This is a genomic window from Acinetobacter calcoaceticus (assembly GCF_051947995.1).
Lineage (GTDB): Bacteria > Pseudomonadota > Gammaproteobacteria > Pseudomonadales > Moraxellaceae > Acinetobacter.
In genome coordinates, this window is sequence record NZ_JBLVVH010000002.1 from 139,523 (window position 1) to 196,774 (window position 57,252).

Sequence of the window (57,252 nt, forward strand, 5' to 3'; positions counted from 1 at the left end):
TACCAACTGAGCTAACGACCCTAAGCAAGTATTTCAACTGGCTTCGCAAGAAAAACTAATCAGTTCTAAATGCGTCTTCGTTTTGATGTTGCGTATTCTAGCAAGTTATTCAGCTAACACAAGAGGAAATTTAAAAACATGTGCATGATTGTTTATAAAAAGCACGATTTCCTCTTATTTAGCTAAAAAATAAACTAGAAACGGTATTGATAGCTTTGAATATTGTCAAAGATCTCAGTATTTACATCACAATAGCTGCTTGCACCAGGCAATAACACCAGTAAACGTTCAGAGGTTTTGCTCGGATCGAACGAATCTTCTTTCAGTTTATTTTTCTGGTATTTGAATGTACCGGTGGTTTCAACCTTTTCCTGAACGCGCAAGAACACTGGAATGGCATAGGAAGGTAAACATTTTTTAAATACATTCACCATTTCGCTTAAATCTGCATCATTCAGCGCTGCACCATCCACCAAGGTGATGGCTGCCATACCAGCACGGCCATTGGTATTTGGAATTTCTACGCCATAAACCACGGCTTCTGCGATTTTTTCATATTCACAGACCATATTTTCAACTTCGGTGGTCGACACGTTTTCACCTTTCCAGCGGAAGGTATCGCCGAGGCGGTCCACAAACTGGGCATGACGGAAGCCGATATCACGGACCAGGTCACCGGTATTGAAGTATGAGTCGCCTTGAGTGAACACATCTTTCATGATCACAGACTTGTTCTTTTCAGGGTCGGTATAACCATCAAAAGGCGAACGGCTGGTGATCTTGCCAATTAACAGGCCAACTTCACCGGTTTTGACTTTCTTGCAATAGCCTTTTTTGTCGCGGACCAGTTCGTTCTTTTCTTTATCGAACTCAACGATGGCATAAGGCGTAGGTGAGAAGCCGACGGTATTGTCAAAGTTAAAGATATTGCTGAAACCGACATTACCTTCGCTTGACGCATACAGTTCAAGCACTTCTTCAACCCCAAAACGCTCTTTAAACTTGCCCCAGATATTTGGGCGCATGCCATTGCCAATCATTTTGGTCACGCGATGTGCACGGTCCAGTTCAGTTGCTGGTGCATCAATCAGGTAACGGCACAGCTCACCGACGTAACCGATCGCAGAAGCATTGAATTTCTGTACATCTTTCCAGAAGGCGCTGGTTGAATATTTACGACGTACGGCCAGTGTCGCACTGCCTGCAATCACACCACACCAGCACACCACCACACCTGTGGCATGGTAAAGCGGTAGGGTGACATACATCACATCATCTTTACCAAGATTGAGAATGTGACCATAAGTGCCGTATGCCAGTGTCCAGCGACTGTGCGTGAAAATCACCGCTTTTGGCAAACCAGTGGTGCCTGAGGTGTAGATATAGAACAGGCCATCTTTACCCGTCACGGTACGTGTGGTGGACGGGTTAAATTTCGGGAACTGGTCAATTTGCAGGGCAAGATTGACGTAGCCTTCTGGTGCTGTGCCCGCATTTTTACGGGTTTCCTGATCAGCAAACCAGTGGAAACGGTCTTGAGCAACTTTTAAATCCTGACGTGCTTCATCGATTGCAGCACGGACTTCTTCACCGGCAATCACTGCAATCGGATTGACCAGATTAATGCTATGCGCGAGTACCTTACCCACCTGAGAGGTATTGACAAGCGCAATGGTGACCCCAATTTTGGCTAAAGCCACAATGCTGGCAATTAATTCAGGACGGTTCTCAACCATCACTGCAATCACATCACCTTTTTTTGCACCCAGAGATAAATAGTAATGGGCAATCTGGTTGGCCCACTCATTTAAAGCCTGATAGCTGTAGCTTTGATCTTCAAATAACAGAGCGATGCCTTGAGGGTTACGCTTGACTGCTTTTTCAAAGGCAATACCTAAACCAGCAGGAGAAGATGGCGTTCGTAAATATGCCTGTTTAAGACCATTAAGGATATGAGGTACTTTAGTGATGAAGTTTGGAAGTCGAGTAGCGACATCACCAAGGGTAATAATATCGGTCTGCGTAGTTTGGCTCATATCAATCCTGTTTATTTTTCGATCAATCCAAAAATGGCTATCCGTAAGAACACAACCATTCACACCATTGTCGTTGATGCTGTTTTGTAATGGTAAGTTCCTAGAGCAATCAACCTAATTTGACAAAATAACAAAAAAGCCTAGTCACCGAAATGACTAGGCTTAGCCTTATTGAGTGCAATTTAGCAAATTATTCATTGCTAGCTGCAGCCTTTTTCGGTGGACGTCCACGTGGACGGCGCGGGCGGCTTGATTTTTCTTTCTCTGCTTTTGCAGCTTCATCTTCTGATTCTGCTTCGGTTGCAGCTGTTGCCTGTTCTGCTTTTTCAGCAGCTTGAGCCTTCTCAGTAGCTTTGCTCGTAGCTTCAGGCTTCGCCTCAGCTTTAGCCGCTGGTGCTTTCACCGCTTCAACCGGTGCTACTTCTGCCGGAGCAGCCACTGCTTCTTGAGCAAGTTCTAAAGGTTGTTGCTCTGGTGCTGCAACCACAGTTTCTTCTGCTGGCGTAGCGGCTTCTTCTGCTTTCACTTCCTCTTTCGATTCAGTGTTTTCAACAGGAGCAGGCGTCGCATTTGAAGCAATATGCGCTTCTTTGGCTTGCTCGGCAGCAAGTTTGGCTAAACGACGACGTTCACGCGGGTCATTTGCAACTCGAACAGTAGCAGCTTCAGGTGGTGTTAATGCTAACACTGGCGCTGGTTCAGCTTCTTCCGTTACTTTTTTGCTTGGAAGCTCAGCATCACGTGTTACCGGACGCTTTTCTTCTTCAACCACGGTGTCTACCACTAGCGTGCTGGCATACTGCTCGGCAAACTTTTGTAGGGCACGGTTAAACGTGGTGATTAAACCAAATTGCTCAATCAGGATAGTGCAGTCTTCACCATAAACATGGCGAATCAGGCTGCCGACCGTGTATTGACCCAGCGCTGGAATCTGCGATGGTGCAATTTTTGGTGCTGCTGCTTTCTGCGGTGCTTGAGCACCACGTTGACGACGACGCGAACGTGGGTCATTGCTGGCACGTTTTACCGGTGCTTGGGCTGCTTCTTCAGCAGTTGCAGCAGGTGCTTCTTTCGCAACCACTGGTTCTGCTTGAGCCGCAGGTTTGCTCCCGGTTTTTTCTACAACAGCAGGCACAACTTCCGCTTTTGCGGCAGGTGCAGTCGCTTGTTGTGGATTTAGTGCCACGATCTCACTTTGACCTTGATCAATGTTCACGATCAATGCCGTGTTCATTGGCTCGGAACGTGGTGCATCCACCACATCAACTTTAACCTGTTGCGGGTTCGCAGGCGCTGCAGTTGTAGCAGGTGCGTCATTCAACACGCTTTGGTCACGATGACGGTTTGGTCGGTTCGGACGTTGCTGGTTACGGTCACGACGTGGTAATGGCGCATTGTCATTCGCTTGTGCAGCCTCATGATGTTGCTGCTGGTTTTGAGGCTCTTGCGACTGCTGACGTTTTTGTTGACGTTTCAGTTCGCGTTGCTCTTGGCGCTGTTCCTGACGTGACAGTTGAACGACTTCTTCGTGCACTTGATTTTGTTGTTCATGTGCATGCGCGTGTTGTTCACGTTGCTCTTTGTGCTTGCGTTTCTTCTGGTTTTGATTTGGACGATGTGATTTTTCGTCTTTCTCAAACGTTTCACGCGGTTCCTGTTTCACAGGATTCTGTGAAATATAGGCATTGTTTGCTGCTGGGGCAGCAGTTTCAGTGGCAACAGATGCAACAGGTGCATTGACCTGACCAAACTGGCCACGGCTTACTGCGCCATTGTTGACCATTTGCTCAATCGCAGCTGCCGCATTTTGCGCCGAACGCGATTGATCTGTGGTTTGTGCCTGTTTTTGAACAAACAGGTTTTCTAACCATGCACAAGGACTTGCTGACTTTTGCGCAACAGCCTGTTGAGTTTGTTTTGCTTGTGCAGCCTGCTGCTGAGCAGCTTTCTTCTGTGGGGCAGTTGCATTTTGTGCAGGTGCATGGTGATGCTCTGCATCTTCCAGATGCCAGTCAGAAGACTCATAACCGAGTTCTTTTTCACTTGAACGGGTCGCTTCAGTACGCTCATAACTAGACGGCGCAAAACCATCCGGATTGAACTGGATTTGATAGTGTGGCGTTTCCAAGTGCGGATGCGGTAATACCGTCACACGAACATTTGAGGTTTGTTCCAAGTACACCAGGCTGTGACGCTTTTCATTCAATAAGAATGCTGCGATTTCAACAGGCACTTCAACTTGAACTTCACCTTGGCGTTCGCGTAATGCAATTTCTTCTACCTTACGCATGATCGAAAGTGACAATGAACGTAAGTCACGCACCATACCGGTACCATGACAGCGTGGGCATACATAACCTGTCGCTTCTTCTAAAGAAGGGCGTAAACGTTGACGGCTCATTTCCATCAGGCCAAAACGAGACAGTTGACCGAACTGGATACGTGCGCGATCGCTTTGCGTTGCTTCACGTAGTTTGGCTTCAACCATACGCTGGTTACGGTCTTTGGTCATGTCGATAAAGTCGATGACCACCAAACCACCAATATCGCGTAAACGCAGTTGACGTGCGATTTCTTCGGCTGCTTCCAGGTTGGTATTGAGTGCCGTTTCTTCAACATCATGACCGCGGGTTGATTTCGCCGAGTTAATATCAATCGATACCAAGGCTTCAGTCTGGTCGATGACGATTGAACCACCAGAAGGAAGTTTGACTTCACGCTCATAGGCAGTCTGGATCTGGCTTTCAATTCCGAAGTGAGCAAATAAAGGCTCATTCATGGTGTAGGTTTTTAATTTGTCGAGCTGACGTGGCATCACTGCTTTTACGAAGTTATAGGCTTCGTTGTAGGCTTGCTCACTATCAATCAGGATTTCAGCAACATCGTCACGTAGATAATCACGAATGGCACGTGTCACCACGCCTGCTTCCTGATGAACCAGCATTGGTGACGGGCCTGAACTTGCCGAACCCTGGATTTGTGCCCACAGGTCAAGTAAGTGTTGCAAGTCAAGTTGCAGTTCTTCCTGGGTACGACCAATACCAGCGGTACGAACGATCACGCTCATGCCACGCGGTACATTTAAAGAGGCTAAGATTTCTTTCAGTTCTTCACGGACAGAACCTGAAATCTGACGGCTGATACCGCCACCTTTCGGATTGTTCGGCATTAAAACTAAATAACGGCCTGCAAGTGAAATGAAAGTTGATAGGGCAGCACCTTTGTTGCCACGCTCTTCTTTTTCAACCTGAACCAGTAATTCAGTGCCTTCAGTGATCAGTTCACGAATGTTTGAAGTTTGACGAGGGTCAGCTTTGAAATACGAGTTTGCAATTTCCCGCATAGATAAAAAGCCTTGACGCTGTGCGCCGTACTCAACGAAAACCGCCTCTAAAGAGGGCTCAACGCGAGTGACATGACCTTTATAAATATTTGATTTTTTTTGTTCGCGCGTACGATTCTCTAAATCGAAATCGTAAAGGCGATTACCAGTGATAAGTGCAACGCGAACTTCTTCGGCGTGGGTTGCATTAATCAACATACGTTTCATGGGTGTGACACCTAATAGTGATGCACACAAACAATAAGCCCAATATTTTTGAGCAAACATCTCATTGGCACGATCAAGATTCAGAAGCAACGTTGTGTAGGAAGCTCTGAAACCACTGGCTGTAAATATCCAGCTGGAGGCTTTGATTCGGTTATTTCGATGTTAGCAATACTGCTTCAATCTTGAATCCGTTGATATTTCATGGCATGTCTGACATCTGTGAAATATCACTAGATCCGACATAATCAAAGTTTCCTGTACGCTTCACTGGCGGGTGAGCGGTGCATTGGATGGTGACTTTCACTGTCATTAAGCATTGAAGTCGATCCATCTGGAAGTCTTGATACGGAATGATCATCGTATCTCTGCTTGGCAGTTCCAATGCATCAACGCTTTAGCCTGAATGCGACATCAGGGAGCAAATTGTCTGATGTGGATCAGTTTACGTTTAATAACCAGCAAATTGCTGGCGACATATTTTTTCTGAACAAACTGTATGTGCTGATGCACAATTAAACGCAACAGTTTGCCATTTTGCCGATATAATAAGCCTTCGGCGTCGGCATAATTCTTTAGGACCTATCCGAGTTATTGGTGAATATCTCATCGATTTAAAATTTTATCTAAATAAAATTTCTGATTTGATGCTCACTTACGGTGGTATCCGTGCGCTGAATATACCAAACCTTGCAGCATCTGCCTATGGGCTAAGTTTAGGTTTCTTGTGAAATAACTTAGCTAAATGATCATTTTTTAATCATATTTAGCAAATCTTGGATTAATCGAGCGTATGAATTCTACACAACAATGGCAAAGTGTCACTTGGTTTGACGTGGATGAGCATCAAGACGGGCAGCGAATAGATAATTTTTTATTTACCCGATTAAAAGGTGTTCCAAAAAGTCGCATCTACCGTTTGATTCGTGAAGGGCAAGTACGCGTAAACAAAAAAAGAATAAAAGCAGAAACACGTTTGAGCATTGGCGACCAGATTCGTGTCGCACCAATCCGTTATGAACAGAAGGATGAAACGGCTGCACCTGTTAGCGATAGCGTCGCGCAAAGCCTGTTGAGCCGAGTGGTGTATGAAGATGAAGGCTTGCTGGTGATCAATAAGCCTTCGGGTATTGCCGTACATGGCGGTAGCGGCGTGGCCTATGGTCTGATTGAAGCCTTACGGGCGGCGACAGGCAAAAAATATCTGGAACTGATTCACCGGATTGACCGTGATACCTCCGGTCTGGTGATGGTCAGTAAAAAGCGCAGTACCTTAAAATTGCTCCAGGACCTGCTACGCGAACATAAGATCCAGAAAACCTATGCCGCTATTGTTAAAGGGCAGGTGAGTCTGGATCGACAAATGATTGATGCGCCTTTATTGCGTTATGAACTGGCCAATGGCGAACGTCGTGTCCGTGTCACCTCTGAAGGCAAGCCGAGTAAGACTGACTGGAAAGTGGTTGAACGTTTCAAGACAGCCACCTTGGTTCATGCTTCACCTTTATCAGGCCGTACCCATCAAATCCGGGTACATGGTTTAAGTATTGGTCATCCTTTGGTGGGCGACGATAAATACGGACACAATACGGTGTATAACGGTCCGGCAGCACGCCGTTTGTGCCTGCATGCCATGCGTCTGGAAATTCCGAATTATCCCGTGATTGAAGCCCCGATGCCTGAAGATATGCAACAGGTAATAGACGAATTGAGAAAGCAGAAATGAAGCAGAAGATTGAACTCGTCATTTTCGATTGGGATGGTACTCTGTTCGACTCGGTGGGCCAGATTGTGGCGAGTTTGCAATATGCAGCGCAGCAATTTGAACAGCCACTGACGGATGAAGCCGCGAAAAGCATTATTGGTCTGGGTTTGCCAGAAGTGATGCAGATCCTGTTCCCACAGGTTCCACACTTGCAGCAGGACATATTGCAGTGTTATGCCGACCATTACGTGGCAAACTCGAAAGGTGATGCCTGGTTCAATGGGGTCGCAGAGCTATTGATGGATTTAAAGCAGCAAGGTCTCAAGCTTGCGGTCGCAACCGGGAAAAGCCGTAAGGGGCTGGATCGTGTATTGGCACAAACCAATAGTCATGCACTATTCGATATTACCCGTGCCGCGAGTGAAACCAAGTCCAAGCCAGATCCACTGATGTTGCAGGAAATTCTGGCCGAGATGGATGTGACAGCTGAACGTGCGATCATGGTTGGGGATACCAGTTATGATCTGGAAATGGCGCAAAATCTGGATATGCCGCGTATCGGGGTCAGTTATGGTGTGCACAGTATTGAAACGTTACAGCAATATCAGCCATTAACCATTGCCCATCATGTGCAGGACCTGCATCATTATTTACAAAGCTTGCTTAAGGTTGCTGATGTAACCGAAAGTTAATTCACTGAAGATCAAATGACAATGAGGGGAGAGTTCGCTTTCCCGTCATCCATAATAACAATAGGGACTATATGAGCCGCTCGATCCGTTTGCTCAATCTATTACAACTACTCCGAGAATATCGCTATCCGGTCACTGCACAGGTATTGGCGGAGCGACTGCAGATTAGTCAGCGCAGTGTCTATCGGGATATTGAGACATTACGTGCTCAAGGTGTGAATATTGAGGCGGCAGCAGGGCTGGGGTTTCAACTCAAAGAAGATTTCCTGTTACCCCCAATGACCTTGAATGAAACCGAGATCGAGGCCATTTTTCTGGCCTTAAACTGGTTGAGTGAAATTCCCGATCTGGCTTTAAAATCGGCTTCGACCTCGGTTCTGGCCAAGCTCAATGCAGTATTGCCTGAACATTGCCGACATTTACTTCAACACACCACCTTACGCTCCATCAATGCCTGGCTTCCTGTAGATGCACAACTGGTGGAGCAGGTACGTCTGGCCATTCGCCAGCAAGTCAAAATTGTGGTCGATTATGCCGATGAGCAGCAGCGTATCAGTTCCCGTACCGTGTGGCCTTTTGCCCTAGGGTATTTTAATGATCGGATTGTACTGGCCGCGTGGTGTGAATTAAGGCATAGTTTTCGACACTTCCGGATTGATCGTATCCGGCAGCTCAGTCTGAGTGAGGAGCTTTATCCGCAATTCAAGCAGCAACTATTTCAACAATGGTGGAGGCAAGAGGTGTGTTCGACTACTGACAGAAACTGACAATCCAGACAATTACATTGAAATAAGAATAACTCACCAAGGACATATCAACATGGCACTTAAACTTTATACCAATAATTTCTCACGTGGCGTCGTGGTAGACTGGTTGCTGATCGAACTGGGCGTGCAATGTGAGCGCATCGAGGTGGCTTTTCAGACCGAGATGAAAGCGCCCGAATATTTAAAAATCAATCCCTTTGGCAAAGTCCCTGTATTGGTGGACGATGATATTGTGGTCTATGAGCTGGATGCAATCTGCGCCTATCTGGCAGATAAGTTTGCAGACAAAGGTCTGGCGCCTGCACTCAATGATCCGAAACGCGGTCTTTATTATCGCTGGTTGTTCTTTATTTCAGGACCTTGGGAAGCAGCTTCAACCAATAAAATGCTGGGTGTCGAGGTCAAACCAGATCAGAAAGGCTCGGTTGGCTATGGAGACTATCAGGATGCCTACAATGCCTTTGTACAAGGCCTGAGTGAAGCCGATCCGTATTTATGTGGCAAACAGTTCACTGCTGCAGATGTGACCGTTGCCGCGATGCTGTTCTGGCAGCTCAAGATGGGAGAAGTTGAGTCTCATCCTGCGATTGAACGCTATCTGGATAATATTAAGCAGCGTCCGAGCTATCAAAAGTTTGCTGCCTTTTTTAGCAATGTTTAAGATTTCATCACTGTAAAAAGCCGACTTGTTCGGCTTTTTTATTTTGTCATACCGATGACTTTTCAACTCAAAACAGAAAAACTTTTTGCAAAAATGCCTGGTTTAACCGTTCACTGCAATTGTCACTGAGCCTTATTAGTTCAGTAAAATTGTGTTGACTCAGCTCTAGAAAATCAGCATAACTAAACACCTTATGTTAGGATCAAGGTCCGATTATGCTGTGATGAAATGTGCTCGCTCTAGTCAAAAAATCATGATGATTTAGAACGCGATAACATGGAAAACATGTCGTAATCCTAGGGATATAACATAATGGACCTCATGCGATTAGATTCCACCACAGAAGAAGTACATGAAAGATAAGCCGACATTAACCTATCAATTGCCGACACAATCTTGCTTGAGTCATACTTGGGTGAAACCACCGTTTCCACATGAGACTTCTGATCATTGTGGCATAGACCGGTTCTATAATTTGCAGAAACCGTTAACTCCGTTTGATCGTAAAGGGCTGTTAAAGTGGCTGGCAACCCGTCAGTCTTATACCTGGAATGTAGATCGTGTTCATGAGTCCAATTTACGCAACCAAATGCTGGAACTGCCTCAAAACCGTCCGTATGCAGACTTAAACGATTGGCAAATCTGGTTTGTGGGACATGCCACGGTTTTAATCCAAATCGGACCTTATAATTTCCTGACCGATCCAGTCTGGTGTGAATATGCCAGCCCCAAACAGGGCAATGGGCCACGCCGTGTCTGCCCCGCTGGCATTGCGCTGGAACATCTCCCAACCATTCACGGGGTGTTATTGAGTCATAATCATTATGACCATATGGACCTGGCGACATTAGAGTGGTTACATCAGAAATTCGAAATGCCGATTTATACCGGCTTGGGCAATGCCTATTATCTACCTAAACACCTGCATGTGATTGAAATGGACTGGTGGCAGGAAATTCCGTTTCATGATGAATTAAAGATCGCCTATACCCCTGCACAACATGCATCTGGGCGGGGTGTACGTGATCAGAATCGTGCTTTATGGGGCGGTTTTTCTTTGCTCGCCAAGACCGGGCACTGTTTTTTTGCGGGGGATACCGGTTATTCAGGGCATTTTAAACAAATCCATGAGCGCTATGGCGACGCCAGAATTGCCTTATTACCGATCGGGGCTTATGAGCCGCGGATGTTGATGCGTTATGTGCATATGAATCCACAAGATGCCTTTCATGCGCATTTAGATTTACACGCGCACCGTTCACTGGCGATTCATTACCGTACCTTCCAGCTGACAGATGAAGATCGTGATTCGCCTGAACATGAATTACAGCATGCCATGAAATCTTCCTCGAAACTGGTCAATCCTTTTTATTGTATTCGTGAAGGGCACTTTCTAAGAGCTTAAGTGTTCAGCGTGAGCTCATACACCAGTCGTCATGAGTGTTGTTCTAATTAAATCTTGCATAAATCATGAGCTACACAAATAAAAAAGCCATCCGAAGATGGCTTTTTTATTAAATATTTCTTGGCTTACAGAAAGCTTGGTAAATGACGCGCCGGATCATTTTCACGCGCAGCTTGTGCATCGGCAACGGTCATACCCAATGCTTTCGCAACACCTTCACCGTAGGCTGGGTGGCAAGCATAGCAATTACGGATATGGCGATACTTGATGAAGTCGAGTGCATCACCCATGGCACGTGCTGTATTACCAAATAAAGCGTCTTGTTGCTCTGGTGTCATCAGTTCGAACAAGGCACGTGGTTGACTGAAGTAATCATTGTCATCTTCACGGTAATCCCAGAAATCGGCATCACCATTAATTTTCAATGGTGGCTCTTTATACTGCGCTTGCTCTTGCCACTGACCGAAGCTGTTTGGCTCGTAGTGCGGTAAACCCCCATAGTTGGCATCGATACGGCCTTGGCCGTCACGGTGATTACTATGTACAGGACAGCGTGCCGCATTGACTGGAATTTGCTGGTAGTTCACACCTAAACGATAGCGTTGCGCATCGGCATAGTTAAACAGGCGCGCCTGCAACATGCGGTCTGGTGAAGCACTGATGCCTGGCACCAGATTGCTTGGGGCAAAAGCAGACTGCTCTACATCAAGGAAGAAGTTTTCAGGGTTACGGTTCAGTTCAAACTCACCTACTTCAATCAACGGATAATCACCGTGTGGCCATACTTTGGTCAAATCAAACGGATGATAGGGAACTTTTTCCGCATCTTGTTCAGGCATGACTTGTACGAAGAGTGTCCATTTCGGATAGTCTTTACGTTCAATGGCGTCGAATAAATCACGTTGATGGCTTTCACGATCCTGACCCACTAGCTCGCCGGCTTCTGCATCAGTCAGGTTCTTAATACCTTGTTGGGTTCTGAAGTGAAATTTCACCCAGAAACGCTCATTGGCGGCATTAATGAAACTATAGGTATGGCTACTGAAGCCATGCATATGACGGTAGCTTGAAGGAATACCGCGGTCTGACATAACGATGGTGACCTGGTGTAATGCTTCTGGCAATAACGTCCAGAAATCCCAGTTATTGGTTGCACTACGCAGGTTAGTTTTCGGGTCACGTTTGACCGCTTTATTTAAATCCGGAAATTTACGTGGATCACGCAAGAAGAATACAGGGGTGTTATTGCCCACCATATCCCAGTTACCTTCTTCGGTATAGAATTTTAGGGCAAAACCACGAATGTCACGTTCCGCATCTGCTGCCCCACGTTCACCTGCAACGGTGGTAAAACGGGCAAACATTTCAGTTTTTTTGCCGATTTCACTAAAGATTTTAGCGCGAGTATATTGGGTAATATCATGGGTCACCGTGAAAGTACCAAAAGCACCAGAACCTTTGGCATGCATGCGGCGCTCAGGAATCACTTCACGGACAAAGTTGGCAAGTTTTTCATTTAGCCATAAGTCTTGGGCTAATAATGGTCCTCTGGCGCCTGCGGTCATACTGTTCTGGTTATCGACAACTGGTGCACCAAAATCAGTGGTGAGGTGGCTATAAGGACATTTTTTTTCGTCTTGGCTCATGTTTTATCTCCATCAAGATGACCTGTGAGCGAGGTCATCTCAATCATTTGACCGTTCAAAGATATGAGTGCTTCACTGGGACATATACAAATTGGGTATCAAGATTTCAGATGCCTAAGTAAGATTTGCAATGAATCAGATCAGCCTTTGTATTTTTACTCTAGGTTGATGAAAGCTTTTTTTCCAATGGATTAAAGTTGATGTCATAAATGCTTTATTCGATTGAAGCTGTCTAAATCTTAAACTTGAGCTGAGTGTTTGTTGATATAAAAATTGTTAAGAAAAACGAAAAACTTATGAAAAATAAAAGTGTTATTATGATTTTTCGCAACCATTCAAATGCATGAAAAATGTTGAAACAAGGAGTGAACGATGGCAATGTTTGATGCAGAAACTGGACGTTAGACCTGTTGCAGTTGTGTAAATTACCAGTCGTTTGCACAAATCTGTGAATGATCCGTCAAGATTTCAGCATTCATCCTCGAATGCATCATCTGGTTGAGATAACCGTTATAAGCGATTGAGTTAAAAATATGTAAACTGTCATGATTTTAATTCAAGGCATGTTATGTTTGTTTTTTTCTTGATGAGATAAAAAACAATGAAAAAAATAGTCACCGGTCTTGGTTTATCTTTAACTGTACTGACAGGTTGTACGGCCATGCCGCAGGATACTGAACTTAAAGCCAATCAAGCCATACCCTTGACCATTGAATTTGTGGGAGCAGGCAACCATGCGGTGCAGCCGCAACAGGGCACGATCAGCTTATATGCAGTAGAAAGTCGTATGACCGATGTGCCTGCGACATTGATAGAGAAAAAGACAGTGCAAGTCTCTCAAGTCCCTTTTCGGGTTGAATTTATCATTCCAGCAGACCATCGTCAGCGTATTCAGCCACAGGTCCGTGATGATGCCGAAGTGAGCTATTATGTGACCTGGCAATCAGACAGCAAGAATTTAACGGGTAAAGATGCGATTGCGATTGATTATGACCGTCAATTTCCGAAGGTGAGTCTGGGGAAAGGAAAGCAACAGGTTTATTTAAAATAAAAAATTATCTGTAAAAAAAGAGCGATGCTTGCCAGAAGGTCGCTCTTTTTTATAGGCAGTGTATATATTGTTTACACACTGACTAGTCGATTCGATTTCACCATATCGGCAAGACCATGGGTTCTGAAATAGTGTTCAAGCCAACTTTTAATCACCAGTGGATTGTTCATTTTCAGCACATCTTCCAGCAGTTTTTTGGCATCACTCATCGGCACATGACAAATGGCTTTGCGGACACGTAAAATATTGCTGGAACTCATCGAGAGCGTGTTGAAGCCCATCGCCATCAATAAAATCGCAGACAATGGATCACCGGCCATTTCACCACAGACACTGACCGGTTTTTGATGGGTGTGGCAATCTTCAGCCAGACGTTTCAAGGCCCGTAAAATCGATGGATGGAAGTGTGAATAGACGTTGGCAACATGTGGATTATTACGATCTACCGCCAGTAAGTACTGGGTCAAATCATTCGAACCCACCGAGAAGAAGTCGACCAGTTCGGCAAACTCATCAATTTGCAGTAACACGCTCGGAACTTCGACCATGATCCCGATTTTAGGCTTGGTAATCTTGACCTGTTCTTCTTCCTGTACCGCCACCCAGTCACGCTCAAGCAGATAAAGCACTTCTTCCACTTCACTAACACTGGTCACCATCGGTAGCAGGATATGTAGGTTATTCAGGCCGATACTGGCTTTGAGCATGGCACGGATTTGTGCAGAGAAAATCTCAGGATGATCCAGTGTGAAACGGAGTCCACGCCAGCCCAGTGCCGAGTTTTCTTCTTCAATACTGAAATACGGCAAGTCTTTATCCGCACCGATATCCAGGGTACGCATAATCACCGGTTTATTGGCAAAATGGCTGAGCTGCTGACGATAGATGGCACGTTGTTCTTCTTCGCCGGGGAAGCGCTCACGTAGCATGAAGGGAATTTCACTACGATATAAGCCTACGCCTTTGGCACCGCGCTGAACGCCACGCACCACATCAATCATTAAACCGGTATTGACGAATAACGGGATAGAGATGCCATCAGGCGTGATCGCATCTTTGGTTTCGTATTGCTTTAAATCTTTGGCGATCTGTTCTTCTTCTTTCTGGACTTCTTTATAACGTTGGCGTAAACGACGTGGTGGATTGACAAAGACGCGACCTTGGTAGGCATCGACAATCATTTCAATGTCATCCAGTGTGGTGATTGGCAACTCGGTTACACCGACCACGGTTGGAATGCCCAAGGCACGTGCCACAATCACCATATGCGAATTGGCCGCGCCTTCAGAAGTGACAATCGCCGCGATATTATCCACCGGTAACTCTACCAGCGCGGCGGTACTGATTTCTTCACCAATCAAAATACTGTCAGGACTGAGTTCACGATGGCTGGAATCCGCTTCCTGCAAGCAGGCTAGAATTCGACGGCCCAGATCTTTGAGATCGGAAACACGTTCGCGCAAGTAATCATCTTCCATTTGCGCAAACAGCGCCACATGTTTGTCGATGACTTTACGTACCGCGCCTTGGGCCCAGCTTCCGACACGAATATGGTCTTTAATTTCACTGGGCAATGCATTTTCATCCAGCATGCGTAAGAACACGCTAAATAACGCCCGTTCTTCCGACATAAGGGAATCTTGCATTTTTTCATCTAAGGACTGGATTTCCTGACGGACCGAAGCAATCGCCTGATCCAATAAATCCAGTTCTTCGCTGATATCTTCTGCTTCACGATCTGGAATGGCAGCCAGATCGGCAGGCGGGTAGAGCACGATGGCACGACCTAATGCAATACCGCCGGCTCCTGAAACGCCCTGAAAGGTCTTATAGGTTGAACCGGTGCTTGGCTTGCGGAACACATCAATATTGCCGACCGCATGGGCATGGGCAATCACGCCTGAAAGTTGTGCGCACAGGGTCACTAAAAAAGATTCGGCAGCTTCACTAAAGTCTTGGGATTCCTTATTCTGAACCACAAGTACGCCCATCACCTTACGGCGATACATCACCGGAACGCCAAGGAATGAGTTAAACAGCTCTTCGCCAGTTTCCGGTAAATAGGCGAAACGGTCATGTTTCGGAGCATTGTCGAGGTTCACGATCTCTTCGCGTTGTCCGACCAGACCGACCAGACCTTCACCGATATTTAACGAGACGTTACCGACCGCTTCAGGTTTGAGGCCTTTGGAGGCCATCAGGACATAACGTCGATTACGCTCGTCCAGTAAATAAATCGAGCAGACATCCACATGCATGGCTTCAGCCACATGATTGACCATAATGTCCAAAGAATCATGCAAACTGACGGACGCATTAATTTCTTGCACAATGCGTCTAAGGGTGTCGAGCTGCATGTTTGACATGGATGTTTACTCCAGTTTATTGAATCGTTATAGGCCTAGTTATAACAGCTCTCTTGCCAAAAATCATTGCTTAAAATGATGATTCTATGACAATTAACGCTGAGGTAGTTGTAAACATAATTCCATCATGGCTTTACGGTAAACATCACGTTTGAAGTTGACCACTTGACCCAATGGGTACCAGTAACTCACCCATTGCCATTCATCGAACTCGGGTGGGTCTGACAGGTTTAACTGAATATGATGAGGCGAGGCCGTTAACTTCAGTAAAAACCATTTTTGCTTTTGTCCAATACATACCGGATCTGAATCTGACCGAATGTACCGATGTGGCAAACGATAACGCAGCCAACCTTTTGTTTGCGCTATAATCTGGACGTGTTCGGGCAATAAACCGACTTCTTCTCTCAGTTCACGGAAAAGTGCCTGTTCAGGGGTTTCACCAAATTGGATCCCTCCTTGTGGAAATTGCCAAGCATTGTGACCAATGCGCTTTGCCCATAAAACCTGTCCATCATCGTTTGCCAAAATGATCCCGACGTTGGGTCGGAAACCTTCTGAGTCGATCATTTGGCTACCTAAATTTTATCTATATCGTTGACTTTGATCTCGGGGACAGACTATCTTCCATGTCCAACTCGAAAAAGGTCAAAGTAAAATGTTTAAATTGCTATGATCTTAACGAATTTTTAGTGACTTACGGAAATAGATTTACGTTTTTTTTCTTTAATTTGCATTTAAATGAGCATTTATATGAAATTGGCTTTGTTTGATTTAGATCATACCCTGTTAAATACCGATTCTGACCATTCATGGGGTGAATTTTTGGTCAGTGAAGCATTGGTTGATCCAGTTCATCATCGTCAAATGAATGACAAGTTTTACGAAGACTATAAAGCCGGGCAACTGGATCCGATTGCCTATAATGAATTTGTTTTTGAATTTCTCACCAAACACGACATTAACTATTTAACTGAATTACATCAGTTGTTTATGCAGAAAGTCATTCGTCCACAAATGCGTCCAAAAGGATTTGATGCGATTAAAAAGCATCAGGATTTAGGACATGCGATTGTGGGGATTACCGCGACCAGCGATTTTATTACCGCGCCGATTTTCCGGGAATTTGGTATTACTGAAATTATTGCCACCAGTGCTGAAGTCGTTGATGGTAAATACACAGGCAAGGTCACAGGAATCCCATGTTATCAACAAGGCAAGCTGGCCCGTCTGGATCAATGGCTGGATGGACGTACGGTAGATGAGTCTTGGGCTTATTCAGATTCGATCAATGACCGCTTCTTGCTGGAATACGCGACCCATGCCATTGCGGTCAATCCCGATGACCGTTTAGAAAAACTGGCACAAGCGCAGGCTTGGGACATTCAGGACTGGTCAATCTAAAGCCTTCTTATCTGTGTCTATTTTGAAGACAATAAAAAAACCTCCTAGCCGTGGAGGTTTTTTTAATTGTGTATATTTTTAAAAGTAAACAGGTTTTATCCTACCTGCATCATCCGAATCAGCTCCTCAGCCGCTTTAGACTGGATACGGGCTGGATGCCAGACCATACCCAACTGACGTTGCATATCGAGTTGTAAATCCAGTTGTTTTAAATCCTGATTGACCAGTGTCTTGGGCAAAACGGACCAGCCTAAACCGATCGAAACCAACATGCGGATGGATTCTAACGGATTGTTGCTCATGGTGATTTTAGGCTTGAGGTTATTCTTTTCAAATTCTGCCAAGGTAATCTGGCTGGTATAGGTTTGTGCGGCTGGCAATAAGCTCGGGTAAGCAATCAGGTCTTCGAGCTTGAGCTGGTTTTGCTGTGCCAAGGGATGGAAGGGTGCGGCCACAAATACCAACGGATCATTCCAGATGGTGACATAGTTGAGCCGATCATCTCCAACAGGAGGTAAGGTTAAAAAGGCCAGTTCCAGTTCACCTGCCAGCACCTGTTCATGCGCCTGTTCAGAATCGACAAAATGCACATCGAGAGTGACTTGGGGAAAATGCTGCACAAAGTTTTTAAGTGGCTCGGCCAGATGATGTAAACCGATATGGTGACTGGTGCCAATCTTGAGACGTCCTTGTACCTGCGCCTGCTCATGGCTCAAGGTATGGTGAATCTCTCCCAGATTATTCAGCCAACTTTGAACTTTGGGCAAAAGTGAGTGTGCCGCATGGGTCGGTTGAATGCCCCGGCCTGCGGATTCAAATAGCTTGACGCCGAAGTAGTCTTCAAGACTATGAATCCGTTTGGTCACTGCAGGCTGGGTAATAAATAATTGTTCTGCTGCAATAGAAATGGAACCGGTTTCCATCACTTTTACAAATGCTTCAAAAGCTGCGAGGTTCATACACGCCTATCCAGAGGGAGATTTTAAATTGGTTTTATGTGCAATTTTTTTGAATTAGAAATAATTCCAGACTTTCTCATGAAAGAAAAAAGCGAAGGCTTGTACGGTCGGTTCGATTAAACTCAACGTTGCCGCCATCATCAGATTCCCTGTAATGACATAGGCAACCATCATCGCCACACTAATATGCATAATGTAATAACTCAAGGTTTTTTTCAAAGTCCGCCGATTGTTGAGTACAAATTGTTGGATATTGGCCATTGTCGTCACCCGAATAAATCTCTATTTAATTAAATAATAATCATTATCATTTAAAATGTAAAAAAGAAATTTCAATTTATGACGATTGTTTTTATAAATAGAATGAAGATTCACTTAAATTTGATCAAAAAAACCAGTATTAACGTTAAGATAAGACCGGATCAGATTGATTTGGTATGCTTTTCATTGAACAAGCACAATCTTGAACTTGGCAGAAATTTATCATTCAAAAAAGTTTGTTAATTTATAAAAATGATAAATTAGATTTATGTGAAGCAGTTGCTATAATCAATTCAAGATAAAAAATACCCAGTCCGATGGCAAGCACGATGGAGAGCGACGACATGGCAGGCAAAACTTTGTACGACAAATTGTGGGATGACCATTTAGTAAAGCAACGTGATGATGGTTCTAGCCTGATTTATATTGATCGTCATTTATTGCATGAAGTCACCAGTCCTCAGGCATTTGAAGGATTACAACTTGCCGGACGCCAACCGTGGCGTTTAAGTGCCAATGTCGCAACGCCTGACCATAACGTACCGACCTCTAAAAAAGAGCGTGAACAGGGGATTGCCGGCATTGAAGATGATACCTCGCGTATCCAGGTTCAGACGTTAGACGATAACTGTAAAACATTTAATATCGTTGAATTCGGTATTAATGATATCCGTCAAGGCATTGCCCACGTGGTTGGTCCAGAGCAAGGCTTGACTTTACCGGGCATGACCGTCGTGTGTGGTGACTCGCATACCGCAACGCATGGTGCCTTTGGTTGCTTGGCACATGGCATTGGAACTTCTGAGGTTGAGCATGTCTTGGCAACACAATGTTTGGTACAGAAGAAATCAAAAAATATGTTGGTACGTGTCGATGGCGTATTGGGCAAGGGGGTGACCTCTAAAGATGTGGTCTTGGCGATTATCGGCAAGATTGGTACTGCAGGCGGTACAGGTTATGCCATCGAGTTTGGTGGTCAAGTATTCCGTGACATGTCAATCGAAGGCCGCATGACGGTATGTAATATGGCGATTGAAGCGGGCGCACGTGTAGGCATGGTGGCTGTTGATGACAAAACCATTGCCTATGTCAAAGACCGTAACTATGCCCCAACAGGTGAACAGTGGGATCAGGCCGTTGAGTACTGGAATACTTTGCATTCAGACGAAGATGCAGTATTTGATGCGGTAGTGGTATTGAATGGTGCAGAGATTGAGCCACAAGTATCTTGGGGCACCTCACCGGAAATGGTGATCCCGGTGACACAAGCCGTGCCGACTTTAGAGCAAGCTAAAGATGAGGTACAACGCAATGACTGGACCCGTGCTTATCAATATATGGGTTTAACTGCTGGACAAGCCTTGGCTGATATCCAGTTGGATCGAGTCTTTATCGGTTCATGTACCAATTCGCGGATTGAAGATATCCGTGCGGCTGCCGACGTGGTCAAAGGACGTAAAGTGGCGGCGAGTATCAAGCAGGCCATGATCGTTCCGGGTTCTGGCTTGGTGAAACAGCAGGCGGAACAGGAAGGTTTGGATCAGATTTTTTTGGAAGCCGGCTTTGAATGGCGTGAACCCGGTTGTTCAATGTGCTTGGCCATGAACGCTGATAAATTGCAACCCGGTGAGCATTGTGCCTCGACTTCAAACCGTAACTTCGAAGGTCGTCAGGGCAATGGTGGACGTACCCATTTGGTGAGTCCGGCAATGGCGGCTGCGGCAGCAATCGCAGGCCATTTTGTCGATGTTCGTTCATTTTAATTAAAGCCTTTATACCCCTCATCCCAACCTTCTCCCAAAGGGAGAAGGAGTTCCCCCCTCCTTAAAGGAGAGGGTGAGGGAGAGGTTACAGATTTTCTAGGAAACAATCATGAAAAAATATACTGTAGAACAAGGGATTGTTGCACCTTTAGATCGTGCCAATGTCGATACTGACTTGATTATTCCAAAACAGTTTTTGAAATCAATCAAACGTACAGGTTTTGGTGACAATTTATTTGATGAGTTGCGCTATCTGGATGAAGGTTATTTGGGACAGGACATTAGCAAGCGTCCGAAAAATCCGGATTTCGTGTTAAACAAGCCGCGTTATCAAGGTTCTAGCATCTTATTGGCACGGACCAATTTCGGTTGTGGCTCGAGTCGTGAGCATGCGCCGTGGGCTTTGAGTGAATATGGCTTCCGTACCGTGATTGCGCCAAGCTTTGCCGATATTTTCTTTAATAACTGCTTTAAAAATGGCATGTTGCCTGTGATCTTGTCTGAACAGATTGTGGATCAGTTATTTAAGGAATGTGCTGAAACCGAAGGATATCAGTTAACGATTGATCTGGATGCACAGGAAGTTCGTACCCCGTCAGGTCAGGCATTTAAATTTGAAGTTGATCCATTCCGTAAACATTGTTTATTGAATGGTCTGGATGATATCGGCTTAACCTTGCAGGTTGCAGAGGATATTCGTGCCTATGAAGCGAAAGCGAAACAGGTACGTCCTTGGGTGTTTCAGGACATTCAGGCTTAATTGGGGTGGACGAAATTGCACTTCGTCTTGGACATTTTTAACATAGCCATAGCGCAGACATTGAACTCTTGTTAACATGCTAGCGACTAATTTTTTGCTTACATGTTAACAAGGCATGAGGACTGGGCTTGAATAATGAGAAGAAGACTCGCTCGCAGTATTTTACTGTGTCTATGTGTTGGTACGACTTTAACCGCGTGTCAAAATGCACCGAACGTGGTCGATCAGGTTCGTATTGCACAGAATACGCTGGAAAGTAAAGCGGACAATACGACTTTATATTGTTCAGGCGTTGAGAATTGTGAGTTTGAACGAATTGGTAATATTGCAGTGATTGATGCAAAGACCCACCGGATCAGCCAGCAGGCGATGGAGCAGGGGATTGTTCGATTACATGGCTCGGTATTCAGCCGGAAACAGCAGGTGTATTTAAGTGTGCCTGCCAAGCAATATGAAGTGGTCATTCGTTTCTACCCTATTTCTCCTGATCGTGCAGAAACTTTCCATGTCATTCATGCGTTCAAACCGCATGTGCGCTATACCTTTAAAATGTATCGAGACAGAACACATCGCTCATCAGGCAGTTTACTCAAGGTATCTGTACCTGATCCGCTATGTGTAGATTTACAGCAAGAGCAACATACCATTCGCCGTTTCTGCCGTCCTTTTGATGTCAGTACAGGTCTAGGTGAGTTTGTTGAGAAAAAGGTTTAATCGGCTCGCAGTATCAAAACTGCTTATATGAAAACTGGAAAAGTAGATGTCTAAACATATTTTAATTTTAGCGGGTGATGGCATTGGTCCTGAAATCGTAGCTGCAGCAGAACAGGTTTTAACCAAGGTCAATGATAAATTTAATCTAGGTTTGACATGGGAACATGGTTTACTGGGGGGCTCTGCCATTGATGCATATGGTGAGCCGTATCCAGCTGTGACCAGTGAACAGGCAAAAAAAGCTGATGCCATTTTACTGGGGGCCGTGGGTGGTCCTAAATGGGACACAATCGAGCGTTCAATCCGTCCAGAACGTGGTTTATTGAAAATCCGTAGTGAATTAAATTTATTCGCCAACCTTCGGCCAGCCATTTTATATCCGCAATTGGCAGATGCCTCGAGTTTGAAGCCAGAAATTGTTGCAGGTCTGGATATTTTGATTGTTCGTGAATTAACGGGCGGGATCTATTTTGGTCAGCCGCGTGGTATTCGTGAACTCGAAAATGGGGAAAAACAAGGCTATAACACTGACGTTTACGCTGAAAGCGAAATCAAGCGTATTGCTAAAGTTGCTTTTGAACTGGCTGGATTACGTGGTGGCAAAGTATGTTCGGTCGATAAAGCTAACGTACTTGAAGTGACTGAGTTGTGGAAGCAAACGGTGACTGATTTACAGCAAGCCCAATATTCAAATATCCAGTTATCGCACATGTATGTCGATAACGCCGCGATGCAACTGGTGCGTGCACCAAAGCAATTTGATGTCATCGTCACTGGTAACCTGTTTGGCGATATCCTGTCTGACGAAGCAGCAATGTTGACGGGATCAATCGGCATGTTGCCTTCGGCTTCTTTAGATGAAAATGGCAAAGGCATGTATGAACCTTGCCATGGCTCTGCACCTGATATCGCAGGACAGAATATTGCCAATCCATTGGCAACGGTACTGTCAGTGGCGATGATGTTGCGTTATACCTTCCGCGAAGAAGCGGCTGCTAAGGCAATTGAAGATGCGGTCGGTCAGGTACTGGATCAAGGTTTACGTACTGCTGACATCATGTCTGAAGGCATGACCAAAGTGGGTACAGATGCGATGGGTGCAGCGGTTGTTACTGCGCTGAACTAAGCGGTATCGAAAGTAAAAACGCAGCAATGGCTGCGTTTTTTTATGGGGTATTTAACAGGCCTTACCTTCATAACGGATAGCACGGGCGATTTGCTGCTGATCCAGCTCGAAAATAATATGACAGTAGAAATTCACATCATATGATTGCTGACTGGTCGAGATCGAACCTAAACGTACCGAACCACTCATCGGCGAGCTTGGATCTCCATAGGCCTGTGCAACGGGGACCGGGATATTGATGGGGCGAAGTACAGTAAAAACCAAACTTTCTTTGCTTCGCTGGGGTTGCTTTAAGGTCTGGAAGCCCAGGCTTCGCAAGTTCAGGTTTTGCTGGATCTGATCGGCAGATTGGCCAATATAGGGCTGTAAATAGTCTTGCAGCTGGACGGATTGCCATCCTGAGGTTGCACATCCTGATAAGCCCAGCATAAAAGCGGTCAGAGAGTGTTTATAATTTGCCATGTTATTTTCCTGAATGATTTGGCATCCTTTCTCTTCTCATCATAGCGTGAATAAAGACAAAAATGTACAAACTTGTCTACTTTTGGGTAATATTAAACAACATCAAAATATGCTTAGATGGGCCCGAGAGTTAAAAGATGTGGAAAGTTTGATGCACAGGTTAATATTCGGATTGATGAGTAGTGTGATGGCGACACTAAGTTATGCGGATAATTGTGATAAGACACGTAGTGGTTATGATGACGTTTACTGTACCAATAAAATTTATGTGAGTGCTGATACGGATTTGAATAAAAACTATCAGTTATTACGTAAATACCTGAATGATACCCAACAAAAAATTTTGAAGAAATCCCAGCTGGCATGGATTCGTTATCGTGATGTTGAATGTAGTGAAGACTTGCAAAGCATGGCGAATATTCAATGCCGTTTAAGCATGACCCAAGAGCGTAACAACTGGCTACAAGAACGTCTTCGTGAGTGCGAAGCGGGCGCATGTAAAACCACACGTCTAAGTGAGTAAACCAATCCCGGGATATAAAAAAAGCCACATCAAATGTGGCTTTTTTGCATTCACTAATCTGACTTAGCGTGCACGATAAGTGATACGACCCTTGGTTAAATCATAAGGTGTCATTTCAACTTTTACACTGTCACCTGTCAAAATACGAATATAGTGTTTACGCATTTTACCAGAAATGTGAGCAATAACTTCGTGACCGTTTTCTAAACGTACACGGAACATCGTATTAGGAAGCGTTTCGGTGACAACGCCTTCGAACTCAATGAGTTCCTCTTTATTGGCCATAGCCTACCTGATGATCAAATTGGGAAGGCGCAAATTATAGTCAATTTATTTAAAATTTACAAGATCAAGTCGCAGCAAGGCTGTCAGTTATTAACCGAAAGAAACTGTCAGACAATTTAGGATTTTTTTTAACAAAATAAGCAGAATATTGTTGTCAGTTTGGTCAATCAACGTTAATCTAAAATTGTTGTTCATTGTCATAATAACGTATCTACAGGGAAGGGCACTGCGTGGGTCAGCTAACAGATGCATCAGTTGTATTGCGCTTTGGTTATCAGGCAATTCGTAAAGCAGGATTACCAACCGAAGAGATTTTAACAAAAGCCGGCGTGGCGCTAAATCAGGTTGATACCAATGCGAGAACGCCACTGAGTGCACAAAATGCCTTCTGGATTGCTGCACAGGACGTGAGCAAGGATCCGGATATTGGATTACATCTCGGTGAGCATTTACCTTTATATCGTGGTCAGGTGATTGAACACCTTTTTATCAGTAGTGAAACTTTTGGCGAAGGATTAAAGCGCGCTTTAGCCTACCAGCGCCTGATTAGTGATGCCTTTGATGCCAAGCTGATTATTGAAGATGGCCGCTGCTATTTGACCAATGGTGAACAGTTCTGGCCGGATAATTTGGTCAATCGCCATTTTTCCGAATGTGCCATGTCGGGCATTTTACGTTTCTTTAAATTTATTACCGAAGGGCAGTTTGAGCCAATCTACATTGATTTTAATTTCAGTGAAGGCGCTACTGATGATGAATATTTCAGGGTCTATGGTTGCCCGGTCAGCTTAGGACAAAAAGAAACACGTCTTTATTTTGATGCTGCAGTGCTGGACTATCCATTGTGGCAAGCTGAGCCGGAATTACTGCAATTGCATGAGCAACTGGCGATTGAAAAATTACAGGAGCTGGCGCGATACGATCTGGTTGGAGAAGTGCGCCGTGCCATTGGCTCGACCTTGGAAAGTGGAGAAACGACACTGGAAACGGTTGCTGCACAATTGAATATCACACCGCGTCGCTTAAGAACGCAATTGAGTGAAGCCAATACCAGCTTCCAGCAAATTCTTTCAGACTATCGCTGTCGTCTGGCGAAAAAACTCTTGGCAAATACCAGTGAAAGTGTGGAACGTATTGTATATTTAACCGGTTTTTCTGAGCCTAGTACGTTCTATCGTGCGTTTAAACGCTGGACCAATGAAACACCTGTTGAATATCGTAAGCGTAAACAGCGTTAATCTTGTTTAGATAAAAAAAGCCTGGTCAAATTGATCAGGCTTTTTTTATTGGTTCATGGATTTGGAATCAATCAGGTAAATTGAGCCACTGCGGGCCTAAAGGCATCTTCGGTAATTCAAACTCATCTGGATAATAGGCCTGAATAAAATAAAGACCATCGGAAGGGGCGGTAATACCGGCAGCAGTACGATCTTCTGCGGCAAACATGGTATCGATATGGTCGATGTCATACATGCCTTGACCGATTTCAAGCAGGCAGCCCATGATGTTGCGCACCATATGATGTAAAAAACCATCTGCCTGAATGTCGAGTACCAGATAACGGCCATGCTCAAACAAGCGGCAATGTTTGACGTGACGTACCGGTTGATTCGACTGACAGGCTGCTGCACGAAAGGTTTCGAAATTATGCGTGCCTTCAAATTTGGATGCAGCCTCAATCATTTTCTGGACATCAAGCGTTTGATAAAGATGCGTGACTTGCTTGTACAGCAATGCTGGGCGAGTCGGGGCGTTATACACCACATAACGATAACGACGTGCCACCGCCTTAAAACGCGCATGGAAGTTTTCATCCATGCATTTAATCCACTGAATCGAAATATCCTTGGGCAGTTGACTGTTGGCCCCACGAATCCAGCCTTGTTCCGGACGGATCGCTTCGGTATCAAAATGCGCCACCATATTGGTTGCATGCACACCGGCATCGGTACGGCCCGCGCCATGCAACACGATCGGTTCATTGGCAATACGACTCAGTACTTTTTCAATGGTTTCCTGCACAGTGACAACGCCAGCCTGTTGGGTTTGCCAACCACGGTATTGAGTACCGCAAAATTCAATACCTATTGCATAACGTTGCATGTTCTCACCTCAATATTAGTGTTGCTGCCAATGTTCGAACCACTGTTCGTGGGTCGGGTATTTTAAATACATTTGCAGGGCTTTTGCATATAAATCGGCATGGCTATGGCAATCATTGACCAAAACTTTGGCAGATTGAATCCATGAACTGACGGCATAACGTTGATCCAGCTGCCCGAAGGTGACCTGTGTGCTAATAATCGGCAGACATTGCTGCTGATAAAGCGTTTCGAATAACCCAAGGATTTCATCATTGACGGCAATATTGCCTGTTCCGAAACCTTGTAAAACCAGAAAATTGGGTGGCGCAAGCGCAAGATTTTTTAACTGCGTGACCAGTTGTTCTTTGGCAATCGGCTGTAACATCAGGTTGAGTATGTTCAGTTGCGCTGCTTTTTCGATATGTTGATTGTGGATCAAAAAATCATCGGCCGTGGTCTGGCAATTTTGCTCTGCCTTGATTCCGACAAAAGCATCTAGCTCGGTGGTATGTGCTTTTAGCGTGGTTTGGGCATGGAAGATTTGTTGATGAAAGGCCAGATAAACTCCGCTTGGTAGACTCAATACCTGCTCTAGGGCCAGGTATAAATTGCCGATGGCATCGGTAAATTCACGGGTATCGTTGCCTTCAATATTCAGTAATGGGTATTGACTGCCGGTAATAATGGCATGGCAAGAATGGCCTAAGAAGCGTGCCAGTGTGGCTGCCGCATAACTGAGCGTATCGGTTCCGTGAATAATCACGAAATGCTGGAAGCCATTCAGTTGGAGTTGCTGGATTTGTTGGACCAGTTGCAGCCAGTCGGATGCTGTGCAGGCGCTGCTATCTTTAATACTGGGTGCAGCGAAGCATTCGACCTGTAAATGCGGTGGGATCACCTTGCCGAGTAGCGGTAAAAAGTCCTGTTCCGGCATTGGCATTAACGGTTCGCCAATACAGCCAAAAGTCCCACCCATATAGATTAAAGCGATTTTTTTCATCATAAAAAAAGCAGTCTTAGAGACTGCTTATATTAGACTGATCAAATTCAGGAAGCTATTTTATTCAGTAAAATTTCTGAACGTTGTTGTTGCTCTGCATTCAATGTTGACGTGTTTTTTAACAGTTCACGGGCAGATTGATAAGCGCCAAGTTCAATATACTGTTCAGCCAGTTCCAGATTTAACTGTGCTTCATCCAGTTGTTGCAAATCCGGGAAGGATTGTACCAGTGGATCATGACTTGCTGATGTTTGAGCTGGTGCTGGTGTAAATTCAACTTTAGGTTCAGCAACAGGTGCGGGCGCTACAGTGTCAAATGAAAATTCAGTCTTTTCAATCGGGGCTTTTTCTTCAACTTGCGCTTGAGACGGTTCAAAACTGAAATCAAGGCCTGGTACTGTTTCTGTACTTTGCTGTTTAGCTTCAGGCTGATTTGGAACAACGTCTAAATCCGCAAAGTTAAAGTCTAATTCAGGTTTAGTGTCTTCAACTTTGGCTTGTTCAGTCTGCGCTGGGGTGGAATCCAGATCAAAAGAAAACTCAAGCGGCTGCTGCTGTTTTGCTTCAGGTGTTTCAACAGGTGTAGGGGCGGGCTCAACCGTTTCCTTTTGTTCAAACGAAAAGTTGAAATCTAGAGGCTGTACTTCAGGCGCTGGTTCTACAGGTTTGGCTTCTTCTGCAGGCGCGTTATATTGAGATTGTAAATCATCAAAAGACTGTGCTGCAGGTGTTTGCACCAACGCATCAAAATCAGCACTATTGTTTTGAGCGACGGGTTCAGCTGCTGTAGGTGTCTGATGAAAACTGGTCGAGTTAAATTCGATTGAATCTGGCTGTTTATTCTGTAGATATTCACGATGTTTGATTTCTGCGGCTTGTGCAATATCTTCAAGTTTGAGTGCATGCACGTGTTTGATCAGTTGATCAATTGCAAAATCATCTTTCTGTTTGAGATGAATCTCCAGCAAAAACAGATACAGCTCATGTTGAGAGTTATCTTGTTTCAAAGACTGATTGATTTGTGCTTCAGCGGCTTGAAAATTACCACTTTGAATGTTTCTTTCAAGCTGTTGGCGCAGGCTTTCAGAAATTGCAGTGCTAACTTGAGGGGCAAGTTCCTGTTCTTCCCGAACGAGCGTTGTACGTGAAGCGGTTTTGGTCGCAGCCTTTTTCGGTGTTTTCGCTGTACCTTTTTTTGGTGCAGCATTGGCCTGATTACTTTCACGTTTTTTTAAAAAGATCGCCACCACCAGCACAATGACCAGTAGTACAATGATGATATTTGACATGATCTTTACCCCTTAAAGATAGCGCCGCTTTTATGCAAATTTATGAGAATATTCTCGTCACCTAGCGTGTTGACTTTTTAGTTTCCTGCTGTGCTTTCAACTGATCCTGTAACTCGGCGAGCCGGGCATTTAACAGCTGAATACGTTGTTCCTTTTGATGCAGTGCCAGTTCTAACTGGGTGACGTTTCTTTGTAATGTAACGGTTTTTTCTCGTGCTGTCATAACTTTTAATGACAAGTCTGCACTGGTTTTTTGTTGTAATGTGTCTTTTTTGGCACTTCCCGTACTTGAATCTTGATGACTTTCAGCAACTAAGGACATTTCTGCTTGTTGCAAGCGATATTTTGCTTTGGCTGTTGCAGCGCGTTGAGTTTGGGCTGCAATCTGATTGATATTTTTAGGCTGCGGTGTAGCTGTGGCGCTGACATTAAAATTCAAATGTGAGCCTTGTCTGAGCCGGTTTGCATTGCCGCCAATAAAAGCATGCTCATTTTGTGCCTTGATTTGATGCATTACCTGGGCAACAGGCTGTTGGGTTTGTCCTGCGATGCGTTGTGCAATACTCCATAGCGATTCATTGCGCTGTACCACATGTTGTTGTGCAGTCTCCGTAGATGGCATTGACGTATTCTGCACAGGTACTTTTTGCTTGACCGGTGTGGAACGTTCTTTGGCCTGATATTGTGCTTTGGTTTTCTTTGCATCTTCAACAGCCTTTAAGGCCGTATTTTTGAGCTCATTTTCCGGTTGAACTGTAGATGTTGCGACTGAAGATGCTTGGGCTGTTTGAACATTGTCCTGTTTAAGAGCAGTAGCTTCGGCTGCTTTCTCTGCTTTAGTTTCTATATTCGGTACGGTTTGCTGCTGTGGTGCTGCTACAGAGGGTTCTGCATTGACAGGCGTGGCAACTGATATTACGGCTGCATTGATCGGTTCAGAAGCGGATTGTTTTTTTAATGCAGGTGGTAAGGCAAAAGGGGCATTTAGCAGGGTTTCCTGTTTAACCGCAGTTTTGGTATTGCTGTTTGCAACATTGAAACGGGTACTCTCAGGCAGGTTTAAGGCAATATCTTTTTCACTGACAATAAATTTGGGTGTCAGTGATTTTTCATTATTACTTTTTGCGCTGAGCGGAGGCTTTGCTGCCTGGCGCATGGATTGTCGAATATGCTTTAAATGAGAAGCACCACCTTCCTGTATTTTTATAATGATATTCAATTCAGCATCGGTCATTGGTCGGGAAGAGGTGATGACAATGACACCTTCGCCCTGATTATTACGGCGTGTAAAGAAGTTCAGATTTGAAGGCGGCTGATGGGCGGCGCCAATCATCAATAAGTCTTCCGGTGTTGCCAGACTCACATCAAATTTCGAGTTGAGATCTGCTTGATGGAAACTCATTTCAGCATACAGTAACTCACCTGGCGCAGACTGGATTTGCAGTGGATCAAGTGTAATGGCATAAAGATGTTGCGAAGAAATTATGGTTAAAATGGCAATTTTTAATTTGTTATAAACAGTCATCTCGATCCATGAAAAAGTGATGTGATGGTCAGAAAAAAGTATACATTACCGTGATGTAAATGAATTGTAAATTCTTCATTATTCATCGACATAAAAAAGCCGATCAAATGTGATCGGCTTTTGATTTTTCGGGATTTTTGCTTAAGCGTTCTTGTATTCAACCAGAATACGAAGCATACGACGCAACGGCTCTGCAGCGCCCCAGAGTAACTGGTCACCAACCGTGAATGCACCGAGATATTCTTTACCCATATTCAGCTTGCGTAAACGGCCGACTGGCACAGTTAAAGTCCCTGTGACTGCAACTGGGGTAAGATCAGTCATGGACGCTTCACGAGTATTCGGAACCACTTTTGCCCATTGGCTCGAGTTGCGAATCATATCTTCGATCTCGTCCAGTGCCACATCTTTTTTCAGTTTCAAGGTAATCGCTTGAGAGTGACAACGCATCGCACCGATACGGACACAGTGTCCATCGATCGGAACGATCTGCTGGTTACCGAGGATCTTGTTGGTTTCAACCTGACCTTTCCATTCTTCTTTTGATTGACCACTTTCGAGCTGTTTGTCGATATATGGAATCAAAGACCCTGCCAATGGCACGCCGAAGTTTGCTTTCGGGAAGCCTTCGCCACGTTGCAAGTCAGCAATTTGACGATCAATATCAAGAATTGCAGATTTAGGATCATCCAGTAATTCTTTGGTGTTGTTATACAGATAGCCCATACCGGTGATCAGTTCACGCATGTTTTGCGCGCCTGCACCCGATGCTGCCTGATACGTCATTGATGTTGCCCACTCCACCAGATTGTTCTGGAACAATGAACCTAAGCCCATCAACATCAGTGAAACCGTACAGTTACCGCCAACGAAAGTTTTAGTGCCATTCACTAAACCATCTTTGATCACGTTCAAGTTCACTGGATCAAGAACGATGATTGCATCATCCGCCATACGCAAGGTAGACGCTGCATCAATCCAGTAGCCATCCCAACCTTCAGCTTTGAGTTTCGGGAAAACTTCAGATGTGTAATCACCACCTTGGCAGGTTAAAATGACATCCATTTGCTTCAGACTGTTAATGTCCGTTGCATCCATAAGTGCTGGGGCAGTCTTACCGCCAAATGCAGGCGCTTCACCACCTGCATTACTGGTAGAGAAATAGAATGGCTCAATATGAGCAAAATCATTCTCTTCAACCATACGTTGCATCAGGACAGAACCCACCATCCCACGCCAACCGACCAGACCTACTTTCATGTCATTGTGCCTCGGTATGTAAAAAAATTAAAAGGGGTTTGAGTGTATCAAAAGCGTCCACAACTGCAAGCTTTAGCGAACTAAAACAGTCAGTTTATTGAGTGGAATATCTTGTTTATATTAGAGAGAAAATTGATAAAGCGACAGCTTTATTGTAAATCTATGCTATCCCTAAGAGAAAAATGAACATGATGTGGATTCAGATTTGCGCAGCAGTGGTGATATGGCTTTCATTTTGGTCATTAATCCCGAGAGATGAATGGTGGATCCGGGGTGCTGATTTTCCCAGATTACAGATCTTGGCATTGGGGATTGTGACTGCTGGTGTAATGTTATTTGGACTGTCGGACTGGACCTTAAGCACTGAGCTGTTTTTTCTAGGGTTGGTGGCCGCAGTGGCTTATCAGCTCAAAATGGTACTGCCTTATACACCATTATGGAAAAAACAGGTTCAAAAAGTAAAGCCATCGCAACGCAATCCGGAACAGCAAATTTCGCTGCTGATTGCGAATGTACTGACTCCTAATCATCAATATCATCTCTTGCTTGAGCATATTGAAAAACTAAAACCTGATGTAGTGCTGACGCTTGAATCCAATGCCGCATGGCAACAAGCTTTAAGCAAAATTGAAGCAGATTATCCTTTTCGGGTACCCGTACCCTTAGAAAATCTATACGGAATGCACCTGTATAGCCGTTTGCCGTTAAATGATACCGACGTTAAGTTCATCTTAAGTGATGAAATCCCTTCAATTCATACCTGCCTGACCTTGAAGTCGGGGGTGCAGGTCCAGTTATATTGTTTACACCCTAAACCGCCAAGTCCTACCGAGGCGAAGGACTCAACTTTACGAGATGCTGAACTCTTGATCGTCGGCGATCAAATTAAAGATCTCGATCAGAGCTGCATTGTAATGGGTGATCTGAATGATGTAGCGTGGTCGCGAACAACGCGTTTATTCCAGCGTATTAGCGGTTTACTTGATCCACGGGTTGGGCGCTATTTTATGAATACCTTCCATGCCGACTATCCTTTACTGCGCTGGTCCCTAGACCACATCTTTCATAGTACGGATTTTGGTTTGGTCAAGATGAAACGTTTATCCCATATCGGTTCAGATCATTTTCCGATTTATGTGGTTTTACAAACGGACCGTCTGTTTGAGCAACAACAGCAATCTTTGCAACAGACTGCGGAAGATGAACAGGAAGCCCAAAAGGCCATACAGGAAGGCATAGAGAAAGCAGAGGAAGAGGAGAAAGAGGTGACTGATCCTTTGGCGCAACCGCATAAATAGTGAGCTGCGACATTGTAGAGCAGGCGGTTCATGCAAACGACAGAGCTGAGGTAAAGTACGTGATTTTAAACTTTAACTAATTAATGTACGTTATTTCGTACATGGATTTAAGTTTGTAACGAATAGTCCCAGCACCACAAAAGATTTATTCTAAATACATCAGCACAAGGATGCAGGAATGGATTTCCGATTAAGGATAAGCAGCGCTGAGATGGAACAGTCATCATGGATATGATGCATGCGATGGACGCAACCCAATAAAAATAACGTGAAAGCACAACCTCATTTGCCCGAGTTTTGCAGGATGCAAGGCTCGGGTTTTAATTTTTTATTCCTTCAGATGCTTTAGTTTTCTCTCCTGCCGCTATTTCAGTATCAGGGTGCGGTGGTTCAATACGTTCAGGGTGTTTAGGTACCGATTTTTTATAAATCGGTACCATGATCTGGGCGACCTCACATTTTTCCCATGCCGTGTCAATGTTTGGTAAGTCTGTGCCATAAACAGCGTTATAGTTGACGATCAATGGCAATTCTGTCTCGGCAAAGCTGAGATCCAGCTCATAGCGGCGGGTTTCATAAGGGCGCAAGATCTGGATTTCATCTTGATCTGTTGCGCATCTCAATGATTGGCCATGAAACATGATGGTATCGCCAACCTGAAATTCAATTGGACGGCAAAGTGGTACACGCTGATAGACATAATCGGAGGTCGTGTTAATAATTTCAATCTGTAAAGGTGCCATCGCCAAGGGCTGTAGTGAATTGACGGGGAACGGCTGTTTGGTTTCAGCATCAATAAAACGCATCGTGCGCTGTATGCCTTTACAAGTACTTTGGCTCTCTTTTGGGATCGCGATAACGTACTCATAACGTTCATCCTTATCACCGGTTGACGGATTGGAGATCCCGCCATTATTTCCACCCGGCAAGGGTTTTAGTGTTCCCGAACCACTTCCTCCCAAGCTGACATTGGCCGCAGAAAAATTTTCACCACATGCGGTCAATGCCATGGCTGAAACTAAAAAAATGCTTGGGAAAAGTATTATTTTCATTTTTATTAATCCTTAAAGAGATAAGGCACTTGCAGTTTTATCTGGCGATCGTATTGGTACACACCAAAACGGAATTGATGGGTGGCATCTGCTTGATTATGGTCGTGTTCGCAATGATGGATGGCAGCATTTAATAATTGTTTTGCCATATCTTGCCAAAGGTCGAGACTGAGTTGGCGAAGTGCTTCTACCGACTGGACAGTTAGTCTCTCGGCATGGACGGCCTGTTCCAGATGAGTAAACGGTTTTTCACTGATAAAGTTATCTATTCCAGCCGCTAAATGGTCGGTCAGGTTGGCAGAGAAGAGCGCCTTACTTTCTTGCATTTGATTATCCGGTGTAAAGCTATTTTGTTGCAAAACCACCTGCTGGCCTTGTTGTTCAACTACACCTAAACGTTGCAGTTCAAAAAGAATTGAACGCGGATGCTTTTCGGTCGAGATATGCTTAACCAGGGCTTCAAAGCTATCTGCTTCACCAGAAACCGGAATCTGATGGGGAAGATCCAGTGCAATCCAGCGTGCAATGACGCGGGCGGGGACGCTAATGGCAAAATTGGGTGCTTCGCTGGAAGTTTGAGCGGCCTGTTGCCTAAATGCACTGACATCTTTACGGTGTAGACCGGATAATAAACTCACTGCTGAATCGGTTTTATTCTGTTGAATCCGGTCGAGTTCTGCAAGCGCCTGTTCATAAAAGATCGGTTTCAAGGCAGCAACAAAGTCGGTATAACCTACCCCAGAATGAATCAACCAGCGCGCAATATGCTGCATCATTGGAAAAATGCTTTCCAAGGTGGTTTCTGCCTGCTGGGCAATGATGCCCTGGGTATTGTCGGCAGATAATTCGTTTTCGGTCATGACCGGATGGGTTGGTTTTACCATTAAAGCACCTGAAAAGTTGAAGCAGGATCAGTCATTGACTGATCCGGTCTTAGCTATAGCTGGACGTGGGAAAAGATTCAGCGCCACTATTGTCGATATTAAAATGAGTAAATGACACACTGATGGAGATATCCAGGCTCTCGACACAATGCCACCAGCCGAGAGGAATAAATAAAGCCTCACCCGGTTCTAGTATGCACTCGATTTTGCTGCTTAAGGCAAAGTCTGGAAATGATTCTGTTATATCGGGTTGATAAGGATTGGCAACTTTGCTGAATACTGCGACATCATTATATAAATTGGCGACTTGTAGTGCCGGAATTAAGGTGACTTTTTTACGGCCATAGATTTGAACCAGAATATTATTGGTCAAATCATGGTGGAGAGGGGTAAATGCGCCTTTGGGCCCAAACCAGATAAAGCTACGGTCATAGACCTGACGATGATCTGTATAACCATGGAAATGATCAATATCCTGAAATAATGCGGCTAAACTGGTCTGGCTGGCTTTGGCATTATTGGCCGTCATGTAAAAATTATTCGAGTGTGAGGTATGTTCAATTAAATCGACAAATTCCCGCATGAACATCTTGGTTTTATGTTGCACCGAGTTGCGTTCAAATAAGGGATCCTGTTCACGGTTGAACTGCACTTCAATTTCCTGATTTCCAACCGTTTTTTTGAAATACTGCGGTGACCACTTGCGTAAAGCAGGCCAATGGTCGATTGAACCTGTGAGCACAACAGGTAAGTTACGGCTGTAATAGGCTTGAAGAAATTGCTCGAATGAGGGGAGTGCGATACGGCTCAGAGACTGATAATCAGGATTTAAACGGGCAAAATGGTCGAGCGTGCGGAGCAACCAGTTTCTTTTCTGCACTAAAAAGTGCTGTTCTTGAGCGATTTGAAAATAAGGATGCTGCTTTAACTGCACCAGCTCAAGGGCGATATCAATTTCACTTAAGCCCTGTTGTTGCAAGCTTTGATAAATATAGGTTTGATCTGATCCATTCAACACCGCCTGTGCAAGCCATTTTTTTTGCTGGGGATTAAAAGCGCTGCTCAGTTGCTCCTGTTTTTCTAATGCGATCTGTTCGAGTTGATGATAATGCGGTGATTCTAGCGGTGCTTGAGGCGCAACGTTTTTGTCCAGATCAATTAAGCCTTCACGTCGCAGAATCCTGACGAGATCATTGGGATGACAGCCGCGTTCTAAATTTTCTTCTAGCCAGTGTTGCCATTCTTGAGGTAAGGCATTGAGTTGTCTGGCTAAGTTTTCTTGTGTGTCCATACATTCAGCCCATCAATAAATTATTTTTGACCTTTCGTTATTAATTTACGCACAAATATATTTGCACTCAAGCAAAAAAGTGTTAAATTTTCACATCTATAAATATGTGAAAAAATCACACAGAGGGTAGAATAATGAAAAATATATGGACACAATTCGCACTGAGCATGACTTGTGCAGTACTAGTCGGCTGTGGCTCGGATCATGATTCCGATTCCACACCGACTCCAACGCCGACTCCGACTCCAACGCCTACACCGACTCCAACACCAACGCCGACACCAACTCCAACCCCAGTCGTGGCTGACCGCTTTGTTGGTTCTTGGTTAAGCGGCTTTTGTTATGAAGGCGCACGAACAAACTTAACTGTGTATAAAACGTCAGATAATAGTGTTCGCTTTACCACTGAAAAACGTCAGTTTGAAAAAGAAGATTGTACTGGGGCTGTGATCAAAACCTATAGTGTAGCTTCGGATGATGCTTTGCTTACCGAGATTGCCGCGACAGAAAGCAGTGGTACAACTACAGCAAACCGGGTGAAATATATTGATCGATATCGTCCGAATGGTATTGCTGCCGCCTATGGCTTTAAAGGTGAGGGGATGTGTGATGTACCCGCAACGGCAACCATCAAGGATATTCAAGCTTATATGGATGGGATTGATCCATCGAGGGCCGTAACCTGCTATACCCGTACCAATGTTGAGGGCTATAGCTTATTTAAACCGACTGTAAAAAAAGCCACCGCAAGCTATCGCCTGTTAGACAACCAGAGCTCTCTCGAGAATTTCCTGGCGCAAGCTAATGAGCAGGGACGTCAGGGCTTTGCCTTGGTCAGTCACTCTCTGGATGTAAAAAAGCCCAATAGTGATTTCCCTGAGCCTAAGAATTTATATATTAAAAATAATGCTTCGACCGATAGCTATAGCTATAAAATCGCTGATGTCACCACCAATGTAGTGGCCAACATTTATCTGTTCTGGCTGGCTGAAATTAAAAAACAAGGCGTTGCAGGCTTCGTGTATAAGTCATCTCTGGGTGAGTCACCACGTGATACTTATAAATATTTATTTGTTAAAAATGACAAGAAGCCCGCGACTTATAGTTATGACAACCGGTTCTTGACCGATACCAGCCGCGCTAATATCCTGGCAGTATTTAACCAGCTTGGGGCTCAGGGCTGTAAGTTAATTTATGCGGGCAGTACCTTTACCTATAACGGTACAACCAATGGCACGTTTTATGTACCCACCTGTGTAAACAGCAGTACTCATAACGGTACTTATAGTTATCGCTATTTTGAAATGCCAAAAACAGAAGCAGGATTCTATGATGACAATCCAACCAAGCTAGACCTGTTACTCAAACAGCAGGCCGCGGAAGGTTATCACCTGATTGATAAGGATAATACGATTAAATTCTATAACACCAAAGGCTATTTATTTGAACGTGATAGCAGCAGCACAAGCAGTATTGAATCCAAGGTCTTTAACGAAGATGCGATTTATAAACTCGATCTCGCGAGCGAAGTGCAAAACCGATTACAAGATCAGGGTAATCTAGGCTGGTTTATCAATGTGAAATTAGGCTCGGTTTATAGTAACACCCCAACCTATTACGATTTAAGCTCAGGCGTGATTTTCCCGAATTAAGTCTTGTTGTTTTATTAAAGAAAGAGCCGATTCATGGATATGGATCGGCTCTTTGTCGCTTAGTAAATTTTTTCGTAGCCTTCGGCTCTGGTTTTAAAACGGCGGTGGAACCACATCCATTGCGTCGGTGCGATACGTAATTGCGCTTCAATAATCTGATTGACTCGAATCGCATCACCCACTTCATCTTCGCTTGGCATATTGTCCACAATCGGTTCAATCAGTACTTTGTATTGTGGATTACGGACATCACCGTAACGATAAAAATACAGTGGAATTGCAACCGCTTTTGAAATTTTGAGTAAACGGCGATGTGCCGTGACCGTTGCTGCGGGGACACCAAAGAAAGGGGCCATGATACCTTGTTTTAAACCGAAATCCTGGTCCGGGCTATACCAGATGGCGCCACCGTCTTTAAGGCGACGGATCAAGCCGCGCATATCATCATGATCGATCTGGTGCTGATAAATGGTGGCACGGCAACGATAAATCAGCATATCCAGCATGGGATTGTTTTGCGGACGATACACCACATCCGGCTCAAAATACTGGGCACAGATATAACCGCCGGCATCCAGCAAGGTACTGTGCGTCCCCAGTAACAGGATGCCTTTGCCTTGCTCCTTTGCTTCGGTGATATGTTCTAAGCCTTCAATGCTATGACGGCCCTTAAACCATTGCGGGCAGTACCAAGCATTCAGGGTTTCAAAAACCCCCAGCATCATATCCACAAAAACTTGCTTGGCCTGAGCTTCAACTTCCGCAGGTGACCATTCTGGAAAACAAAGTTCCAGATTCCGAAGGGTGGTTTTCCGGCGCGACTTGAGTAAATGCCAGAATAATCCCGCTAAGCCATGTGCCAAGCGCCACTGAATTGCCCACGGGAGAATGGCCAATAACATAAGAAAAAAAATGGCGATCCAGATTTTCCAATACTTGGGTAATAGAAATTCCCATTGAAATTCGCCAGGTATATAAGACTGCTTTTGACTCATAAACTTAGTAGAGAGAATAACGTTGAATTTTGGAGCAGTGTAACATGAAGTATGTTTTACAACTTTAAATGTAAGATAAAACGTAAAATGTCCCTGATATCAAGAAGGGTTTCAACAGGAGTTTGCTTTGAAAAATATAAAAATAGTCAAAGGGGATATCACGCAGCTTGCTGTAGATGCGATTGTAAATGCAGCGAATACCTCATTGCTTGGCGGTGGTGGCGTGGATGGTGCAATTCATCGAAACGGTGGTGCCGAAATCTTGGCTGAATGTCAAAACATACGGGCAAGACAGGGCGGCTGTACCATAGGTGAAGCGGTGCTGACGACTGCCGGAAAGCTACCTGCAAAATATGTCATTCATACCGTTGGCCCTACTTGGGTCGATGGACAGCACGAGGAAGCGTTATTGTTGGAAAATGCGTATCGGAACAGTTTCAGGCTTGCTGAAAATTTAAAACTCAGATCTATTGCATTTCCAAATATTTCCACTGGAATTTACCGTTTTCCTAAACAGCTGGCTGCCCAAATTGCGTTAAAAACAGTGACTGAGGAATTAAAACAGGGGCAGTTTATAGCGGAAGTCATTTTTGTATGTTTTGATGATGAGAATTTTAATATTTATCAAAAGCTGAAAGATCAATTTAGCATAGCGGGGAGTGGGTTGATTTAAGTTGAGCATCTACCCCGAACAGATAGATGCTCACTGGTTATTTAATTGCCTTTGCTGAGATTTTCTAACTCATCCCAACGTTCCAGCTTTTCTAGCAATAATTCGTCAATTTCTGCGAGACGCTGGCTGGCTTGAGTCGCTGCATTGGCATCGCTGACAAACCATGAACCATCAGCCAGTTTCTCTGATAAGGTGGCTTGTTCCGTTTCCAGGGCCTCAATCTCGGCAGGTAACTGTTCAAGCGCACGCTGATCTTTATAACTGAGTTTTACTTTCTTTGGTGCAGCAGCGATTGCAGCAGCCGCTTCAGCTTTGACTTGTGCTTTTTTCACATCACTTTTCTGATCAACGACTTTCTGGTCTGGACGTTGTTCTAGATAGTCCTGATAGCCACCGATGTATTCATCAATATTGCCTTTACCATCAAATACCCAGGTTGAGGTGACCACGTTATCCATAAAGGCACGGTCATGCGAGATCAGCAGCAAGGTGCCTTTGTATTCCGATAACATTTCTTCCAGCAACTCAAGCGTCACCATATCCAGGTCATTGGTTGGCTCATCCATCACGATCAGGTTGGATGGCTTGAGTAACAATTTTGCAAGGAGAATACGGTTGCGTTCACCACCAGAAAGCGCTTTTACCGGTGTACGCGCACGTTCTGGAGAGAATAAAAAGTCTTGTAAATAGCTATAGATATGACGGCGGTTACCATTGACATCGACAAAGTCTGAGCCTTCTGAAACGTTCGCCATTACGGTCTTTTCCAGATCAAGCGCATTACGTAACTGGTCGAAATAGGCAATTTCAAGTTGTGTACCGGTCTTGACTGAACCGCCATGTTCGATTTCACCCAGAATGGCTTTGATCAAGGTAGTTTTACCGACACCGTTGTCACCGACCAGACCGATCCGGTCGCCACGCAACACGATGGCAGAGAAATCTTTAATCAGGGCTTTGCTGTCGTAACTTACACTCAGGTTTTCAATTTCAAACACCAGCTTACCAGAGCGATTGGCCTCTTGGGTTGCCATGCTGACCTTGCCTTGTTGTGAACGACGTGCCTTAGACTGTTCACGTAAGTCTTTCAAGGCACGGACACGACCTTCGTTACGGGTACGACGTGCTTTAATACCTTGACGAATCCAGGCTTCTTCTTCAGCTAACTTTTTATCAAATAAAGCATTCTGCTTTTCTTCTGCTTCCATTTGCTGCGCTTTAAGGTCGAGATAACGTGAGTAGTTACCTTCGTAGCTACGCAAAATACCACGATCCAGCTCGACAATACGGGTTGCGATACTGTCAACAAAGGAACGGTCATGCGAGATGAACAGCAGGGTCAGGTTATTCTGATCCAGTAAGAATTTTTCGAGCCATTCGATACTTTCCACATCGAGATGGTTGGTGGGTTCGTCCAGTAACAGGACATCGGGTTGAGTCAGTAAAGCGCGCGCCAACAGTACGCGACGTTTACGTCCGCCTGATAAATCTGCCAAGTCAGCATTCGGATCAAGTCCCATTTTACTGAGAATCGAGTTGACCTTGTTTTCTAAGGCCCAGCCATCAAGCTGATCCAGTTTATGCTGCAGCATACCCATACGGTCACAGGCTTCCATATCGCCCAGTACGCAGGCATCGCTGGCTTCATGATATTCTTTTAAGACATTGGCAGCTTCGCCTGCACCTTCGGCAACGATATCCGCAACTTTACCTGAGTCCATTGGGACATCTTGGGCTAACATGGATACCGTTAAACCGTTTTGAATGGAAACTTCGCCGTTATCCGGTAACAGGCTTCCCTCAATCAGTTTTAATAAAGTAGACTTACCTTCGCCATTACGACCAATTAAACAGACTCGTTCGCCACGTTCCAGGTTAAAGTTCGCGCCGTCGAGTAAGGCAGGTCCGCCAAATGCGAGATGGACATCCCTTAAAGTAATATAGGCCATAATGTTTCCTAAAAGTTCAGATGAGGTCTGAAATGACTAAACCACAAAAATTTGATGATCACGCGTCATTTTCCGCACCCATTGAAGATTTGCAAGTCCGAATTGCATTTTTAGATGATTTAGTTGAACAATTGAATCAACAACTGGCAATTCAGACCCAAGAAATTGCCGATCTAAAAAAACAGATGCAACTTTTATATCGTCGGGTTGAATCGTCGGATTTATCGGAAGGAATTGCAGCTTTTGATCCGATAAATGATAAACCACCGCATTATTAATAAATCTTGCAGCAATGCCGAGTGGCATGACTGCAAGATTTAGGTTGCATAATTGCATTTAGAAACCATGCAGGACAATTTTTCCTTTGGTTGTCCCACTTTCGATTTGTTGGTGTGCACGTTTTAGGTTTTCGGCATTGATTGGCGAAAGTACCTGACTTACAGTGGTTTTAATCTTTCCTTGGTCAACCAAGTGTGCAACTTGATTCAAAAGTTGGCTCTGCTGGATCATATCGCCGGTCTGGTACATAGAGCGTGTGAACATAAATTCCCAGTGAACCGAAACAGACTTTGATTTAAAGGGCTTAATGTCGAGTTCCTCCGGATCATCGATTAAACCGAAATGGCCTTGTGCTGCAATCAGTTCTGCAATATCAGCGAGATGTTGATCGGTTTGCGTGGTTGAAAATACATATAAAGGGGCACTTAAGCCGAGCTGCTTCATTTGTGGGGCTAATGCTTGTCGATGATCCAGGACATAATCAGCGCCCAACTGTTTTACCCATTCAGAAGTCTCTGGTCGAGATGCAGTACTGATGATGGTCAGGTTGGTTAACTGTTTGAGTAACTGAATGGTGATTGAACCGACACCGCCTGCACCGCCAATGATGAGGATGGACGTATTCTCAGCAGCAGTCCGAGGAACTTGTAATCGATCAAACAGCATTTCCCATGCAGTAATGGCGGTTAAAGGCAGCGCTGCTGCTTGGCTCGCATTGAGTGACTTTGGTTTATGCCCGACAATACGCTCGTCAACCAATTGTAATTCACTATTACTGCCTGGTCGGTTGAGAGCACCTGCATACCAGACTTGGTCACCAATTTTGAATTGAGTGACGTGTTCGCCAATTGCCTCAACCACACCAACCGCATCCCAGCCCAGAACCTTCCATTGCTGATCTTCTGCGCTTGTATGGTTCCGGATTTTGGTATCGACTGGATTAACCGAAACAGCTTGCACACGAACGAGTAAATCATGTCCATGTGCAACAGGTGAGTCGATCTCAATGTCTACAAGTGCATCGTCTAAAGTAATTGCACCTGCCTTTTGGTATGCCACAGCTTTCATGGTTTTTGCTTCCACTTGATTGGAATCTCAGCATAACTTAAGCTTGATTTTAGTGACTACAGACAAATAACGCTCATAGTGTCAAAAAGGATACTGTAAAATGGCAAAAATGCGACATTCGAGTTTTGATTGTTCTCCAGGCTGTTCCGTCGAAGCTGCCATCAGTTTGATTGATGGTAAATGGAAGTGTGTCATTCTCTGGCATTTATTCAATGAGGGGACCTTACGTTTTAATGAAATTCGTAAGCGTGTACCGAGTATTACCCAGAGAATGCTCACCAATCAGCTACGCGAATTAGAACAAGATGGCATTTTGCATCGAGAGGTTTATCCTCAGGTTCCTCCAAAAGTTGAATATTGTTTAACGGATTTAGGTCGTAGTCTGGAACAGATTATTGTTGCATTGAAGAATTGGGGCGATGCACATCTTGATCAATTCGGAAAATTAACCCTGATCGAAGAATAAGGTAATCGCGTTAAAAGCATTTTACATTTTAGGCTTTTGAGATTTTGAAAAGGGAGATTTAAAAGGGCTTGAGTTGAATACAAGATTATTTTTTACGTTGTAACTTGCCTTTTGGATTCAAGTTATGTAACGCTAATAAAAGAACGTTTTGGGCAACTTTATGAGTAATATTGGAATTTGGATCACAGTTGCGATTGTACTGTTTGTACTTGGCTCTATTTTTGGCTTACGTGTCAGTCCCCGAGAAAAAGCATTGGGTATGATGCGCGATCAGGCACGAAAAATGGGCTTGCATCCACGTTTAATCGCAGCACCCGAATGGACGAAAGTTCCAATGGCATCGGAAAAGCGTGCCAGCATGGTGGCTTATTATAGTGTCCTGATTCCAGATGCCCGCCTGCCGCTTATGCGTGCAAGAGTCGTTGATGGCAAGCTTCAGGTCGTGCAAGGTGATCAGAAATTTAATGATTTAACCATTGCATTAAAAGGAGTTTATGCTATTGATATGCAGGCAAACTGTGTTGGGCTGTATTGGGATGAAGAAACTGACTTAAAAGCCACACAGCTTGAACAGATAAAAACTTATTTACATGAATTGGCTCAACGCTAATTTATTGATTGAACACAGGAAAAACGATTTATTATGGCGAAAACTCCACGCTCTGCTTCAGAAAGCACAGCAGCTTCCGCGTCTGCTGCAAAGAAACGTGCCTTAGTGATTGTGGAGTCGCCTGCAAAAGCGAAAACAATTAATAAATATTTAGGCTCACAGTTTGTGGTGAAGTCATCGGTCGGTCATGTCCGTGATTTACCGACAGGAGGCGGAGCGAAGTCTACTGAAAAGAAGCCTGCAACGCGTGTCAAGCTGACTGAACAGCAAAAAGCGGAAAAAGCCCAATCTGCACTGATTAATCGTATGGGTGTTGATCCGGAACATGACTGGATTGCACATTATGAAGTGCTGCCAGGCAAAGAACATGTGGTTGCCGAACTGAAAAAACTCGCCAAAGATGCCGATGCAATCTATCTCGCAACGGATTTGGATAGAGAAGGGGAAGCGATTGCCTGGCATTTAAGAGAAGTGATTGGTGGGGATGACAGTCGTTACCATCGTGTGGTCTTTAACGAGATTACTAAAAATGCCATTCAGGAAGCGTTTAAACAGCCAACACGTCTCGATTTGAACCGTGTCAATGCGCAACAGGCACGTCGTTTCCTTGACCGTGTGGTGGGCTTTATGGTGTCGCCATTGCTATGGGAAAAGATTGCCCGTGGCTTATCGGCAGGCCGTGTACAATCGGTTGCAGTCAAACTGGTGGTCGAGCGTGAACGTGAAATCCGTGCCTTTATCCCGGAAGAATACTGGCAGGTATTTGCAGATACCTTGTCGAAGAAAGATGACATTCGTCTTGAAGCGGTTAAACAAGCTGGTAAGACGCTTAAACTCAAGAATAAAGCTGAAACCGATGCACTATTAAGCGTATTAAAAGATGCTGAATATAAAGTTGCATTACGTGAAGATAAACCGACCAAGGTGAATCCAAGTGCACCGTATATCACGTCGACTCTTCAGCAGGCAGCAAGTACCCGTCTAGGTTTCTCGGTGAAGAAAACCATGATGTTGGCGCAGCGTTTGTATGAAGGCGGTTTTATTACCTATATGCGTACCGACTCAACCTTCTTGAGTGATGACGCGGTGAATATGGTACGTAATCATATTCAACAAAATTTTGGTGAAAAATATGTTCCTGCCAAGCCAAATCGTTATGGCAATAAAGCAGGTGCGCAAGAAGCCCATGAAGCGATTCGTCCATCCGATGTCGGATTGACGGGTGACAAACTTGCGGGTGTAGAGCGTGATGCCCAGCGTTTATATGATTTGATCTGGCGTCAGTTCGTCGCTTGTCAAATGACACCAGCAGAATATTTATCTTCGACTTTGACGGTTGAAGCGGCAAATGTTGAGTTAAAGGCCAAAGGCCGTACTTTAGTCTTTGATGGTTTTACCCGTGTTCGTGGTGCCAACAAATCAGATGATGATGTGTTACTGCCAGCCGTAAAAGTAGGCGAAGTCCTCAAGTTAGAAAAGCTTGATCCAAGCCAGCACTTTACCAAACCACCTGCACGTTTTACCGAAGCCTCTCTGGTGAAAGAACTTGAGAAAAAAGGCATTGGCCGTCCATCGACCTATGCTGCCATTATCTCAACCATTCAAGAACGTGGTTATGTCAAACTGGAAAACCGTCGTCTCTTTGCCGAGAAGATGGGTGAAATCGTGACGGATCGTCTGGATGAAAGTTTTAATAACCTGATGAATTATGCTTTCACCGCAGATTTAGAAGGTCAGCTTGACCGTGTAGCGACAGGTGAGCGTAACTGGAAAGAGCTGTTAGACACTTTCTACGGGGACTTTAAAAAGCGTTTGACCAATGCACAGGGCGAAAGCGGCATGCGCCGTAACCAGCCGGTTGAAGTGCCAGATGTACCATGTCCTGAATGTACGCGCCCAATGCAGGTACGTACCGGAACAACAGGCGTATTCTTGGGATGTTCAGGTTATAACCTGCCACCAAAAGAGCGTTGTAAGGGTACACTGAATTTAACACCAGTCGAGTCTTTAGCTGCATTGTCGGATGATGACGGTGCTGAAACCGCTGATTTGATGTCGAAACATCGTTGTCCTAAATGCGGTACGGCGATGGACAGCTATGTGGTTGATGGTGGCCGTAAATTACATGTCTGCGGTAATAATCCGGATTGTGATGGTTACGAAGTTGAAGAAGGTGAATTCAAGATCAAGGGTTATGATGGCCCAACCATTCCATGTGATAAATGTGATGGTGAAATGCAGTTGAAAACTGGTCGTTTTGGTCCGTATTTTGCCTGCTCAAGCTGTGACAATACCCGTAAGGTCTTGAAGAGTGGTCAGCCCGCACCTCCACGTGTTGATCCGATCAAAATGGAACACTTGCGCTCAACCAAGCATGATGATTTCTTTGTATTGCGTGATGGCGCGGCTGGTTTATTCCTGGCTGCAAGTAAATTCCCGAAAATTCGTGAAACACGTGCCCCGAAAGTGGCCGAATTACGAAGTGTTGCGGAACAGCTTGATCCGAAGTATCAATTCCTGCTGCAGGCGCCAGATGTTGATCCTGAAGGCAACCCAACCGTGGTGAAATTTAGTCGTAAGAACCAGTCACAATATGTGGGTTCTGAAACGGCTGAAGGTAAACAAACCAAGTGGAGTCTGGTGTTCCAGGATGGAAAATGGGTAGAAGGCTAAACGTTCAGATTTAAAAAAAATGCTAGCACTTGCTAGCATTTTTTATCGCATCAAGAAAAACAACAACGATATTTTTATTGGGGAAAGTCTATGTGGAAAAATATTCGGGTCGCGATCTTGCTGGTCGTGTTGCTGGTGGTCGCCGTAAATGCCTATCGTGATCAGAATCAGAACTGGAATCAACCGATTCATATTTTATTGCATCCGATTAATGCTGATGGTTTAGCGACTACACAGCATTATATTCAACAATTACAGCAAGATGACTTTGCTGAGGTAAAACAATATTTAGAGAAAAATAGCCAGCAGTATCGCGGGCAAAGCAGCTATTTCATTGTTCAGATTGGACGTGAGTTACAGCAAATACCCCCAAAGATGTCTGAACAGCCGAGTATCTTGAATAATATTTTATGGAGCCTAAAGTTTAGATTCTATGCGTGGAAACAGCATCAGTCTGTGGATGGCTCTCCGAGTTTGACGCTATATCTGAATTACTATGACCCGAAGCAGAGTCGGGAACTGAAGCATTCAACTGCACTGGAGCGTGGACGGATTGGCTCGGTGAACTTATTTGCCTCATCCAAACAGGCCGCACAGAATAATGTCGTGTTGGTGCATGAGTTACTACACGGGTTTGGCGCGACAGATAAATATAATTTGAGTAATGGCGAACCGATTTTCCCGATTGGCTATGCCCAAGCAGATCAACAGCCGCTCTATCCACAAACGGAAGCAGAAATTATGGGCGGCCGTATTCCTCTCTCGGAAAACAAAAGTAAAATGCCCAATGGTCTGAATGAAACGGTGATCAGCATTTTAACGGCTAGGGAAGTGGGTTGGGTCAAGTAAATTGTGGATAAGTCTGGACTTATCCATAACTTAAAATACAAGCATCAAAAACATCATATAAAACACAAGTTTTCTGACATTCCGTCATTAATTTTCAACATGCCTTATACAGAATCTGGTATCAAATAGGCTCAATATAGCCATATAACATTGATCATAAAAGAGTAAATAATGATGAAAACAGTGGGTAACGACCTGATTCGCAATCAGCTCCATGCTGATCGTAAATGGTATCTGCTATTAGGCGTGTTATTGGTTGTTTTTGGCTTGGTTCTTTTAGCTGCGCTACCATTCGCCACCTTGTCTGCCGTACTTTTATTTGGCGTCTTGATGATGCTGGGCGGTATATTACATTTTATTGCTGCATTTACCGCCTTTAAAGGTGGCACGCGCTGGTTGTGGGCCTTATTCGGTGTGCTGTACTTGATAGCGGGTTATTTTGCTTTTACCACACCGGTAATTACTGCCGTGGTGCTCACCAGTTTTCTGGCAATTGCCCTGATTATTGCGGGGATTATTCGCACGGTGAATGCATTTATCCTGAGACCTGTTGCTGGTTGGGGCTGGGTGCTGTTTTCAGGCATATTAACTTTACTCACCGGGATTCTGATCCTTTCATCGCCTGATTCTCCATTCTGGGTGTTAGGGATGTTCCTCGCGATTGATATTTTATTCCAAGGCATTAACTATCTGACTTTTGCAGGAGCGATTAAACAGTTACCACATAGCTCAACCACCGTTTAATTCATTTTCTAAAGTTTTTGGGCATGCCTATGGCATGCTCTTTTTGTTTTGTAGCAAGAAACATTTGCATGGCTTTAGTCTGTTAAAATATCGGTTCGTTTTTAATTGACCGATTGTATGACGCTTGCCAAGCTAATTGATGAACTAAATCCACAACAGAAACAGGCTGCCACCACGACTGCACAAAATTGTCTGGTTCTGGCAGGAGCGGGATGTGGTAAAACCAAAACAATTGTGGCGAGATCGGCATATTTAATTGATCAGGGCTTGCCTGCACAGCAGATCCAGATTCTGACCTTTACCCGTCGGGCAGCAAGTGAAATTGTCACCCGTGTCGAGCAGCATATGGGGGCACAGGCCAAAGGTTTGCGTGCATCCACCTTTCACACCTTTTGCATGTACTTGCTGCGTCGTAATCCGCGCGCTTTTGGACTGACCCAGTTCAGCATTATTGATCGTGATGATCAATTGCTGATGTTCCGTTTACTACGCGGAAAAGATAAGGGCAATGTATTGCCAAAAGCGGCTGAGTTATGTGATCTCTATTCTTATGCCCGTAATACCAAGACCAAACTTTCAGATGCCTTATTAGAGCAGTTGCCGCAAGCGGTTGAGTACAAGGCGCAAATTGCGGAATTGATGCAAGCCTATGAACAACGTAAGCAAGAGCGCAATTTTCTTGATTATGATGACATCTTGTCGATTGTGGCGGTGCATTTGCAAAGCTCACCTGAGCTGGTGCAATGGGTTACAGGCTTTTGTTCAGCGCTACTGGTCGATGAAATGCAGGACACCAATCCATTGCAATGGGCGTTGCTGCAACCCTTGGTTGGCAAGGTCAAACTGTTTTGTGTCGGCGATGATGCACAATCGATTTATGGCTTTCGTGGGGCGGATTTTGAAAATATCCACCATTTCAAAGAACGTGTCCCTGATGCACAAGTGCTGACGCTGGAAATGAATTATCGTTCCACCCAGGGGATTCTGGATTTATCCAACTGGTTGCTGGCGCAAAGTCCGATTGAGTATGGCAAGCATCTGCAAGCCTATCGTGGTAAAGGTTTAAAGCCTCAGTTGCATATCCTGAGCAATGAGTTTGAAGAAGCGAACTGGATTATTCAGGATTTAAATCGTCGGCATATGCAGGGTGCGGCATGGGCGGAGCATATGGTGCTGTTACGTTCAGGTTTTAGTGGACGTTATCTGGAAGGGGCCTTGATTGCCGCCAATATTCCCTATCGTTTTATTGGTGGGGTGAAATTGCTGGAATCGGCGCATGTTAAAGATGTGCTGAGTCTGCTCCGTGTCAGCGTCAATCCGCAGGACGATCTGGCATGGATGCGTTTTCTGACGCTCTGGGATGGTGTGGGTGATGTCGGTGCCAGCAAGCTGGCTCAGGAACTGATTCAACTACCTGATATTGAGGCGCGCTGTCAGCGTTTAGAGCGTCATGGCAAAGTACCGCAACAGGCCATTCTGATCCTGATGCAGCTGGATGTGTTGCAGCAACATGTCGAAGCCTGTATTGGACTGGCGCTGGATGCCTTGAATGAACAACTGGAAAATAACTATAAAACCAAAGACTGGACCCGCCGCATCAAAGATTTTGATCTGGTCAAGCAACTGGCACGTAAGCACAGTTCGCTTGGGGAGTTTCTGGAGGAATATGTACTCGATCCAATCTCGGTCTCGGAAATTGATAAAACCCCAGATCAGGACTTGGTAACATTGATTACCATTCATTCGGCTAAAGGTGCCGAGCAGAAAGTCTGTTATGTACCCCATGTTTCGCCAACACAGTATCCGCATGCACGGGCACAGGGCGATTTTGACGATGTGGAAGAAGAGCGCCGTGTGCTGTATGTGGCTTTGACGCGTGCCGAGAATGAACTCATTTTGACGAAACAGAATTTAAATCTATGGGCCCATGATCAATATGATGAGCTTGGGCGCAAAATAGAAAGTTATTTTCTGAATGATTTACCTCAACATTTAGTCGATACCCAGATTCACCGTGATATTCCGCGTACTTATGGGCAAGCCAGTCGAGCGCGTTCGACTGCAATCAATTTAGGTTTTGGGATCGATTTGGATTAAACTACCCAGATTCAATTTATTTTGATTCGCCGATTTGAGGGTGAATCATGTTTTAGGTTTTAGCATGAAAATTTTAGTTCGTAATTTAGATCGTAGCGTGACCGATGCAGAAGTGCTCGACTTATTTAAAGCCTATGGCAAAGTCGAGTCTTGTGTGGTGGTTAAAGATGCTGAAACAGGAAAATCCAAAGGCTTTGGCTTTGTTGAAATGCCGAATCCGCGTGAAGCGATTAAAGCCGTAAAAGGATTAAATACCCTGAAAGTAAAAGGCTACGGCATCCGTGTGAAAATTGCGGAAGATAAAGCTTAATTTTAAATGTTAGGGCAATATACGGCTTTATCGATTGTTGCTCCAAATGCCGGGCGAATTGTGCAAGGCCAGAAAACCTTGGAAGTTCGCTCATGGCAACCTCAAATCCTGCCTCTTAAAAATCTGACGTTCCGGAACTGTTAGTAATTTTGGCAGGGATTCACGAAGTAGTGGTAAATGTTGACGATTTCTTGCTGGTCAATCAGACCGTTGTGGTTCTGGTCGAGGGATTTAAAAATTTTTATCCGTTTATTATCCATTGAGAAAAACTGTTTCTGCCAGGAAACGGGCTGATCTTTAAGCTGAATCAGTTTTGTCCATTCATTGAGATCAATCATTTGGTCGTGATTGATATCATAATCTGCATACAGTTTTTCCCAATCCAGGCCCGCTGGTTCACAGCTATAACTCATTGAAATCGCCATACAGCATATTAAGCTCAGGATGGCTTGTTGAATATGACGCATGGTCAGGCTCAAAAGATATTGATTTTATCATTAAAGCATTTAATCTAAAGCTATCCAAGAGAAAGGGTTTTTAAGGAAAAATATTATGTCCCGTGTTGCTCGTTATCATGCAGATCGTACTAATCAGAAACTGTATTTCGCTCGTCTCGCATGCCAACAAGCTGAGCAAACAGAACATATTCAACAAGTACAAGCCTATCGCGAAGCAGCAGTTTTTCATTTACACGGAGCGATATTGGCTTTTTTGCAGGAACTGGTTCGTTATTATCGCCTGAATGATTTACAGCCGACCTTTAAGTCAATTGAAGAACATATGGCAGATAAAGGACAGGTCTCTCCAGAGATTCAGGTGTTACAACAACTGGCAAAAGATGGTTTTATTGCGGAATTAAAGCGTGCCTATCGGATGTGTCAGTATGCGCCTGAGCCATCCGCACCAGAACCTGAAAATGAAACCTCTTCTAATCTGATTATCAAGGTGACGCAAAGTCCGCAGGCGTGGTTGCCTGATGCCAAAATCTTACGTGAATGGCATCGTGAATTAAGTCACTTAATTGATGGTTTTCGTAATGAAATGGTGGAGTTCTAAGTCGAAACTTTAAGACGACTTGAAATCCAGGCCATCAGCACTTATATAAATAAGACGTGAGAGCGCAAAGTGCCAAATACTTTGCCACCATGTTGAAACATGGAGAAAATTTATGTCAATGCAACAGTTAAAAGAATTATTTGGTAATCAGGAAGCAATTCTTGAATTGGTTCAACTCGAAGGTGGCGAGCTTGCTTTGCGCAATGCGGGTTCTGAAAATGAGCCTTTGGTCAAAATCCAGTTTAGTGATGAGGTGAAAGCCATTCTCGGAGACCAGACCCCAACCGTCGCACAACACATGATTCAGGCAGCGTTATTTGGATTGCTGGAAAAGCAGATGAATCAGTGGCAAGCCGAGGTGTTGGACGAGCAACCTACCCATTTCAGCTAATCCTGAAAAATAAAAAAGCGTACTCAAGGTACGCTTTTTCGTTTAAAGCAGTTTGTTAATGGGCTTCGGTCTGATGGGCGAGTTCAATCTGATTGAGGATATGATGGCTCATATTCTTGGCCATTTCCTCTTTGGCATAGAACACTTCCCCAATATTTTCCTCACGGATAATCACCGCTTCTTCTTTGCTTTCTGCACAGATCAGGACCTGAATTTCAGGATTAAGCTGTTTGGAAATATCCACGATACGATGAATATCCAGAATGTCCATCGGTGAAATGACCAACAGGCGCGCATGCTGAATATGTGCCTGAATCAAGACATTCGGTTCGGTGGCTTCACCGCTGACCGCTGCTCTCCCTTGGGCACGTAGCTTTTCAACGATTTCCCGGTTTTCTTCAGCAATCACCACTTTGATGTTTTGCTGCATCAGGTTTTCACTGATACGACGACCCACCCCCCCATAGCCGATAATCACCACCTGATCGCGCAGGTAAGCCTGATCTACCTCATCTGGAAGCATTGCCAGTGGGTCACCACTACGTTCCAGTAAACGTGCCAAATGCGAGCGCTCACGAATCCAGCGTTGGACTGGCTCGATCGCAGAGAACACAAATGAGTTCAGCGTAATTGAGAATAATGCGCCTGCAAGAATCAGGTTTTGTGCATCCGGTGTCAGTAAACCGAGTGATAAGCCCAGTGTTGCCAGAATGAAAGAGAATTCCCCAATCTGGGCCAGACTTGCACCTACCGTTAAAGCCGTATTAATCGGGTAGCGGAAGAACAGCACCAAAGCCATTGCAGCCAAGGTTTTACCCACCATAATGATGGCAACTACCGCTAAAATCTTTAATGGAGCTTCGACCAAGATACTTGGATCGAATAACATACCGACGGAAACGAAGAATAAAATCGAGAAGATTTCACGTAGGGGCAGGGTTTCTTCTTCGGCACGATGACTAAAGTCCGATTCTTTAACCACCATCCCGGCAAAGAATGCCCCCAGTGCCATGGATACGCCAAATACCGCATATGAACCATAAGCAATGGATACTGCAGCTGCAACCACGGTGAGTGTAAATAATTCACGGGAACCCAGACGTGCCACAAATTGCATGATCATCGGCACAAGACGTTTGCCAATAATCAGCATGAAGGCAATAAAGCCCGTCACTTTAAGCAAGGTGACCCCGATCGTGATCCAGATGCTTTGTGAAGTATCGGTACCTGGAAGTGCCTGTCCACCAAGCAATACCGCCGTTGCAGGCAGAAGTACCAGCGCGAGTACCATGACAAGGTCTTCAACCAGAAGCCAGCCGACGGCAATTTTTCCATTCACCGAATCGAGCAGGCCACGATCTCCTAGCGCCTTGAGTAAGACCACGGTACTGGCACAGGATAGGCTTAAACCGAAGATCAATGCTGAACCGAAGCTCCAGCCCCAATACATGGACACCGCAACGCCGAGTAAGGTCGCCACGGCGATTTGTAAAATCGCACCCGGTAAAGCAATACGTCGGACTTGTAATAAATCTTTGAGGGAGAAATGCATCCCCACACCGAACATTAAAAACATCACCCCGAGTTCGGCCAGCTGATTGGCGAGCTGAATATCACCCACGACACCGGGCGTATTTGGACTAATGATAATGCCGGCAACGAGATAACCGATTAAAGGGGGGAGGCGTAGACGTGCTGCGATATAGCCAAAAATAAGGGCCATACCAAAACCAACAGCAAGTAATATAATTAAATCAACATCATGTGGCATCGGAGCTCCTTAATCGTTGCGGTTAAGGTAGAAATAAACGAGCATAAAACATGCCAAGAAAACAGCGAATAAATTGTAACAACTAAAATCGGATTTGTTGATGATAATTTTCTTAATTATCAAAAAAAATTATGTAAGTGTTTTAATCCTTTCTTTTTCTATTTATACCGCTTTTTTCAGGCAAAAAAAACGACTTCAAAAGAAGCCGTTTTTTTAAAGAACTAAAATTATTTAATTTTAGCTTCTTTGAAAATGACGTGTTGACGGATTTTTGGATCAAATTTTTTGATTTCCATTTTTTCCGGCATAGTACGTTTGTTCTTAGTAGTGGTATAGAAATAACCTGTACCAGCTGTAGAAACGAGGCGAATCTTATCACGCATTGTTCAGACTCCTTAGATCTTTTGACCTTGAGCACGGAGATCAGCAACAACTTTCTCGATACCCAATTTATCAATAATACGCATACCTTTAGTGGTTAAACGAAGACGTACAAAACGCTTTTCGCTTTCTAACCAAAAACGGTGGTGGTGCAGGTTCGGCTCGAACCGGCGTTTGGTTTTGTTGTTTGCGTGCGACACGTTGTTACCAACGATAGGACGCTTGCCGGTAACTTGGCAAACCTTAGACATGGTGAACTCCATTGCTAGTTTATACAGCACAATTTCGTGCAACTAGCCATTCAAGTAAACGGATGAAATCATTCAAGGGGCGTTTTATACCAAAAATACGATTAAAAGACAAGCGAATTTGGTAAAAACAAGACATGATCTGGTGTGATAGATCATGCCTTAACCAGCTTAACGAAATAGTGTTTTTAAAAGCAGTTTGTGTGTCGCTTTATTATACGGTGGCAGAATGAATTTTAAACTGTAAAGTTTAGGGCTGACCGGATTCGACATCATTGAGCGTTCATGTGAGAAGCTAAAGAAACCTTCCTTGCCATGATATTTGCCCATGCCAGATGCGCCAATGCCGCCAAATGGCAAGTCATCTTGAGCCACGTGGGTCAGGGTCTGGTTAATACCAAAGTGGCCTGAATGCGTGCGACCTGCCACATAATCGGCACGTGCACTATCTGTATCGAAGTAATAGAAAGCCAGTGGGCGAGGGCGACTATTAATGAACTGTAGGGCTTCATCGATATGCTCGTATTCCAGAATAGGAAGAATTGGACCAAAGATCTCGTTCTTCATAATCTCCATTTCAGTGGTCACACCGGTTAATAGGGTAGGCGCAATTTTACGAACCTCGGTCAGAGACTCATTCTTGGCATTGAGCTCAACAATATTGGCCCCTTGGTCACGTGCATCTTCCAGATAACCTTGCAGGCGGTTGTACTGCTTATCATTAATAATAGAAGTATAGTCATTATTATCACGCAAGCTTGGATACATGGTGGTCACAAAATCATTGTAGTGCTTGGTGAATTCGGCAGTTTTGCCCTTAGGCAGGAACATATAATCGGGTGCAACACAGGTTTGGCCCGCATTCCAGAGTTTACCGACCGCAATCCGCTGTGCCACATCACGAATATTCATGGCTGAATGTACCAGCGCAGGAGATTTGCCACCTAGCTCTAAAATCACGGGCACCAGGTTTTCCGCTGCCGCTGCCATCACGGTTTTCCCTACAGTGGTTGAGCCGGTGAAAATCATTTTGTCAAAAGCCAGATGGCTGAATGCATCTGAAATAACCCCGCCACCATTTACAACAGCCACCAACTCCTGCGGAAATGCTTCTGAAAGGGCATTTTCCAGTACATAACCAAAGTGTGAAGATGCACTTGAGATTTTGATCATGGCATGGTTACCCGCTGCCAAGGCGCAGATCAATGGACCAATTGAGAGGAGTAGCGGGTAGTTCCATGGCGCAATAATGCCGATGACACCTAAAGGCTGATATTCTACCCAGCCTTTCGCTGGTTGGTGTAACATGCTGATATGGCGTTTGGATGGTTTCATCCATTCTGTTAGGTTCTTGCTGTAATATTTGATATGTTCCAGACAAGTCAGGACTTCGCCAATTTTGGTTTCCATAATGGCGCGGTTGCCATAATCCTGATTAATTGCGTTAGCAAATTGATCTTGATATTTTACCAGGATATTTTTAAGTCGGGCTAAGCGATCAAGACGTTCTTTGGCGCTTGGCACAGGATGACGTTGGTAAGCTGCTTTTTGCTGCTCAAGCAAATCATGTAGCCGTTGCACATCAACATGAGGTGTCATAGCGGTTGTTTTTGTTTGACTGTTCATAGGAGTGGACCAAAAGAAAGCTTATTATTTTTTAATTTTTAGAGTAAATACTCTAAAGTGTCAAGTCGCTTTATAGGTTTGTTTTATAACCTATTGATAATGTTATAGATGGTTAAACTTAATGTCGCACGCTAAACCGAACAAAACAAAAGATCGAATTTTGCAAATCAGTTTGCAGTTGTTTAATGAGCGTGGAGAGCGTTCGGTCACCACCAATCACATTGCGGCTGAACTGGGGATTAGCCCCGGTAACCTGTATTATCATTTCCGCAATAAACAGGAAATTATCAAGGAACTGGCGCAGCAGTATCAGGCTGAAACCTTGGAAATGCTGGCTTTGCCGACTGATCGCCCATTGAATGCCAATGACAAGATCAGCTATTTTCAGGTGCTCAGCAATCAGTTGTGGGCCTATCGTTTTATTCACCGCGATGTGTATCATCTGGTGGAAAATAATGAGGACTTTAGAAAAATCTACCCGCGTTTTGCAGGGCAGGTGATGCAGCAGGGCCAAAAGATCTATCGCGCTTTCGTGGATGCCGGCCTGATGAAGATGACCGATTCGGAAATCGAAGCCTTGATTATTAACCTGTGGATCGTGCTGACCAACTGGACTAACTTCCTGTATATGTCCGGTCATATCAGTGATAACAATCGTCTTGAAGAAAAATGGGTGTGGCAGGCTTTGCGTCAGATGGTGTTTCTGGAAGGTCCGTATTTGATGGGGGAAAGCCGCCAGACTTATGAACAATTATTGAAATCATTGGGTCCATCCGACCTGTTTGCCAGCTTATCTAATCTTAAAAATGACGACGAGTGAGCCTTAGCTATTTAGTCAGGGGCAAAAAAGGGTTAGAATGCCCGGCTTGATTTTAATTTGATTCGAATAAGTGATATTAACCAAATGAACACGACTACAGCCCACACAGCACGATTACTGATTACTTGTGAAGACAAGCCGGGGATCGTGCAAGCCGTATCGAGCTTTTTGTATCATCAGGGAGCAAACATTACCGCACTTGATCAGTACGCAACAGAAGCTCAGGGCGGGCGTTACTTCATGCGTGTTGAGTTTGAACTTGATAATTTACCATCGCGTAAAGAAGCACTCATGCAGACTTTTGCTGCAAATGTGGCTGAACGTTATGAAATGCAATGGAAATTGAATTTCGTTGGCGAGTTGAAAAAAGTCGGTATTCTGGTTTCGAAAGTTGACCATGCTTTATTAGAGCTGTTATGGCGTCATGCACGTGGTTCATTACCATGTGAAATTACCCAGGTGATCTCAAACCATCCAGATTTGCGAGAAGCTGTTGAAAACTTTGGTATTCCTTTCCATGTCGTCCCAGTGAATAAAGACAATAAAGCTGAAGCTTATGCTCAGATTGATGAAATGATGCAAGGCAACGATTTATTGGTGTTGGCGCGTTACATGCAGATTCTCAGCGAAGACTTTGTTGCGAAATGGGAAATGAAGATTATCAATATTCACCATTCATTCCTGCCGGCTTTCGTAGGTGCAAATCCGTATAAGCAAGCCTATGAGAAAGGCGTAAAATTGATTGGTGCAACAGCACACTACGTGACGGCTGACCTCG

The 57,252-nt window shown here is 44.6% G+C and carries 53 protein-coding genes, 1 tRNA gene and 1 pseudogene (2 of these 55 only partly in view); 29 read left to right on the plus strand and 26 right to left on the minus strand.

All coding sequences use genetic code 11. From position 1 onward, the window contains the following. The 3 genes from ACNQO6_RS03765 to ACNQO6_RS03775 all read right to left on the minus strand — a co-directional run. Window positions 1-21 (minus strand) — tRNA-Lys (locus ACNQO6_RS03765); it reaches 155 nt to the left of the window's first position. 173 nt (window positions 22-194) lie between these two features. After that, window positions 195-2,036 carry a long-chain-acyl-CoA synthetase gene (locus tag ACNQO6_RS03770; RefSeq protein ID WP_262476438.1) on the minus strand — a complete coding sequence of 614 codons (1,842 nt, stop codon included), beginning with the start codon at window positions 2,034-2,036 and terminating at the stop codon, window positions 195-197. A gap of 190 nt (window positions 2,037-2,226) precedes the next feature. Further along, entirely contained in the window at window positions 2,227-5,586 is a 3,360-nt protein-coding gene (locus tag ACNQO6_RS03775; protein ID WP_440208143.1) for an Rne/Rng family ribonuclease, read from the minus strand. A 790-nt stretch (window positions 5,587-6,376) separates the two neighbouring features. Between ACNQO6_RS03775 and ACNQO6_RS03780 the strand changes: the two genes are divergently transcribed. From ACNQO6_RS03780 to ACNQO6_RS03800, 5 genes are all read left to right on the plus strand, one after another. Continuing rightward, a complete protein-coding gene (locus tag ACNQO6_RS03780; protein WP_004774219.1) occupies window positions 6,377-7,309 on the plus strand; it encodes an RluA family pseudouridine synthase in 933 nt (310 codons plus the stop codon). Further along, window positions 7,306-7,980, plus strand: coding sequence for an HAD-IA family hydrolase (locus ACNQO6_RS03785; RefSeq protein WP_440208144.1), 675 nt, complete (start codon window positions 7,306-7,308; stop codon window positions 7,978-7,980). Before ACNQO6_RS03780 ends, ACNQO6_RS03785 begins: the two co-directional genes overlap by 4 nt. 71 nt (window positions 7,981-8,051) lie before the next feature. Then, the gene (locus ACNQO6_RS03790) at window positions 8,052-8,747 is read left to right on the plus strand and encodes a helix-turn-helix transcriptional regulator (protein WP_440208145.1); all 696 of its coding nucleotides are present in this window, start codon (window positions 8,052-8,054) and stop codon (window positions 8,745-8,747) included. A gap of 52 nt (window positions 8,748-8,799) precedes the next feature. After that, on the plus strand, window positions 8,800-9,408 hold the full coding sequence (locus tag ACNQO6_RS03795) for a glutathione S-transferase family protein (RefSeq protein ID WP_343580209.1): 609 nt from the start codon (window positions 8,800-8,802) through the stop codon (window positions 9,406-9,408). Between the two features lie 352 nt (window positions 9,409-9,760). Further along, complete coding sequence (locus tag ACNQO6_RS03800; protein WP_440208146.1) at window positions 9,761-10,813, plus strand: MBL fold metallo-hydrolase; 1,053 nt, start codon at window positions 9,761-9,763, stop codon at window positions 10,811-10,813. Window positions 10,814-10,938: 125 nt separating this feature from the next. Here ACNQO6_RS03800 and ACNQO6_RS03805 read toward each other — a convergent pair whose 3' ends face one another. After that, window positions 10,939-12,459, minus strand: a complete 1,521-nt coding sequence (locus ACNQO6_RS03805) for a catalase (RefSeq protein WP_440208147.1) — start codon at window positions 12,457-12,459, stop codon at window positions 10,939-10,941. A 601-nt stretch (window positions 12,460-13,060) separates the two neighbouring features. Between ACNQO6_RS03805 and ACNQO6_RS03810 the strand changes: the two genes are divergently transcribed. Further along, window positions 13,061-13,510: a hypothetical protein gene (locus ACNQO6_RS03810; RefSeq protein WP_440208148.1), complete on the plus strand. Its 450-nt coding sequence runs from the start codon at window positions 13,061-13,063 to the stop codon at window positions 13,508-13,510. A gap of 71 nt (window positions 13,511-13,581) precedes the next feature. Here ACNQO6_RS03810 and ptsP read toward each other — a convergent pair whose 3' ends face one another. Continuing rightward, entirely contained in the window at window positions 13,582-15,876 is a 2,295-nt protein-coding gene (ptsP, locus tag ACNQO6_RS03815) for a phosphoenolpyruvate--protein phosphotransferase (protein ID WP_440208149.1), read from the minus strand. A gap of 93 nt (window positions 15,877-15,969) precedes the next feature. Beyond that, window positions 15,970-16,446 (minus strand): RNA pyrophosphohydrolase, encoded by a 477-nt coding sequence (locus ACNQO6_RS03820; RefSeq protein ID WP_004656060.1) that lies wholly within the window; start codon window positions 16,444-16,446, stop codon window positions 15,970-15,972. 183 nt (window positions 16,447-16,629) lie between these two features. Between ACNQO6_RS03820 and ACNQO6_RS03825 the strand changes: the two genes are divergently transcribed. Beyond that, the gene (locus ACNQO6_RS03825; RefSeq protein WP_440208150.1) at window positions 16,630-17,280 is read left to right on the plus strand and encodes an HAD family hydrolase; all 651 of its coding nucleotides are present in this window, start codon (window positions 16,630-16,632) and stop codon (window positions 17,278-17,280) included. Window positions 17,281-17,375: 95 nt separating this feature from the next. On the opposite strand, the gene ACNQO6_RS03830 is transcribed toward ACNQO6_RS03825, so the two are convergent. Both ACNQO6_RS03830 and ACNQO6_RS03835 read right to left on the minus strand, forming a co-directional pair. Then, the gene (locus tag ACNQO6_RS03830) at window positions 17,376-18,239 is read right to left on the minus strand and encodes a LysR family transcriptional regulator (protein WP_343579962.1); all 864 of its coding nucleotides are present in this window, start codon (window positions 18,237-18,239) and stop codon (window positions 17,376-17,378) included. Window positions 18,240-18,293: 54 nt separating this feature from the next. Further along, on the minus strand, window positions 18,294-18,500 hold the full coding sequence (locus ACNQO6_RS03835) for a DUF2061 domain-containing protein (RefSeq protein ID WP_005226599.1): 207 nt from the start codon (window positions 18,498-18,500) through the stop codon (window positions 18,294-18,296). A gap of 344 nt (window positions 18,501-18,844) precedes the next feature. Between ACNQO6_RS03835 and leuC the strand changes: the two genes are divergently transcribed. From leuC to leuB, 4 genes are all read left to right on the plus strand, one after another. Then, entirely contained in the window at window positions 18,845-20,263 is a 1,419-nt protein-coding gene (leuC, locus tag ACNQO6_RS03840; protein WP_009514128.1) for a 3-isopropylmalate dehydratase large subunit, read from the plus strand. A 109-nt stretch (window positions 20,264-20,372) separates the two neighbouring features. Continuing rightward, the gene (leuD, locus tag ACNQO6_RS03845; RefSeq protein ID WP_440208151.1) at window positions 20,373-21,023 is read left to right on the plus strand and encodes a 3-isopropylmalate dehydratase small subunit; all 651 of its coding nucleotides are present in this window, start codon (window positions 20,373-20,375) and stop codon (window positions 21,021-21,023) included. A 135-nt stretch (window positions 21,024-21,158) separates the two neighbouring features. Further along, window positions 21,159-21,737: a hypothetical protein gene (locus ACNQO6_RS03850; RefSeq protein WP_343579966.1), complete on the plus strand. Its 579-nt coding sequence runs from the start codon at window positions 21,159-21,161 to the stop codon at window positions 21,735-21,737. A gap of 46 nt (window positions 21,738-21,783) precedes the next feature. Further along, on the plus strand, window positions 21,784-22,863 hold the full coding sequence (leuB, locus tag ACNQO6_RS03855; protein WP_343579967.1) for a 3-isopropylmalate dehydrogenase: 1,080 nt from the start codon (window positions 21,784-21,786) through the stop codon (window positions 22,861-22,863). Between the two features lie 51 nt (window positions 22,864-22,914). On the opposite strand, the gene ACNQO6_RS03860 is transcribed toward leuB, so the two are convergent. After that, window positions 22,915-23,325 (minus strand): hypothetical protein, encoded by a 411-nt coding sequence (locus tag ACNQO6_RS03860; RefSeq protein WP_343579968.1) that lies wholly within the window; start codon window positions 23,323-23,325, stop codon window positions 22,915-22,917. 151 nt (window positions 23,326-23,476) lie between these two features. Here ACNQO6_RS03860 and ACNQO6_RS03865 point away from each other — a divergent pair, with 151 nt between their 5' ends. After that, a complete protein-coding gene (locus ACNQO6_RS03865) occupies window positions 23,477-23,848 on the plus strand; it encodes a lysozyme inhibitor LprI family protein (RefSeq protein WP_440208152.1) in 372 nt (123 codons plus the stop codon). A gap of 63 nt (window positions 23,849-23,911) precedes the next feature. On the opposite strand, the gene infA is transcribed toward ACNQO6_RS03865, so the two are convergent. Beyond that, on the minus strand, window positions 23,912-24,133 hold the full coding sequence (infA, locus tag ACNQO6_RS03870) for a translation initiation factor IF-1 (RefSeq protein ID WP_001284370.1): 222 nt from the start codon (window positions 24,131-24,133) through the stop codon (window positions 23,912-23,914). 230 nt (window positions 24,134-24,363) lie between these two features. Between infA and ACNQO6_RS03875 the strand changes: the two genes are divergently transcribed. After that, window positions 24,364-25,371 carry an AraC family transcriptional regulator gene (locus ACNQO6_RS03875; protein ID WP_440208153.1) on the plus strand — a complete coding sequence of 336 codons (1,008 nt, stop codon included), beginning with the start codon at window positions 24,364-24,366 and terminating at the stop codon, window positions 25,369-25,371. Window positions 25,372-25,438: 67 nt separating this feature from the next. On the opposite strand, the gene truA is transcribed toward ACNQO6_RS03875, so the two are convergent. The 5 genes from truA to asd all read right to left on the minus strand — a co-directional run bounded on the left by truA (window position 25,439) and on the right by asd (window position 31,291). Beyond that, window positions 25,439-26,236 carry a tRNA pseudouridine(38-40) synthase TruA gene (gene truA, locus ACNQO6_RS03880; protein WP_440208154.1) on the minus strand — a complete coding sequence of 266 codons (798 nt, stop codon included), beginning with the start codon at window positions 26,234-26,236 and terminating at the stop codon, window positions 25,439-25,441. A gap of 15 nt (window positions 26,237-26,251) precedes the next feature. Continuing rightward, on the minus strand, window positions 26,252-27,220 hold the full coding sequence (locus ACNQO6_RS03885; protein WP_440208155.1) for an asparaginase domain-containing protein: 969 nt from the start codon (window positions 27,218-27,220) through the stop codon (window positions 26,252-26,254). A gap of 44 nt (window positions 27,221-27,264) precedes the next feature. After that, window positions 27,265-28,506: a FimV domain-containing protein gene (locus ACNQO6_RS03890; protein ID WP_440208156.1), complete on the minus strand. Its 1,242-nt coding sequence runs from the start codon at window positions 28,504-28,506 to the stop codon at window positions 27,265-27,267. Between the two features lie 61 nt (window positions 28,507-28,567). Continuing rightward, window positions 28,568-30,031: a FimV domain-containing protein gene (locus ACNQO6_RS03895; protein ID WP_440208157.1), complete on the minus strand. Its 1,464-nt coding sequence runs from the start codon at window positions 30,029-30,031 to the stop codon at window positions 28,568-28,570. A 141-nt stretch (window positions 30,032-30,172) separates the two neighbouring features. Then, entirely contained in the window at window positions 30,173-31,291 is a 1,119-nt protein-coding gene (asd, locus tag ACNQO6_RS03900) for an aspartate-semialdehyde dehydrogenase (protein WP_032876148.1), read from the minus strand. Window positions 31,292-31,479: 188 nt separating this feature from the next. On the opposite strand from asd, the gene ACNQO6_RS03905 reads away from it, so the two are divergent. Further along, complete coding sequence (locus tag ACNQO6_RS03905) at window positions 31,480-32,589, plus strand: endonuclease/exonuclease/phosphatase family protein (RefSeq protein ID WP_440208158.1); 1,110 nt, start codon at window positions 31,480-31,482, stop codon at window positions 32,587-32,589. Window positions 32,590-32,909: 320 nt separating this feature from the next. Here the strand turns inward: ACNQO6_RS03905 and ACNQO6_RS03910 are convergent, their stop codons facing one another. The 3 genes from ACNQO6_RS03910 to ACNQO6_RS03920 are packed head-to-tail and all read right to left on the minus strand — an operon-like array spanning window position 32,910 to window position 35,816. After that, window positions 32,910-33,641 (minus strand): hypothetical protein, encoded by a 732-nt coding sequence (locus ACNQO6_RS03910; RefSeq protein ID WP_440208159.1) that lies wholly within the window; start codon window positions 33,639-33,641, stop codon window positions 32,910-32,912. A 5-nt stretch (window positions 33,642-33,646) separates the two neighbouring features. Next, window positions 33,647-34,525 (minus strand): DUF6502 family protein, encoded by an 879-nt coding sequence (locus tag ACNQO6_RS03915; protein WP_440208160.1) that lies wholly within the window; start codon window positions 34,523-34,525, stop codon window positions 33,647-33,649. Window positions 34,526-34,574: 49 nt separating this feature from the next. Next, complete coding sequence (locus tag ACNQO6_RS03920) at window positions 34,575-35,816, minus strand: cupin-like domain-containing protein (RefSeq protein ID WP_440208161.1); 1,242 nt, start codon at window positions 35,814-35,816, stop codon at window positions 34,575-34,577. Window positions 35,817-35,950: 134 nt separating this feature from the next. Here ACNQO6_RS03920 and ACNQO6_RS03925 point away from each other — a divergent pair, with 134 nt between their 5' ends. Further along, window positions 35,951-37,468, plus strand: a complete 1,518-nt coding sequence (locus tag ACNQO6_RS03925; protein WP_440208162.1) for a PT dipeptide repeat lipoprotein — start codon at window positions 35,951-35,953, stop codon at window positions 37,466-37,468. A 59-nt stretch (window positions 37,469-37,527) separates the two neighbouring features. On the opposite strand, the gene ACNQO6_RS03930 is transcribed toward ACNQO6_RS03925, so the two are convergent. Continuing rightward, a complete protein-coding gene (locus tag ACNQO6_RS03930; RefSeq protein WP_440208163.1) occupies window positions 37,528-38,463 on the minus strand; it encodes an LpxL/LpxP family acyltransferase in 936 nt (311 codons plus the stop codon). 127 nt (window positions 38,464-38,590) lie between these two features. Here ACNQO6_RS03930 and ACNQO6_RS03935 point away from each other — a divergent pair, with 127 nt between their 5' ends. Continuing rightward, window positions 38,591-39,136 (plus strand): O-acetyl-ADP-ribose deacetylase, encoded by a 546-nt coding sequence (locus ACNQO6_RS03935; protein ID WP_343579983.1) that lies wholly within the window; start codon window positions 38,591-38,593, stop codon window positions 39,134-39,136. A gap of 41 nt (window positions 39,137-39,177) precedes the next feature. On the opposite strand, the gene ACNQO6_RS03940 is transcribed toward ACNQO6_RS03935, so the two are convergent. After that, a complete protein-coding gene (locus ACNQO6_RS03940) occupies window positions 39,178-41,085 on the minus strand; it encodes an ATP-binding cassette domain-containing protein (protein WP_440208164.1) in 1,908 nt (635 codons plus the stop codon). Between the two features lie 32 nt (window positions 41,086-41,117). Between ACNQO6_RS03940 and ACNQO6_RS03945 the strand changes: the two genes are divergently transcribed. After that, window positions 41,118-41,363, plus strand: a complete 246-nt coding sequence (locus ACNQO6_RS03945) for a SlyX family protein (protein ID WP_440208165.1) — start codon at window positions 41,118-41,120, stop codon at window positions 41,361-41,363. 58 nt (window positions 41,364-41,421) lie between these two features. On the opposite strand, the gene ACNQO6_RS03950 is transcribed toward ACNQO6_RS03945, so the two are convergent. After that, on the minus strand, window positions 41,422-42,432 hold the full coding sequence (locus tag ACNQO6_RS03950; RefSeq protein WP_440208166.1) for a zinc-binding alcohol dehydrogenase family protein: 1,011 nt from the start codon (window positions 42,430-42,432) through the stop codon (window positions 41,422-41,424). 100 nt (window positions 42,433-42,532) lie between these two features. On the opposite strand from ACNQO6_RS03950, the gene ACNQO6_RS03955 reads away from it, so the two are divergent. From ACNQO6_RS03955 to ACNQO6_RS03990, 8 genes and pseudogenes are all read left to right on the plus strand, one after another. Beyond that, window positions 42,533-42,898: a winged helix-turn-helix transcriptional regulator gene (locus ACNQO6_RS03955; protein ID WP_440208167.1), complete on the plus strand. Its 366-nt coding sequence runs from the start codon at window positions 42,533-42,535 to the stop codon at window positions 42,896-42,898. Window positions 42,899-43,058: 160 nt separating this feature from the next. Continuing rightward, window positions 43,059-43,508: an ammonium transporter gene (locus tag ACNQO6_RS03960; RefSeq protein WP_343581690.1), complete on the plus strand. Its 450-nt coding sequence runs from the start codon at window positions 43,059-43,061 to the stop codon at window positions 43,506-43,508. Window positions 43,509-43,541: 33 nt separating this feature from the next. Continuing rightward, complete coding sequence (gene topA / locus ACNQO6_RS03965; RefSeq protein ID WP_343581691.1) at window positions 43,542-46,181, plus strand: type I DNA topoisomerase; 2,640 nt, start codon at window positions 43,542-43,544, stop codon at window positions 46,179-46,181. A gap of 90 nt (window positions 46,182-46,271) precedes the next feature. Continuing rightward, window positions 46,272-47,030, plus strand: a complete 759-nt coding sequence (locus ACNQO6_RS03970; protein ID WP_440208168.1) for a hypothetical protein — start codon at window positions 46,272-46,274, stop codon at window positions 47,028-47,030. A gap of 171 nt (window positions 47,031-47,201) precedes the next feature. Continuing rightward, complete coding sequence (locus ACNQO6_RS03975) at window positions 47,202-47,774, plus strand: HdeD family acid-resistance protein (RefSeq protein ID WP_324621615.1); 573 nt, start codon at window positions 47,202-47,204, stop codon at window positions 47,772-47,774. 117 nt (window positions 47,775-47,891) lie between these two features. Then, window positions 47,892-49,871, plus strand: coding sequence for an ATP-dependent helicase (locus tag ACNQO6_RS03980; protein ID WP_440208169.1), 1,980 nt, complete (start codon window positions 47,892-47,894; stop codon window positions 49,869-49,871). A 64-nt stretch (window positions 49,872-49,935) separates the two neighbouring features. Further along, window positions 49,936-50,181 (plus strand): RNA recognition motif domain-containing protein, encoded by a 246-nt coding sequence (locus ACNQO6_RS03985; RefSeq protein ID WP_440208170.1) that lies wholly within the window; start codon window positions 49,936-49,938, stop codon window positions 50,179-50,181. Between the two features lie 6 nt (window positions 50,182-50,187). Beyond that, window positions 50,188-50,307: pseudogene (locus ACNQO6_RS03990) on the plus strand (ASCH domain-containing protein); the annotation flags it as partial. Window positions 50,308-50,321: 14 nt separating this feature from the next. On the opposite strand, the gene ACNQO6_RS03995 reads toward ACNQO6_RS03990, so the two are convergent. Then, window positions 50,322-50,648 (minus strand): EF-hand domain-containing protein, encoded by a 327-nt coding sequence (locus tag ACNQO6_RS03995; protein ID WP_440208171.1) that lies wholly within the window; start codon window positions 50,646-50,648, stop codon window positions 50,322-50,324. Between the two features lie 85 nt (window positions 50,649-50,733). On the opposite strand from ACNQO6_RS03995, the gene ACNQO6_RS04000 reads away from it, so the two are divergent. Both ACNQO6_RS04000 and ACNQO6_RS04005 read left to right on the plus strand, forming a co-directional pair. Further along, a complete protein-coding gene (locus tag ACNQO6_RS04000; protein WP_343579870.1) occupies window positions 50,734-51,237 on the plus strand; it encodes a DUF6586 family protein in 504 nt (167 codons plus the stop codon). A 112-nt stretch (window positions 51,238-51,349) separates the two neighbouring features. Continuing rightward, complete coding sequence (locus tag ACNQO6_RS04005; RefSeq protein ID WP_343579869.1) at window positions 51,350-51,628, plus strand: hypothetical protein; 279 nt, start codon at window positions 51,350-51,352, stop codon at window positions 51,626-51,628. 55 nt (window positions 51,629-51,683) lie between these two features. On the opposite strand, the gene ACNQO6_RS04010 is transcribed toward ACNQO6_RS04005, so the two are convergent. The 4 genes from ACNQO6_RS04010 to ACNQO6_RS04025 all read right to left on the minus strand — a co-directional run bounded on the left by ACNQO6_RS04010 (window position 51,684) and on the right by ACNQO6_RS04025 (window position 55,654). Continuing rightward, the gene (locus ACNQO6_RS04010) at window positions 51,684-53,399 is read right to left on the minus strand and encodes a cation:proton antiporter (RefSeq protein WP_343579868.1); all 1,716 of its coding nucleotides are present in this window, start codon (window positions 53,397-53,399) and stop codon (window positions 51,684-51,686) included. A 227-nt stretch (window positions 53,400-53,626) separates the two neighbouring features. Further along, window positions 53,627-53,782, minus strand: a complete 156-nt coding sequence (gene rpmG / locus ACNQO6_RS04015) for a 50S ribosomal protein L33 (RefSeq protein WP_003654787.1) — start codon at window positions 53,780-53,782, stop codon at window positions 53,627-53,629. Window positions 53,783-53,794: 12 nt separating this feature from the next. Then, complete coding sequence (rpmB, locus tag ACNQO6_RS04020; RefSeq protein ID WP_004649871.1) at window positions 53,795-54,031, minus strand: 50S ribosomal protein L28; 237 nt, start codon at window positions 54,029-54,031, stop codon at window positions 53,795-53,797. 168 nt (window positions 54,032-54,199) lie between these two features. Beyond that, complete coding sequence (locus ACNQO6_RS04025; protein ID WP_343579867.1) at window positions 54,200-55,654, minus strand: coniferyl aldehyde dehydrogenase; 1,455 nt, start codon at window positions 55,652-55,654, stop codon at window positions 54,200-54,202. A 121-nt stretch (window positions 55,655-55,775) separates the two neighbouring features. On the opposite strand from ACNQO6_RS04025, the gene ACNQO6_RS04030 reads away from it, so the two are divergent. Together ACNQO6_RS04030 and purU are read left to right on the plus strand one after the other, a co-directional pair. Then, the gene (locus ACNQO6_RS04030) at window positions 55,776-56,474 is read left to right on the plus strand and encodes a TetR/AcrR family transcriptional regulator (RefSeq protein WP_004655980.1); all 699 of its coding nucleotides are present in this window, start codon (window positions 55,776-55,778) and stop codon (window positions 56,472-56,474) included. Window positions 56,475-56,558: 84 nt separating this feature from the next. Beyond that, window positions 56,559-57,252 carry the 5' portion of a formyltetrahydrofolate deformylase gene (gene purU, locus ACNQO6_RS04035; RefSeq protein WP_343579866.1) on the plus strand. 170 nt of this gene lie beyond the right edge of the window, so the window shows 694 of its 864 coding nt (coding positions 1-694); its start codon is at window positions 56,559-56,561; the stop codon falls past the right edge of the window.

What these genes read in the sequence shown, in the direction of transcription:
- infA (WP_001284370.1), bottom strand. Translation starts at nt 24,133, where the DNA reads ATGGCCAATAAAGAGGAACTCATTGAGTTCGAAGGCGTTGTCACCGAA.
- ACNQO6_RS03920 (WP_440208161.1), bottom strand. Translation starts at nt 35,816, where the DNA reads ATGGACACACAAGAAAACTTAGCCAGACAACTCAATGCCTTACCTCAA.
- ACNQO6_RS03950 (WP_440208166.1), bottom strand. Translation starts at nt 42,432, where the DNA reads ATGAAAGCTGTGGCATACCAAAAGGCAGGTGCAATTACTTTAGACGAT.
- ACNQO6_RS03930 (WP_440208163.1), bottom strand. Translation starts at nt 38,463, where the DNA reads ATGAGTCAAAAGCAGTCTTATATACCTGGCGAATTTCAATGGGAATTT.
- topA (WP_343581691.1), top strand. Translation starts at nt 43,542, where the DNA reads ATGGCGAAAACTCCACGCTCTGCTTCAGAAAGCACAGCAGCTTCCGCG.
- ACNQO6_RS03830 (WP_343579962.1), bottom strand. Translation starts at nt 18,239, where the DNA reads ATGAACCTCGCAGCTTTTGAAGCATTTGTAAAAGTGATGGAAACCGGT.
- ACNQO6_RS03925 (WP_440208162.1), top strand. Translation starts at nt 35,951, where the DNA reads ATGAAAAATATATGGACACAATTCGCACTGAGCATGACTTGTGCAGTA.
- ACNQO6_RS03960 (WP_343581690.1), top strand. Translation starts at nt 43,059, where the DNA reads ATGAGTAATATTGGAATTTGGATCACAGTTGCGATTGTACTGTTTGTA.
- ACNQO6_RS03995 (WP_440208171.1), bottom strand. Translation starts at nt 50,648, where the DNA reads ATGCGTCATATTCAACAAGCCATCCTGAGCTTAATATGCTGTATGGCG.
- truA (WP_440208154.1), bottom strand. Translation starts at nt 26,236, where the DNA reads ATGCAACGTTATGCAATAGGTATTGAATTTTGCGGTACTCAATACCGT.
- ACNQO6_RS03805 (WP_440208147.1), bottom strand. Translation starts at nt 12,459, where the DNA reads ATGAGCCAAGACGAAAAAAAATGTCCTTATAGCCACCTCACCACTGAT.
- ACNQO6_RS03820 (WP_004656060.1), bottom strand. Translation starts at nt 16,446, where the DNA reads ATGATCGACTCAGAAGGTTTCCGACCCAACGTCGGGATCATTTTGGCA.
- ACNQO6_RS03835 (WP_005226599.1), bottom strand. Translation starts at nt 18,500, where the DNA reads ATGGCCAATATCCAACAATTTGTACTCAACAATCGGCGGACTTTGAAA.
- ACNQO6_RS03910 (WP_440208159.1), bottom strand. Translation starts at nt 33,641, where the DNA reads ATGAAAATAATACTTTTCCCAAGCATTTTTTTAGTTTCAGCCATGGCA.
- ACNQO6_RS04000 (WP_343579870.1), top strand. Translation starts at nt 50,734, where the DNA reads ATGTCCCGTGTTGCTCGTTATCATGCAGATCGTACTAATCAGAAACTG.
- ACNQO6_RS03885 (WP_440208155.1), bottom strand. Translation starts at nt 27,220, where the DNA reads ATGATGAAAAAAATCGCTTTAATCTATATGGGTGGGACTTTTGGCTGT.
- ptsP (WP_440208149.1), bottom strand. Translation starts at nt 15,876, where the DNA reads ATGTCAAACATGCAGCTCGACACCCTTAGACGCATTGTGCAAGAAATT.
- ACNQO6_RS03860 (WP_343579968.1), bottom strand. Translation starts at nt 23,325, where the DNA reads ATGGCAAATTATAAACACTCTCTGACCGCTTTTATGCTGGGCTTATCA.
- ACNQO6_RS04005 (WP_343579869.1), top strand. Translation starts at nt 51,350, where the DNA reads ATGTCAATGCAACAGTTAAAAGAATTATTTGGTAATCAGGAAGCAATT.
- ACNQO6_RS03795 (WP_343580209.1), top strand. Translation starts at nt 8,800, where the DNA reads ATGGCACTTAAACTTTATACCAATAATTTCTCACGTGGCGTCGTGGTA.
- leuB (WP_343579967.1), top strand. Translation starts at nt 21,784, where the DNA reads ATGTCTAAACATATTTTAATTTTAGCGGGTGATGGCATTGGTCCTGAA.
- rpmG (WP_003654787.1), bottom strand. Translation starts at nt 53,782, where the DNA reads ATGCGTGATAAGATTCGCCTCGTTTCTACAGCTGGTACAGGTTATTTC.
- leuC (WP_009514128.1), top strand. Translation starts at nt 18,845, where the DNA reads ATGGCAGGCAAAACTTTGTACGACAAATTGTGGGATGACCATTTAGTA.
- ACNQO6_RS03895 (WP_440208157.1), bottom strand. Translation starts at nt 30,031, where the DNA reads ATGACTGTTTATAACAAATTAAAAATTGCCATTTTAACCATAATTTCT.
- ACNQO6_RS03980 (WP_440208169.1), top strand. Translation starts at nt 47,892, where the DNA reads ATGACGCTTGCCAAGCTAATTGATGAACTAAATCCACAACAGAAACAG.
- rpmB (WP_004649871.1), bottom strand. Translation starts at nt 54,031, where the DNA reads ATGTCTAAGGTTTGCCAAGTTACCGGCAAGCGTCCTATCGTTGGTAAC.
- ACNQO6_RS03865 (WP_440208152.1), top strand. Translation starts at nt 23,477, where the DNA reads ATGCACAGGTTAATATTCGGATTGATGAGTAGTGTGATGGCGACACTA.
- leuD (WP_440208151.1), top strand. Translation starts at nt 20,373, where the DNA reads ATGAAAAAATATACTGTAGAACAAGGGATTGTTGCACCTTTAGATCGT.
- ACNQO6_RS03770 (WP_262476438.1), bottom strand. Translation starts at nt 2,036, where the DNA reads ATGAGCCAAACTACGCAGACCGATATTATTACCCTTGGTGATGTCGCT.
- ACNQO6_RS03915 (WP_440208160.1), bottom strand. Translation starts at nt 34,525, where the DNA reads ATGGTAAAACCAACCCATCCGGTCATGACCGAAAACGAATTATCTGCC.
- ACNQO6_RS03850 (WP_343579966.1), top strand. Translation starts at nt 21,159, where the DNA reads ATGAGAAGAAGACTCGCTCGCAGTATTTTACTGTGTCTATGTGTTGGT.
- ACNQO6_RS03940 (WP_440208164.1), bottom strand. Translation starts at nt 41,085, where the DNA reads ATGGCCTATATTACTTTAAGGGATGTCCATCTCGCATTTGGCGGACCT.
- ACNQO6_RS04030 (WP_004655980.1), top strand. Translation starts at nt 55,776, where the DNA reads ATGTCGCACGCTAAACCGAACAAAACAAAAGATCGAATTTTGCAAATC.
- ACNQO6_RS03905 (WP_440208158.1), top strand. Translation starts at nt 31,480, where the DNA reads ATGATGTGGATTCAGATTTGCGCAGCAGTGGTGATATGGCTTTCATTT.
- ACNQO6_RS03800 (WP_440208146.1), top strand. Translation starts at nt 9,761, where the DNA reads ATGAAAGATAAGCCGACATTAACCTATCAATTGCCGACACAATCTTGC.
- ACNQO6_RS03790 (WP_440208145.1), top strand. Translation starts at nt 8,052, where the DNA reads ATGAGCCGCTCGATCCGTTTGCTCAATCTATTACAACTACTCCGAGAA.
- ACNQO6_RS04025 (WP_343579867.1), bottom strand. Translation starts at nt 55,654, where the DNA reads ATGAACAGTCAAACAAAAACAACCGCTATGACACCTCATGTTGATGTG.
- ACNQO6_RS03825 (WP_440208150.1), top strand. Translation starts at nt 16,630, where the DNA reads ATGAAATTGGCTTTGTTTGATTTAGATCATACCCTGTTAAATACCGAT.
- ACNQO6_RS03810 (WP_440208148.1), top strand. Translation starts at nt 13,061, where the DNA reads ATGAAAAAAATAGTCACCGGTCTTGGTTTATCTTTAACTGTACTGACA.
- ACNQO6_RS03970 (WP_440208168.1), top strand. Translation starts at nt 46,272, where the DNA reads ATGTGGAAAAATATTCGGGTCGCGATCTTGCTGGTCGTGTTGCTGGTG.
- ACNQO6_RS03975 (WP_324621615.1), top strand. Translation starts at nt 47,202, where the DNA reads ATGATGAAAACAGTGGGTAACGACCTGATTCGCAATCAGCTCCATGCT.
- ACNQO6_RS03890 (WP_440208156.1), bottom strand. Translation starts at nt 28,506, where the DNA reads ATGTCAAATATCATCATTGTACTACTGGTCATTGTGCTGGTGGTGGCG.
- ACNQO6_RS03780 (WP_004774219.1), top strand. Translation starts at nt 6,377, where the DNA reads ATGAATTCTACACAACAATGGCAAAGTGTCACTTGGTTTGACGTGGAT.
- ACNQO6_RS03955 (WP_440208167.1), top strand. Translation starts at nt 42,533, where the DNA reads ATGGCAAAAATGCGACATTCGAGTTTTGATTGTTCTCCAGGCTGTTCC.
- ACNQO6_RS04010 (WP_343579868.1), bottom strand. Translation starts at nt 53,399, where the DNA reads ATGCCACATGATGTTGATTTAATTATATTACTTGCTGTTGGTTTTGGT.
- asd (WP_032876148.1), bottom strand. Translation starts at nt 31,291, where the DNA reads ATGAAAGTAGGTCTGGTCGGTTGGCGTGGGATGGTGGGTTCTGTCCTG.
- ACNQO6_RS03775 (WP_440208143.1), bottom strand. Translation starts at nt 5,586, where the DNA reads ATGAAACGTATGTTGATTAATGCAACCCACGCCGAAGAAGTTCGCGTT.
- ACNQO6_RS03785 (WP_440208144.1), top strand. Translation starts at nt 7,306, where the DNA reads ATGAAGCAGAAGATTGAACTCGTCATTTTCGATTGGGATGGTACTCTG.
- ACNQO6_RS03985 (WP_440208170.1), top strand. Translation starts at nt 49,936, where the DNA reads ATGAAAATTTTAGTTCGTAATTTAGATCGTAGCGTGACCGATGCAGAA.
- ACNQO6_RS03945 (WP_440208165.1), top strand. Translation starts at nt 41,118, where the DNA reads ATGACTAAACCACAAAAATTTGATGATCACGCGTCATTTTCCGCACCC.